Origin of the sequence: Fibrella aestuarina BUZ 2 (genome assembly GCF_000331105.1) — a bacterium.
Classification (GTDB): Bacteria; Bacteroidota; Bacteroidia; order Cytophagales; family Spirosomataceae; genus Fibrella; species Fibrella aestuarina.
On sequence record NC_020054.1, the window covers coordinates 4,174,163 to 4,231,833 of the forward strand.

Sequence of the window (57,671 nt, forward strand, 5' to 3'; positions counted from 1 at the left end):
GCTTTATCTATCGATGAGTATATTTTTTTAACAATTTTTCTAAAATATTCTTTTTAAAAATATTTTCACTTTTTCCCGGCTGTATTTTAATGGCCCCATACTTAGCAAACATGATTAAGGCTTTATAAGAATCTGCTTTTTCAAGTTGCTTATTTAATTTGTCATATGGAAAGTCGCCTTCTTCCAGAAACGAATTACTTTTTTCTAACTGCTTATAAATTACACTAAGTATGCATTTAATTACGTTTCGCTTTAATAGATATTGATTTATTTGAACTTGGCTAGCTCTTTTGTTTCTATATAAATACCATGCAGAACTTTCCTTTTCTGCTTTATCAGCGATAGATGTTAAAATACTCCTTAACTGGTATGGAGTGTTGTGTTCTTTAACTTCACCTTTATAGCCTCTAAAATATAAAATCGGCTCGTAGTGATTTTGTAAGTGAAACAAATCTTTAAATATATTTTGTTTTTTGACTAAATCCGAACTAAGAAAATATATTTGTCGAAGCGAATTTTTGAAGACTAATTCTTGAGACGCTGAATAAGCTAAGCCATTCTGATTTGTATCTTTTTCCCCTAGTTCTTTTAAATCATCCTCTACAATCTTGTCAAATGAAATATCGTGATTATCTATATTATCAAAATTTAAATTGTACTTGTAATCATAATGAGGTGAATAATAAATAGATTTAATTTTTTGATTAGAACTTTCATTTAACTCTATTTCTTTATTATTACGTTCTTTAATAACTACTTTACCAAAGTCATTTTTCAGAATAAAAGGCTTTCCAGAATCGTTTGATTCGTAAAGAAATAGAGATTTAGCATGTGGTAATGCGTTTGTATTATCAATAAATACGCTTCTAATTATATCTAATAATGTTGATTTTCCCGCACCGTTTTGACCTACTATTGCATTAATATTTGTGAGTTTTGAGCCAAGATTTGTTGAGTCAAAAAAATTAGGTATAAAGTTTTTATTAATAGTCCTTGAAATATTAACATTATCATTTTCTTTTTCGAAACTATAAAAATATTTAGTCCCAAAATTTATTGTTTGTGGCGCGTCAAATAAGTAATCATGGTGTTCGATGTAAATTGCTGCAATTCTCATTGGCTTACTTGTGTTTTAATTTAATGATTTTAAATTTGGCCTCTATGCGATTCCATAGATTACTTTACAGTAAAATCCATACCCCTATTTATTCAATTTGCATTGTTGACATCATCAGACTTAAATGCCAACATAAAATTGGAATCAATTCTGATGATTAAATTAAGTAATTTTTTCTCTTTTACTCCGCTTCTGGTATGTCAGTAAAGAACGTTTCTACGAAGTCGAGAATCTTGTCTTTAATTCGCTGTACTATGGCTTTGCGCTGAAGTAGTTTCGGCTTCTCTGTTAAGATGGCTACTACATCATCGTTCAGGGGTTCGCGCTCTGTGAAGAGGAAATTATTTACAAGCTGCTGTAAACCGCCTTTATCTAGTTTTTCTTCTTCTGTGAGCTTATCTAGGGCCTTGCTGCGCTCGAGCTGTATAAACTCATCAAATGACTGTGGTACGGCTGCTGCTGAATCTACATGAGGCAAGTTTTCCGCTATAAACTTCTCTATCAGTTCGCGCTTGCTTCGTAGCTTAACCTCACTATCCAGCAACTTCTTAATTTCCTGTTTCTTGCGTTCCTTATCTGCTGGTTTGGCTGCTACCAACGCGGCCAATAGCCGGAGAATGTAGGAGACGTTTATTTCATCGCGTTGAATCAGTTCTAACTCAAAGTCAACGTCTTCTAAGATGGACTCTTTCTCCTTGTGAACGTTCGACTTTACTTTGTCGTACAAGTCTAGGTACTTGCTTTTGTAGTCTTCAAAGGTCTGTTCATCCATTTGGAGACTATCAAAGCTAAAATCGCTGAAGCAGGATAGAATGTTCTTCAGCCGGATCAATGCCCGAAACGCTTTTACAAATTCTAGCTCCTCATCTTCGCTCGGTAAGTCGTCTACACTATCAACGGTAGGTGTGAGGCTGATTAGATGCTCATAGGCTTTATCGAACTTGTCTACATAGTCTTCAAACGGCTGCATGATGATTTCTTCAATAGCCTCTTTGTTTGAAAAGAGGGTTATTGCCTCATCAGTGGCCGCTTTCAGGTTCCGAAAGCAAACGATGTTGCCTTGTGACTTCTGTTCGTTTAATATCCGGTTGGTGCGTGAAAATGCCTGTAAAAGACCGTGATACCGTAAGTTCTTATCAACGTAAAGGGTATTGAGCTTTTTGGCATCGAATCCGGTCAGGAACATATTCACGACCAACAAAATGTCTAGCCGGTCACTGTCTAAAAATCCGTCTCGTTCGCGCTCTTTCAGCCGTTTGGCAATGTCTTTATAGTAGTTCTGAAACGATAGGCTATCTTTAGTACTATACTTGGTGCCATACATCGCGTTGTAATCGCTGATGTAAGATTCTAGCTTATCCCGGCTGTGCTGGTTGACGCTTGCCCCTTCAGGTACGTCTACCTCTTCATCAGGAATGTTGCCGTTTGCGTCTTTGTCGTCTTCGTTGGCGGCATACGTGAAAATAGTAGCAAGCCGTAGGTTATGCTTTCCGGCTTCTTTCTTCTGCTGAAACGCCTCGTAATAGCGCGTGAGCATATCAACGTTACTCACGCACAACATGGCCGAAAACTCTTTACTGTGCGTTTTACGGTTGTGATTGGCTATAATGTAATCAACGATCTTGTTGAGCCGGTCTTCTGACTCCATCAACTCTTTGGTGTCGATGGCTTCAACGTCTATGTCTAGTTCGGCGCGGCTGTCGTCTTTGTATTTATAGCGGCCAACGTACTCAACAGAGAACCGTAATACGTTTTCGTCCCGAATGGCATCCGTGATAACGTACTTGTGTAAGCACTCCTCGAATAGCTCTTTGGTGGTGCGTTTGCCTAATTCGTTCTTTACGGCGTTGTCGGCAAAGATGGGCGTACCGGTGAAGCCGAAAAGCTGACTATTGCTGAAGAAGTCTTTAATTCGTTTGTGGGTGGCTCCAAACTGGCTCCGGTGGCACTCATCGAAAATGAAGACGATCCGCTTATCTTTCAACTTATCCATTTTAAGCTGATGGCGGCCTTTGCTGATGGCCGTGTTCAGCTTCTGAATGGTGGTAACTATGATACGGCTGTCGTCGGCAAATTGGGCAACTAGCTTACTGGTGTTATCGGTAGTATCGACGCTGCCTTTGGCGAATGTATCAAACTCACGTTGGGTCTGATAGTCCAGGTCTTTACGGTCAACCACAAACACAACCTTATGCACTTGCGGCATGGCACTTAATAGCTGGCTGGCTTTGAATGAGGTAAGCGTTTTACCGCTTCCGGTGGTATGCCAGATGTAGCCGTTTTTGTTGCCCGTTCTAACCCGCTCTATTATGGCTTCTACAGCGTAATACTGATATGGCCTGAACACCATCAGCACGTTGGTAGTGGGTAAGACGATATAGCGCGTTATCATCTTGGAGAGGTGGCAAGGCTCCAGAAAGACTTGTGCAAACGCGTCTAGCTGCTTGATTGGCTTATTCTCTATGTCTGACCAATAAAATGTCTGCTTAAACGATTGCTTGCGGTTGTTGGCGTAGTACTTGGTATTCACACCGTTGGAAATCACAAACAACTGCACGTAGTTGAACAGCGCGTACCCGGCCGAATAGGAATGTTTTTGATAGCGGTTTGTCTGGTTGAACGCTTCTTTGAGTTCCAGCCCCCGGCGTTTCAATTCGATTTGCGCCAATGGCAAGCCGTTAATCAGAATCGTAACATCGTAGCGGTTTTTGTAACTGCCTTCAATCGTTATCTGATTGGTTACCTGATATTGATTTTGGCACCAAAATTCTTGATTAATAAATTCAAGATACAGGATATTCCCATCGGTGCGGGTAAGCTGCATCTTATCACGCAAAATCTTAGCTCGATCAAAGACGTTGCCTTTATTAAGGTAGTTCAAGACCTGAGCGAACTCTTTGTCGTCTAACTGAACATTGTTGTGCTTCTCTAACTGCGTTTTTAGGTTCGCCAGTAACTCTTTTTCATCCTTTATGACAACCTGCTTATAGCTCAACCCGACAAGTTGCCGGATTAGATTCTCTTCTAAAGCCTGTTCGGATTGAGTAGCCATGAATCGTTAAACAAAGAGTTTCTGTAAAAGACCTTTTTTAAAAGCTTTGGTATGTTCCAGTTGGCCGGCTACTCCACTTATTATCTGGTCTATTGTTGATAAGAAATCAGCTATTCTATCTTGTTCTTCTTTAGAAGGGCATATTATCGTTATATCTCTAAAAAACTCCACAACACTTACGTTCAACAAACCATGATTTCTTGCGCCTTCTTGAGCAATTTTACGTATTTCTGAGTTCAAATACCCACTGTCAAAATATTGATCGTAGAAGCCTGCTGAATAATTTGCTTTAAGCCGGAAGCAAATATATAGGGTTGATACTACTCCCCTTTCATAACGTTTAAGGCGTTTAATAGCACCCATAGGGTAGCCATTCGAGTAACTTTTATTATATGCAAAGTCACCCTTTTGTAAAAGATAATAACCTGTTAGATTCTGTGATGAAACGGACTTGTTGAAGTAGTCTGTTTGGCTAATCAATCCGTACTGAGCCGATATAGTTAATACATTGGAATTATTTTCTTCATTCTTACGAGTAACACGCTCGAACACTTCGTTAAACTGTTTTTCCTCCCAATCTGGATAGGGTCTCCCATAGTTATCTTTAAATCTAATCTTCTGACTAAAAAGTTGTTTTATAACAGATTGTTTGTATTGTTCTAATATGGATTGTTTTTTTAATAACAGCTCAATTTTGGCGTCGATTATATTTAGAAATTTGGCTATCTTCTGTTGTTCAAAGATATGTGGTCGAGCAACTTTTATATCTCTAAAAAAAGCATCCACACTTATATTTAGTAATCCGTGATTTCTAGCTCCTTCTTGTGCTATTTTTTGTATATCTGCATTGATTAATCCAGACTCAAAATAATGACTGTAAAAGTCTTCACTATTGTTAACCTTTATTTTAAAACATATATACAATGGAGACACTATACCTTTTGAGTAAAATGTTAGTTTCTTTATAGCTCCTACTGGATATTCTTTGGAATAACTCTTATTATATGCAAAGTCACCTCTTTCCAATAAGTAATAACCACTAAGATCTTTTGATGCAACAGATTTATTAAAAAACTCTGTTTGGCTTATTAGACCGTACTGTGCCGAAATTGTAAGAACATTAGTGTTTTTTTCTTTGTTCTTACGCATAATCCTATCAAAAATAGCCCTTAATTCACTTTTCACCCATTCTCCCGAAAACTCATTGAATCGTAAAATAGGCACATTGCGCTGACTTGTATTCATTATTAAAATGGTGTAGCTATGTTAAGTTGTTTGCAAAAATCTGCCATGGCATCATTGGTAGCAGCAATTTCAGTCTCTAATTCCTTTAGTTGGTCGGCTATATGTTGCAGGTCAAGCGTCTCTACTTCAGTAAACGTAGCTACATAGCGTGGAATATTAAGGTTATATTCATTGGCTTTTACTTCATCTAGGGTAGCGCGGTAACTGTATTTCTCTTCTGATAACCGTTTGCGATAGGTACGAACAATCTTGTCTATGTCACTTTCGCGCAAGTAGTTCTGGTTTTTACCCTTCGTATAATCTGCGCTGGCATCGACAAACAAAATGTCTGTCGGGTTCTCCCTGCACTTCTTAAATACAAGTATGGCAGTCGGTAAGCTTGTACCATAAAAGATGCTTGCTGGTAAGCCAATTACGGCATCTAAATAGTTCTTTTCAGCTATAAGGTACTCGCGTATGTGTCCTTCGGCACCACCCCGAAACAGTACGCCGTGGGCCACTACAACGGCCATTGTTCCGTTTTCGGCCAGGTGGTGTACCATGTGTTGCACAAAGGCAAAGTCGGCTTTACTGGCTGGTGCTATTCGTCCATACTGGCTAAAACGATCATCGGAAATAAAAAGCGGGTTGGCACTCCACTGAGCCGAAAACGGCGGATTGGCTACTATAGCCTCAAACCGCTTATCAAGGTGTTGAGGGTGTTCTAAGGTGTCGTCCTGCCTGATGTCGAAGTTCCGATAATGCACGTCGTGCAAGATCATGTTCATACGGGCAAGGTTGTAGGTAGTGCGGTTCAGTTCCTGCCCGTAGAAGCTCGATACCTCCTTTACCTCTTTAGCTACCCGTAGTAGCAACGAACCTGAACCACACGTAGGATCATAAACCGACTTTAGCTTTGTTTTGCCGGTTGTCACTAGTTTAGCCAGAATCTTAGATACCTGTTGCGGGGTATAGAACTCCCCGGCTTTCTTCCCGGCTCCACTGGCAAATTTTCCAATCAAGTATTCGTAAGCGTCACCCAATACATCGGCTTCAACGTTCTCTAACTGAAAGTCAATTACGTTAAGATGTTCCAGCACTTTAACAATTAGCGCGTTTTTAGCGGCTTCTGTCCGGCCTAGCTTGCTCGATGTGAGGTCAAGGTCTTCAAAGAGCCGGTTAAAGTCTTCTTCGCTATCCGTTCCCATTGTGCTCTGCTCAATGTTGTTCAGGATAGCGGCCAGGTCTCCTAATATGAAGTTAGATTCCCCCTCTTCGCCGTTTTGGACTTGCCCCTTACGAACAATCTCTTTAAACAGTTCTGAAGGCTTTAGAAAGAAGCCAAGCTTCTGAATGGCTTCTTCTTTCACGGCTTCCAGAAACTCTTGCCCTTCTTCGCTTTGCTCGTTAATCTTTACGTAAGTAATCCCGTCTTCTTTAAGTAGCTGGTTGGCGTACAACTCCATTTTCTCGGAGAGGTACTTATAAAAGATGAATCCTAGAATGTAATCCCGAAAATCGTCGGCATCCATCTTGCCCCGTAAGGTATTGGCAATGCTCCAGAGTTGTTGTTCTAGCTGTCGTTTCTGTTCGGCTGACATTGGGTACTCTCGTGAAATGGTCTATTAATGAACCGGCAATAGTGCTGATTGAAGCGCAATATAGCGGCTTATCTGAAAGCTGCTGATATAGAAAAAGGGGTTACTTGCCCCTTTTCTAATGTTGCTCGTTAGGTATGCTTAGGGCCTGTTTGTAGGGCTTAGGGGTAATGGTCTGATAGCAACAGCCTTACTGATGCACTTTGCTCATAAACGCTCTATCTGGTCCTCGTAGGGCCTTAGAATGGAACCGGGATTAGCTGCCCACTCTGCCAGTGTACGAACAATGAGCGGTGTGGGCTTTACCGCCGGGGGCTGATCGGTACGTTGGTAGCCCTCATCAGCATAGAGTGGCATTGTCTGACCGTGTATTATACCGTCTTTAATTGCCCGCTGATTTTGGCTGAGGTCTCGCCATTCGCTTGCTACGGTCTCTAAGGCAAGAACAGCCGTTTGCTCATCTAAGCGGCCTGCTGCAATATAACCGCCTGCCAGTGTTGCCGCTTTTAAAAGTGCCTGATGGTGGGTTCCGGGGCCTGAGTTTTCGGCACATCGAACAATTTTGGTTAGTAGTTGCCCCTTGCTCTGATCGCTGAACCGGCTATAACTGACCGTGCGGGGCGTTGGTGGCTGTGGGGTATAGGCTCCATTCATTACCGTTGCGGCCTCATTTACAAAGGGGGCGGCATCATGGGAGACAAACCGCAAATCAGTAGGGTTTCCGCCTTTACTGGTGTCTAGCGCAATACCGAACCGCTCATTGAATAACCGCTTCAGATACCGAAAATGAGCCGCCAACGTTTCCGGCGTCTGATGATCGGGTAAGCGAACCACAAACCAAAGCCCTCCCCTTACAGAGTAAGCACAAAGCACCACATAAGGCAAGCGGGCAAGGTGCGTTTTGAGTTCGGCCATATTAATGCCTGGGTTGTCCTTCTGGTCAATGTCTCCCGTTAGTAGCGGCCACTGCTGTTTGATCTTTTCGCTGAACGTTGTTTTTGCACGTCGGTGGTAAAGCAACGATACGGGCGTAATGGCTGGCAATTGCTTTTTTAACTCTCCCTGTTTGTTCGGGTCAGCTTCAGCGCGTATCTGTTCGATTAACGGCCTGTAATACCCCGTACTATTCATACGCCGTAACGTTGTCTGTTGGCTAGGTACGTTGGCGAAACTGTTACGTTGGTTGTCGTACTCGAAAAAGCTAACTGGTACGTCTAACAGTGTCGGTCTGAACTGTTGATTGTCCATACTGTTTTGCTGTAAAAGCATAGTGAGAATACCTGACAAAACCGACAGAAGTACTTTAGTCAGTTTTGTCGGTAGATTACTTTACGCGTTTGGCTAAATTTTGGGGTTAATCAGGTAGTGGGGGGCGGGGGGACGTCCGTTTGTGAACTCTGGCTGTTGCTCCTCTGCTAGGTAGTACCGGTCTACCAGTTGCTCTATTGCTGCTTCAGCCTGTTCAACCGTTTTTAGATGTGTCCAACCCTTCCGGTAAACGTCTCGTGCGTTAAAGCCGTCTTTAAGATCGCCACGCTTTAAGTGTCGCAATAGCTCTTTTGCCGCTTCTATACTGGCTGTGTCGAGAAGTCCATAAATACGGCGGGCGTGGCTCATTAAGTAATTGCACCACTCTACGGCCATTTGTGCGGCCTCAACCGTTACAAATTGCTTATCTCTGCCAGTATTGCTTGCTACGGGATTTTCAACGCAATTGACCACGTGGAAGACAAGCGCCAGCGAAGGCATCAGAGAACGGTATTTTGTAAAATGCTCTTCAAGTAATCCGCTTTCAACTGGTAATACGTTTGTTTCCCAATTGGTAAGCCACTGCTTAAATAGTTCCTGTGCAGCGTTATCAAAGTGCGTGTAAGGGAATTTATCAAACTCATTGGCGTCGTATGCGATAGATTTAAAATCGGCATTGGCAATCTGCTGGATAACGGCAATCGCTCTGTCACGTGCTTGCTTATCGGGGTATTCATCTGCATATTCCCAATGTGCCGGATCAGGAAAAACGGCGACCTGTAAACGTTGTACGAATCCATCGTTTTCGTAGCCCGTAGCGGCTTGCAGGTAAGGTAAAAGCTTGGCTGGTTGAATACCGCCAAAAAGTGATTCACAAATCACATTTACGTGCATTGTACCACGTCCTATCCTATCGATAGTTATCGACCCGCTACCATTCCATGCTTCTAGGTGAAAGGCTCTATCCTGTTCATGGCCGGAACGGTCCCAACTGGCTAACAGGCCGGTTAATTCATCCCTCATTTGTAAAAGCCCAGCCGGGTTTTCGTTTAACAGTTCGGCCAGTTTTTCAACCGTCGTATCGTTGACCATATACCGGCGCTCTTTGGGTTTCTTTGGGGCTTCAGGATAGGGCGTCGGGTTATCTATTTTTTTGCCCTTGTGCATATCCTGTTTTTGTGCAGCATACGCTTTCTTCTGTGCCTCGTAGTCCACTAGCGCCCGTTCGTAGTGTGCTATTTCCTCTTCAAATTCCGCACGAGCGAAAGCGATCAACCGATTAAGCGGTTTAAGTACTTCGCTCACCGAAGGCGTTTTCATGGCAGATGGGCCACCGATAACAGCCCCCCAAAGATTAGGAACTACGGTCCAATTGTCCTTTGATTTTGATTTGATTGTTAGCCTTGTGCCGATCAGAGAGGATAACATAACCACTGCTGAAGCTCCTACAAAGTCTAACGGGCATTTCATGCGGTGGGCAATATCACATAGCCAGGGGCGTAACGGTTCGGGTATCATTTCCGGTTTCAGTGGTAACACCGGCATCAAATGGTTTTCGATAGGCTGAGGTTTAAACCACTTTATATTGTCTGGGTTTGATTCATTAGGCTCAAATAAATAGTCAGCAGTTCCGGTTAATTCCTCTTCTGTCATGTCAAAAAGGGGCGGGCGGTAAGCTTGATTTTTATCCTGTTCGGGTGTATATTGATGGTGGTTAGTCTCCATGTTAGGAATAATTTTTACGGGTCGGTGCTGTGCGGCATCGGCCCGTTTTCGTTGAGGTGGTGGGATTAATCTTGATCGTGAATAGCAGGGCCAAACGGCAAAGCATCGGCCTCCTCATCGGGCGTCATGTTTGCCGATGGTGGTTCATTCCTTATAATAACGAGCCTAGGGATTAGCAGAACTGCAACACCCAAATAGTAGGCTAAGAAGGGCAAGAGCCATTCTGAATAGCTCAGCGCTTCAACAGTGTTAGATGGGTTCATAACCGGGGGCCTTCAATCGTTTTACGGTTGCCCTGATCTAACCAATCAAGTAATTCTGAACGTCGGAACGTTAGCCGGTTACCGCGTTTCTTGTGAGGTATAGCCCGTTCTGAAACGAGCGTATAGATACGGGGCTTACTAAGCCTTGTTATCTGTGTGGCTAACTCGATACCGCCTATCTCCTCTGTAGAAGTGGCGTTAGCTGATGATAGTCTAGCAAGTATTTCTTGCTGATTGGCTTCGATAGCGGTTAACCGCTTATCCCAAATTTCAAAATAGTTGGTCATGGTTTGTTGTCGTTTTGTTTTCGACTGAGGCAAACCAACACAAACAAAAAAACCGGACTATAAATCCGGTTTTCGGCACTCAACTAACTATTTATAATTTCTTGAAAGTCAGCACATTAACATGGCTATTAAAGAAAGCCGGACGAACTGGATATAAGACCGGTTTACTTTCGATACATGATTCTGGTGATTTTATCATGAGCTAGTTTTGGGTTATTGTCAGTCATGTGAAGGTAGGTAAGGAACGTTGAGGGCTTTAACGACTTCCCATTTGTCTTAACAAACCAGAAAGTTAACCACTCCCCAACTTGATCTTTAGTGTAGTCTTTCGGGTTAATATGCCCAGCCTCAAAAACCTGCCGAAAGTAATCGCCTAAAACCTTCGCGGCTGTCTTTGTGTGAATTTTTTCGGTCAAGTCTTCCAAATTAAGAAGACTTTCAAGTCGTTTTTTATTTTCATCGTCTAAATCAAAGCCAAGCTGCTGTTGTATTTGCTTGATCCTATCTTGCTTAATACGTATATATGGTTTTAAGGTATTTTCTACACTAACCTGTTCTGACTTTTGCGCTGTTTTAGCCGTAGTACTATTGACAGGTGAGGGAAAGTAGACCGCTATTTCGTCTATGGTACTTTCAACCACGTTCCACATTAATGCATATGGGTTGTATTGTTCAAATATTTGGGTTTCCTCTTTATTGACAGTATACCAAGTATCATATTGCTTGCACATCGGCAAAAAGCGGGCCTGAATAGTTCGCCCGTACATATCAGTGTTCACGCCGCTTGTTGTCAGGACTTTCCTAAGTCCAGTCTTAAAATTCTCGTAAAGTCCTCTGGCTTGAATGATGTCATCCTGAAAATAAGCGGAAAAAACAAAGTTAGGTCGTACCTCTGAAAAGACAGCGGAGATATTGTATCGAGTAGCTTTATGAATGAAATTTCGTAAATGATACTCCCATATCTCTATGTCGCGTTCTGATTGATCAAGGCTTGTGTTCACTGTCTGCGTTTTAGATGTTCTTATCCTTTCAATTTCCTGACGAACTTTTAAACAGCGTTGTGTTTGATACTCTATCCCTAACCAGTATTCAACTTCACGTCCATTTTTGTACGATTCTGGATAGGCGTAATTGGGACTACCTTCCATAAGATTAACTGCCATCTGAACATGTTGCATCCATTGCTCTTCAGCATATTCAGATACACGGTTAAGATCATATTCATCTAGCCGTTTTAAGTAAGCTACGTCTTGGTGAGCTTTATTATAATTGTCTCGAATTTCTACAGAAAAATTGTGCATGTTGGATCATAACTTACAATCTGCAAACATGGGTTAGCACGGTACTAGTACAGTTAAAGCAGCGCATCGTAAGCTGAATCTACTGTTTCACTGGCAAAACTGGTTAGATAGGTTTGCGTAACAGCTTCAGTCGTATGTCCCATTGCTTCGCTGATAATTGACGTAGCAATACCGGCTTGTTTCATTGCTGATGCAAAAGAGTGGCGCGCTACGTAAGTTGTTAGCGTAACCGTAATTCCAACAGCTTCAGCAATCGTCTTTAGGTTTGTATTTACCTCTCCTAGAACCTTATGGCATCGGTTCTTGATTTGGCTTGGCGTGGTGTGTCGGGTGTTGTTAAGAATAGGAAAGGCATAGCTTTCAGAGCCATTCTCTGTAATAGGACGGTAAGCGTCAAGAATTGCTTGCGTAGGGGCGTTCAGACGCACACTGAAACGCCCACCTGTTTTTTGTCGCACGTAATCAACCCGGTAATTGCCCGAAATGTCCTTGTTGATGTTTCGCCACTTTAGCGCGGCAAGATCAACAAAGTTGATACCACCAAGATAGAACGAAAAAAGAAAAACGTCTTTGGCAAGTTGTAAATGCTCTGATGTTTTTCGTAAACTAGCGTACAAGCCCGGTTCGATGGCAGGTACTTGGTAAGATTCAACCTTACGAACGTCGTCACGGCTAATTGCCCGCTTACTTGTCTTGGTATTGAACTTGCCTAGTTGAAACTTATGCTTTTCAGCGGCATTACGCGCAAAGGGGTAATGCTCAGGCTTAGTTACCTCTTCAGCGATTGCCTTGTTTACAATAGCACGTAAAACCCTAAACCGCTGATGAATTGTATTATCAGAGTTGCCCCGTTCGCGTAGATGCGTTTCAAGGCTATTGCAAAACTTCACGCTGACCTTATCAAATGCAATATCTGCGGTGCTGTACTCCTCCTTAAGAAAGCGGGCTACAATGGCTTTTAACTCTTTGTAAATATCTGCGTTCCCATGTTGACCGGCTCTCTTCATAGCTAAGCAAACCTCATCTATGTAAGCAAGTAAAGACACTTTACGAACCGTTGCCCTTTTCTGTGCTACCTGTTCAGCTACATCTTTTGCCGTATATCCAACCTCATCAGCGTTGACAAGCTCTGTAGCAGAGGCTTTATACTTATCCTCCCAATCGGTCAACTGCCTAATCAAATCTTCTCTATATGGCTCAGGATAGCTTTTACGAATGGCCTCTCTGAAATTCGTATGCTTATCGTTCCAATACTTTGAATTGAGAGAGATTCCCGTAGCTATGTACTTCGTTTTACGGTCTTTGATAATACGAACCCAAAAAGGGTGTGATCCGTCAGAAAGCAGTTTAACAGTGCGATAAATGACCTTTACGCTTGCTTTCCCTTCCTTATGCTCAGTTGTTCTAGCCATTATTTTACCTGTGCATTCGGGTACAACACTAGGTACAACAAATGTAATAATTTATGGCATAACGACGATAATTAACAACAAATCATTTTCTATATCTTACTGAAAATCAAATTAATAATAGATTACAGCAACACGTAGTTTAGTTATACCCTATTCCTTCTAAGAAGGCGGTCCTTGGTTCGAATCCAAGCGGGGTCACAAAAAGAAACGCATCAAGAGCGAGGCAACAGCTGCTCTTGATGCGTTTCTTTTTGTGACCCCGCTTGGATTCGAACCAAGGGCCACCTCATCACTGGGCCGACAATCGGTATTCCACTGGGGTCATACCGGCTTTCTGTTTAAACAACCGGCTGAAATAGTGTGGGTATTCAAAGCCCAGCTGAAAGGCTACCTCGTTGATCGTCAGGGACGTACCCAGGATCAGTTGTTTGGCTTTATCCATCAGCGCCTGATGGATGTGCTGCTGCGTGTTCTGCCCCGTCTGCGACCGGAGCATGTCGCTCAGGTAGGCCGGCGATACGTTCAACTGGTCGGCGAAATACTGCACCGTCGGCAGCGGGTGGTCGCCATCCAACGCAAAATAGCTAGTCAGCAGGGTTTCGAAGCGAGTGATCAGATCATGCTCGGCGACGCGGCGGGTCAGGAATTGCCGGTGGTAAAAGCGGTTGGCGTAGGTCAGCAGCACGTCGAGCTGCGACACCAGCATATCCTGGCTGAAGGCATCGATGGGCTGGCTGTATTCGGCCCGGATGCCCGCCAACAGGTTGTTGAGCAGCAATTCTTCCTGCGTCGATAAGTGCAACGCCTCGTTGACCTGGTACGAGAAAAAGCCGTAGCTGGCTATTTTTTTGGCTAACGGGTATTTACGAATCAGGTCGGGGTGAAAAATCAGCATCCAGCCGCTGACCTCCGACAGATCGAGCGTGCTGGCAGCCCAGCAACCCTGACCAGGTGCCAGAAACGACATAACGCCCTCGTTGAAATCGTAGGAGCGATGGCCATATTGCAGCGACCCGCCCTTGAGGTTCCGCTTCAACGACACCGTGTAGATCTGTTGCACCACCGGCGTGGGCGGGCAGGGTTTGTTGCGCACTACGTCCATGTCAATCAGCGCCAACAGCGGGTGCGCGGGCGCGGGCAGGTCGTAGAAGCGAGTGTATTCCGTAACCGTGTTCAGGAGTTGGAATTCGTTGGCGGTGCGTTTCATCTCGTTGTTGTTAACTGTTCCCGCACCGGGCTCATTCGTCAATGAGCCCGGTGCGGGCTGTCTATTGTTAAAAGAGCACCGGATACGCTGCCCCAACGGCGCTGCCAACGGGCATACTGGCGTCCAGTTGGGCCAGTTCGTCGGGACTCAGCACCAGGCTGGCGGCGGCGACATTGGCTTCCAGGTACGTTCGGCGTTTAGTGCCGGGAATGGCGACCACGCCCTGCGCCAGCACCCAGGCCAGCGCCAGTTGCGCCGCCGTTACGCCTTTGGCGATGGCCAGTTCGTTGAGCGTATCCACCAGCGCCAGGTTCTTGTAGAAATTTTCCCCCTGATACCGCGGAAAGAACCGGCGTGAATCATTCGGCTCGAAATCATCGGGCGTTTTGATCTCGCCCGACAAAAAGCCGCGTCCCAACGGAGAATAACCCACGAAGCCGATGCCCAGTTCACGCGTAGCGGCCAGTACGCCATCCTCCTCAACGCCCCGGTCGAACAGCGAGTATTCGGTTTGCAGGGCCGTAATGGGGTGGACGGCATGCCCCCGGCGCAGGATCTCGGGCGATACTTCCGACAGGCCCAAAAACCGTACTTTCCCTTCCTCGACCAACCGGCTCATGGCCCCCACGCTGTCTTCGATGGGTACGTTCGGGTCGAGCCGGTGCAGGTAATACAGGTCGACGTAGTCGGTGTTGAGGTTCGTCAGCGACCGCTCGATCGACTTGCGGATGTAGTCCGGGTGGCCGTTCAGCCGGCCGGTGTAGGTTTCGTTGTCATCGACCTCGAAGCCGAATTTGGTGGCCAGAATGACACCGTCGCGTTTGCCGGCGATGGCCTTCCCGACCAAGCGTTCATTGATCATCGGGCCATACAGGTCGGCCGTGTCCAGCAGGTTGATGCCCAGTTCCAGCGCCCGGTGAATCGTGGCGACGCTCTCTGTTTCGTCGGCAGTACCATATACCGACATGCCGTTGATCCCGGCAGTCATGCCCATGCAGCCCAGTCCTTCGATGGGTACGGTCAGTCCCTGGCTTCCCAGGGCTACTCGATTGATTGTGTTCATCTGTGTTGCTTCAACCGATTGGTTGTTTGTCGCAACAAAGGTCTGCCCGCACGGGGCCCGGCGGATTATACAAACCGGAGGTTCTCCAACACAAAACGAGGCAGCCTAGGGTAGACCGCCTCGTTCTGCTATATGATGGGTTGGGCAACCGGGCGGGTAACCAACCCCCGTTTAAACGCCCATCGTGGCGCCCGGGCTTACCACGACGCCCACTGCGTGTAGTAGCCGTTGCGGGCTGCCGAATCGGACATGGCGACGCCGGTACGTACCTGATCGATGGTACCGCTAAACCGGGCAAGCCCGTTCAGGGGCAGATCATTCGGTACGTTGCCTTTTTGGCGTGGATACTGGGCAATTGAGTCAAACAGATCCTGAAGGTATGCTTCGTCGTCAATGCCATCTAAGTGGAGGAGTTCGTCGTTCATCGAAGCCATAATCGAGCCTATTTAGTGGTTGAGAGTACGCTGCTAGGCTAATAAGCATCAACTTCACAAAGCTTACTGCCTTCTTATCGAATTGGATTATTTCCACCAAATTTTGTACCAAAGAAATCGCCTTTATTCCAGACGGGCCGCTCATTGGCCTGAGCCGTCAGGTAGCCAATCAGGAACTGAAGCTGCACATGCCGGGCGGCGGCGCTCCAGTCAAACGGCTGATTCATGTCGTCCTGGGGCGTGTGGTAGGTGCTCGCCCGCCAGTCGAGGTTCAGTTTGGTCCCGTCGCGCGAGTCGCCGGTGGTAGAGCCGCTCTTGACATAAATGGCCGGAATGCCCTGCCGCACGAAGCTGAAATGATCGGACCGCATGAACACCGATTGCTCGGGAATGGGGTCTTTGGCGATCTGCACGCCCACAAAGCTGGCAGCGGCTTCTACGGCTCCTTTCATACTCGAGTGCTCAGAGCCGTAGGGTACGATGTCGAGCAACGGGTGGAAGAAGAACGGCATGTCGAGGCAAAGGTTTGCCACGATCTGCTGTTTCGGCACGGTGGGGTTGCTGGCGAAGTAATCGGAGCCCAGCAGGCCCATTTCTTCGCCCGTCAGCGCCACAAACAGGATCGATCGGCGGGGTTTCTGGGGCAGCGTTGAGAAGAGGCGGGCGGCTTCGAGGTTGATAGCCACGCCCGACGCGTTGTCATGCGCGCCGTTGTTGATCGAATCTCCCTTGATAGGACGGGTAATGCCGAGGTGGTCGAGGTGCGACACGTAGACGACGTATTCGTCTTTCAGCTTGGGGTCGGTGCCGGGCAGCAGCCCCACGATGTTTTCGCCCACCAGCCCATCGGCCAGGTCGGTCTGGGTACGTGCCTGCACGGATACGTTGAGCGGAAAGGCCTGCGGCTTGCTTTGGTTGGCAGCGACGCGGGCGTCGGCAAACGAGCGGGGCGCGTTGGCAAACAGCGCCCGGCAGGTAGAGTCGCCGAGCGAGGCCACCACCCGAAGCTGCGGGTAAGTACGTTGCGCGCGGCCCTGCGCGTCGGTCCAGCGGTAGGTGGCCTGCCGGTTGCGGGGCGCATTCGACTCGATCCGGGCGCGCATGTCGGTGGGCAGGCTGAAGGTGATGATGCCCACGGCCCCGCGCGCGGCGGCGACTTCCTGCTTGGCCGACCCGGAATAGGCCCGCTGGTTGGACGGGAACGAAGCCGGCGCGCCGTTGAAACAGGCTACGATCTTCCCTTTCACGTCGATGTTGGCGTAATCATCGTAGCCCAGTTCGGGCGCCGACACGCCAAAACCGACAAACACGACCTCGGCAGACACCTCGCTGGTGGCCTCGCCGAAGTTAGGGCTTAGCACGAAGTTGCGGCCGTAGGTCAGTGGGTACGTCAGGCCGTTCTGAGTCAGCACCATCGAGCTTCCCTCCTCCCGCACCTGCGCTTTCCGCAAGGGCACCGCCTGCCGGTACGTACCGCGCTGCCCGGCCGGCTTGAATCCCAGCGTTTGGAACTGCTTTTCAACGTATTGCGCCGCCAGTTCAAAGCCGGGCGTACCGGGTTTGCGGCCTGCCAGTTTGTCGTCGGCCAGGTAGCGCATGTGGGCTTCAACGGCTTCAGGCCGGACTCCTTTGGCTGCCTGTTGGGCTTCGGCGGGAATGGCGATGGGGGTAACCTGAGCGGAAACGGACCGGATCAGTCCGGCGCAGAGCACGAGAAAAAGACGCGATTTCGGTGTCATTCGGGGCGTATTACTTGACGGGATGTGCCGAGTCCAGGGATCGGCTTAGCTATCGACAAGATACGGCATCTGACCGAGGAAAACGCCCCTGCCGCGTCAGTTGTCGGGCGCTGGCGGCCCCGTTGGCTCAGGCTCAGGCCCATAGGCGGCTAATCCGGCTTGCAGCCGTTTCTGAATGCTATGGCGCAGCCGGGCGGGTTCCAGCACTTGCATGCCGTCGCCGAAGCCCAGAATTTCTTTTTCCAACTCGAAATTGTGCTGTACCAGCAGTTCGATCACCATACCGGCCTCGGTTCGCGCCAGCACGCGTTGCGAGTGGTGCAGGGGTTTGGTCTCGACGTAGGGCGCGTGGCGGGCGGTCACGAAGAGCTTCACGCGAACGGGCCGCAGGTTTTCGCTCACCGTGACGCCAATGACGTGCCGGTAATAGTGGTCGGGGTCGATGTGCTCGTTGGGTACGTAGTCGGCGGAGGTATCTACGCTGAGGGACAGCATCCGGTCGAGGGCCAGGTTGATGAGCAGCCCCTTTCCGTTGCGCAGGCCCACGGCAAACCAGCGGTTTTTAAACTCCTTGAGCCACCAGACGTGAAAGGTGAACGTTTGCGGAGCGCGGGCCGAAAACGACTGGTATTCGATTCGGAGCGCCCGTTGCTGCACCACTGCCTGATAGAGTTCGTCGAGCAGGTGGAGGCCCCGCAGGTTGTCGTTCTTCTCGAAATCGATTACCCGCGCCGACTTCCGGGCGGTGGCGTAGACGTGGTCTTCCAGTTTCTGCACCACATCGTTGAGCGCCGAGAAATGCGAGAAGCCCCGAAACTGCTTCAGCACTTCCACGGCCTCGTTCATCCGCGACAGGTCGCCGTCTGACAGGGGGATGTTGGTGATGCTGTAGGTGGGATCGTCGTAGGTGTAATACTTTTTGTCGACCACCACGATGGGGGCAAAATAACCCAGTTTGTCACTGCGCATCAGTTGCAGATCGGCCTGCACGGTGCGGCGGCTGATGCCCTTGTCGATGCCTTCATACTCGTATAGCGCTTCCGAGACGCGCTCAATCAGGTCGTCAAGTGTCCAGGTACGTTGCCGGTTGCGCAGGCAGGCGTCGAGCGTTTTGTAGCGAATGAGGGCGTTTCGGTTAGCAGGCATAATGGCACGCGGAAGACACGGATTTTTAGGATGATCGCGGATTTTATAGTCATACGGATTCATGCTTCTTACTCGGCCTCACGCTTTCAAATCCGCGATCATCCTAAAAATCCGCGATCATCCATTTGATCCCCGTCATCCGCGTTCTGTCGTTCAAGTTTCATAAAAATTTTTTACTGCGCAAAAAGACTGCGCAGGTGACCTAAACCTTTGTCGCAGTGAAAGCGCCGATGGCCAACCCGGACGAGGGTTTCTGCAGGGCCCCGTAGTATCGCAGCCGCTGGCTGATCCCGATATGCTGTTGGTCGTAGGTGGCTGCACTATAGGGATCTGTGGGTTGGGGGTTCAAGTCCTCCCTCTGTTTCGGCAGGGTAGCTCAATGGTAGAGCAACAGGGAAAATGCAGGTTCGAATCCTGCTACCAACGCTAACCCCGTTGGTCCATTGGTTGGGAAGTCGACCGCTTCTAAAAATGGTCACTCGCTAGTTGGATCGATCAGCCGCGATCCGGTGGCGGTTGGGTTCGCCCGACCACCACAGCTTAGTCAGCGCCTGCAGGCCGGTAACGCGGCTGTGGCGGGTCGGGTAGCGGTAAATGGGCTGTTGTTGGCCGGTACGTTGGTTCATCAGATAGCGTTGCGTCTGACGGGATTGACAGCCTCGCCAGCACCGGTTACCAACGCCCGGCACCAAAGCAGTCGCCGCACCGGCTTCCGCGTGGGCCAGGCGGGTCGCGGGCTGATCGGTTTTTTATTGAAGTACTTAAAACACCATTTGCAATGAAAACAGTACGTATCCTGGCCCATCAGATTGGGCTGGTCTTCAAACATGGCGGCTACAAAAAAAGGCTGTCGGCGGGCAACCACTGGGTTTGGTCCAACGAAACCGTCTATGTCTACAACCAGGGTGAGCCATTCCTGAACCCGCCCTGCGACCTGTCTCTGTTGCTGGCGCAGCCGGAGGTAGCCGCAGCCCTCGACGTCGTGGAGGTCAGCGACAACGAAATTGCGCTGCAATACGAGCGGATCGCCGGGTCGTCGACGGGTCTGTTTCAGACCATCCTGCGCAAAGGCCGCTGGGCATTCTGGAAAGCAGATCAGTTGGCCGGGGGCAAACAGTACACCTACATCCGGGCCGATCTGAGCCAACTGACCATCCCGGCCGAGATCGATCTAGTGTCGCTGCTGCCGCAGCCCCTGTCACCCTACGTGCGTACCTACACCGTGGAAGCCCACGAGCAGGGCGTGCTGTTTGTCGACTGGCAGTTTGAGCGGCTGTTGACGCCGGGTACGTATCATTGGTGGAAAAACAACACCCCCGTCCACGTGCTGAAAGTCGACATGCGGCAGCAGCAGTTGGAAGTGTCGGGTCAGGAAATGCTGACCAAAGACAAAGCCTCGCTGCGATTGAGCTTCTTCGTACCGTATCAGGTACGTGACGTGCTGAAGGCATTGGTCGACAACAAAGACTACGACAAGCAGTTATATGTTGCCGTACAGTTGGCCCTGCGCGAGTACATCGGCGGCCTGACGCTCGACGAGTTGCTGGACCGTAAGAACGACCTGGCCCCGTTTGTGATAACGGCGACCGCCGCCAAAGCCGCCGCGTTGGGGATCGAGTTGCGGGGTGGTGGCGTTCGCGACATCATTTTGCCGGGCGACATGCGCGACATCATGAATCAGGTGCTTATGGCCGAGAAAAAAGCGCAGGCCAACAGCATCATGCGCCGCGAAGAAACCGCCTCGACCCGTAGCTTGCTGAACACGGCCAAGCTGATGGAAGACAACGAGATGCTGTGGAAGTTGAAAGAGATGGAGTATGTCGAGAAAATCGCCGACAAAATCAATTCGATTTCCGTTTCCAACGGCGGCCCGATCGTCGATCAGTTAAAGCAATTGTTTGTGAAGTAAGGGTCTTTGGGCTGCGCTGTCATTGGTAGTCATTGATGGTCATTCGTTGCGAAAAACAATGCATGACTATCAATGACAACCAATGACCACTAATGACACCGAAGGCAAATGACGGCGCAGCCCAATGACCACAAATGACTACCAACACCCATGAACACCTCCTTTTCACTTGACGAATTACTGGCGCTGGGACCTATTCCCGAGTCGCTACAACCGGTGTTTCTGCGCGTGGCCAATGGGCTGACGCAGCGGGCCGACTACCCCAAAGCGTATGTACTGGGCTTACTGGCGCAGATGCTGCAAAGCCCGAAGAAGTTCGCCTATTCGAAAAACAAGGTCACCAACCTGGCGCGGTCGGTGTATGAGCTGAGCCAGCAGGGCGTCGCTATTCCGCTGAGTGAAACGGGGGCAACGTACCTGCCCGCCGAGCCAGCGCCCTACGTGCTGAACACCGATCAGAAGCAGACCGAAACCGCCTTCGGCCTGCGCGAGGGACCACTGCCCTACGCGGTCTTCGGGCGTGATTTTATCGAAGAGGGGGCGCTTAAACAGATGCATACCGCCGCCAGTCTGCCGGTGTCGGTGGCCGGCGCGCTCATGCCCGACGCCCATCAGGGGTACGGACTGCCCATTGGTGGCGTGCTGGCCACGGAGGCCAATACCGTGATTCCGTTTGCGGTGGGCGTCGACATCGCCTGCCGGATGTGCCTGTCGATCTTCGATTTATCGCCCGATTTTCTAAAGCGCGAACCGCATTTGCTGAAGAAGTCGCTGGTGGAACAAACCAAGTTTGGCATCGGTGGCGAAACCCGCGAGAAGCTCGACGAAAGCGTGATGGACCTGCCCGAATGGCGCGCCACGAAGGTGATCCGCGACCTGAAAGACAAGGCGTACCGACAGTTGGGCAGCTCGGGAACGGGCAATCACTTTGTTGAGTGGGGCATCGTGGACGTGTATGCCGACGAAACCGGAGCAGCGGCGGGCCTGAACCTGCCACCGGGCAGTTACCTGGCCCTGCTCTCGCACTCGGGCTCGCGGGGGTTTGGCGGCAACGTGGCCAATTACTACTCGAAACTGGCCATGCAGAAGACGAAGCTGCCCAAAGAAGCGGCGCACCTGGCCTGGCTCGACCTGAACACCGAAGAAGGGCAGGAATACTGGATTGCGATGAACCTGGCGGGTGAATACGCCTCGGCCAATCACCACGAAATCCACCGGAAGCTGGCCAAAGCACTGCGCCAAAAACCGCTGGTGATGGTGGAGAACCACCACAATTTTGCCTGGAAAGAACAACTGGCCGACGGCCGTGAGGTGATCGTGCACCGCAAGGGCGCGACCCCCGCCGGTCCCGACGTGCTGGGCATCATTCCCGGCTCGATGACGCAGCCCGGCTACGTGGTGCGCGGGTTGGGCAACGACGCATCGATCAACTCGGCGTCGCACGGAGCCGGGCGGCTGATGTCACGTACCCAGGCGTTCAACACCATCACGCGGTCGCAGTGGACCAAAGCCCTCACCGACGCCGACGTGCAGCTGGTGGGCGGGGATCTCGACGAAGCACCGATGGTGTACAAAGACATCGACACCGTCATCGACGCCCAGCGCGAGCTGGTATCGGTGTTGGCGAAGTTTACGCCCAAAATTGTGCGCATGGCCGACGCCAACCGCAAGGAAGGCCGGGAAGACTGAGTTGGCGGGCTAACGGGTCGTGCATGGAGTAACTCCTTGTGAACGACCCGTTAGCCTTAGAACGCCAGTCCGAATTGAAAACCGATCGTAACGCTCGTGGGGCGGTCGTTGCCGAAGCGGACGGGTAGCGGTATAGCCAGGAAGTAGCTTACCGGACCGGGGCGGCGGAAGGTTTTGTTCAACACCGGCGTAACCCCATAGCGTCCGCCCGTTTCAAACGCCAGCCGATTGGCGAGCGTGAATCCCTTGCCCAGTCCCACCAGCACACCCGGATGAAACAGCACATTGTTGACCCGGCTGACGCCTGCCTCGGACCGGATAAACGGCACGATTTCCAGCGAATAGCCAATTTTGGCCGTCTTCCAGATGTTGACCCCAACGGGAAAACCGACCTGGTAAAAATTCTTAAAATTAACCACCGGCGCATCCTGACTGAACGTCACGATCGGGTGAAGAATCCCCTGATATAGCACCGTGCGGGGGTAATCATGAGCCGGAGGTGCCTGCTGGGCGTGTGTCGCCAACGGGGTCAGGGTTAACAACAGGCTGACGGTTAGCAGCCCGATGGGCCGGAAAAACAGCGTTTGACAAAAGGTTGAGTAGCCGTAAAGCATGCGCGTAAACATAGCGTTGACCGGGCTCGGCATACCAGAACCAAACCCGGTTACAAGGCTATGAACGCTTCGTTGGCTGGCATAGCACAAAATTTCCTTTTGGCCTATTCTTTACCTTTTTGGGCCTGTTTTCGGTAGGCCGACGGGCTGGTGCCGACGACTTTCTTGAACACCCGGGTGAAGTGGCTCTGGTCGGAGAAACCCGTCAGGTAGGCAATGTCGAGCAGCGAATACGCGGGCTGATCGAGGAGTTGGATGGCTTTGTCGATGCGCAGTTTGCGGATGTATTCGCCAAAGGTGAGGTTGTCGAAGTGGGTGGCAAACTCCCGCGACAGGTACGTTGGATTTAGCTGCACCGCTTCGGAAACGGCTTTAAGGCTGATGCCCGCCGGACCGCCGATCCGGTTAGTATCGACGTGTTCCTGAATCAGGGTTTCCAGTTCGCGAATCCAGCCGGGGGTACGTTTTCGGGCTTTCTTCTGCAACGCCAGGTACGTTGCCATTACCTGCGCAAGCCGGTTTTCGGTGGGGCTTTGTGTGTGTTTTTCGTGTTGCAGGTACGTTGCCCAGCTGTACAGCGCGTCGTAAATGACCATGCCCTGCGCCAGTAGTGCCTCGTCGTCCCGTAGGTTATGGGCCAGCCCGGCCGAGATCGCCCACAACCCGGCGGCCTGTTCGGCCAGCGCATGGTTGTCGGTGTCGGCCCCGCGCACGATGGGCGCCATCGTGTGCAGGGCCGGGTCGCGGAGGTCGTATTTTTTCAGGAAGTAGTCGAAGGTGCAGTCGGTGCCGTAGTGCGAAAACTCAACGCCGGGTACGTCGAAGGGCGTAGCGCCCAGGGCGGCGGCCTGCGCCAATACCTCGTCGGCAGGCACGAATACGATTTGGGCCTCGGGGTCGATAAACCGGCGAATAAGCCAGGGGCAGGCAATGCGGTCAATCTTGGGCCGCTCGCGGGTGATCCAGATCATCACGTACGGTAGAAAGATACAGTTTACTGCGTTTTTTGCCGTAGGCAAAATAGATCGCCAGGCCAATGGCCAGCCAGATCACCAGCCGCAGCCAGGTGTCGCCGGGCAGCGAGACCATCATCACGAGGCAGGTCAGAATGCCCAGTATCGGCACCACGGGCACCCAGGGCGTGCGGAACGCGCGCGGGGCATCGGGTTGTTTTTTGCGCAGGATCAGCACGCCGAGGCAGACCATCACGAAGGCCAGCAACGTGCCGATGCTCGTCATTTCGCCCACGACCCGGATGGGTACAAACCCGGCGAACAGGCCGATGAACACGCACAGCAACACGTTGGCTTTCCAGGGCGTACGGAACCGGGGATGCACTTCGGAAAACGTTTTCGGCAGCAGCCCGTCGCGGCTCATCGAGAAAAAGACGCGCGACTGCCCCAGCAGATCAACCAGAATCACGGAGGTGTAGCCGATCAGGATGGCGCCGATGATGAGTTGACCCAGCCAGCGGTAGGGCGTTTTTTCGATGGCGATAGCGACCGGAGCCGCGCTGTTTTTAAACTCGGTGTAGTTGGCCATGCCGGTCATGACGTAGCCGAAGAGCACAAACAGGATGGTGCAGACCACCAACGAGCCAATGATCCCGATGGGCATGTCGCGCTGGGGTTTCTTGGCTTCCTGCGCCATCGTCGCCACAATGTCAAAGCCGATAAAGACGAAAAAGACCACGCCCGCACCCCGCAACACGCCACTCCAGCCGTATTCGCCGAACGTCCCGGTGTTGGCCGGAATGTAGGGCTGGTAGTTGGCCGGATCGATATATTGCCAGCCCAGCGCGATGAACACGAGCACGACCAGCACTTTGAGGGTCACCACGATCGCGTTGAAAATGGCCGACCCCGACGTGCCGCGAATGATGATGCTGGTAATCAGCACCACGATCAGCACCGCCGGTACGTTCAGGATACCCGACACGGTTGACCCATCGGCGCCGGTGGCGGTTTCGAAGGGCGACAGCATGAGTTGTGGGGGCAGGTGCAGGCCGTAATTGCTCAGGAACCGATTCAGGTATTGCGACCAGCTGATGGCTACCGTAGCCGCCCCAACAGAATATTCGAGCACCAGATCCCAGCCGATAATCCAGGCGAACAACTCGCCCAGCGTGGCGTAGGCGTAGGTATAGGCACTGCCCGAAATCGGCACCATCGCGGCAAATTCGGCGTAGCACAAGGCACTGAACGCACAACCCACGGCGGCCACCACAAAGGATAACGTCACGGCCGGGCCGGCATGGTTGGCGGCGGCAATGCCCGTGAGCGAGAACAGGCCCGCACCGATGATGACACCAATACCAATGGCAACTAGATTAAAGGCCCCCAGCGAGCGCTTCAGGGTATTTTCGTTACTCTCGGCGGCTTCTTGCCGCAGTCTCTCCAGAGATTTAATTCGCATAGGTATGTTCGTTTGTTGCCATTAGGCTACGCCGTCATTGGTAGTCATTGATGGTCGTTCATAGCGAAAAACAATGAATGACCATCAATGACTACCAATGACGGCGTAGCCTAATGACCCATAGCATTCAGCGCGTCAACAGGCCCGCATCGAGCACGAATTGGGAGCCGGTGATGTAGCGCGCGCCGTCGGAGACCAGATACAGCACCATGGCCGACACGTCTTCTGGTTCAACCCAGGGCACCGGCAATAAATTTCCGGCCGACCGTTCGGCAATTTCCTGCGTGGTGGTGCCTTCCAGCGCCGCCAGCCCGTCATTCATCGGCGTGTTGACGCCTGTGGGATGAATGGAATTGACGCGTATGTTGTAGGGAGCCAGTTCGATAGCCCACGATTTGGTCAGGCCGACGAGTCCCCATTTTGAGGCGGCGTAATGGCTCAGGCGGTTCATTCCCCGCAGCCCGGCAATGCTCGAATTATTGATAATTACGCCCGATTGCTGCGCCATCATGATCGGAATCACTCGCCGCGCTACCAGCCACGCGCCCTTGAGGTTGATGTCGAGCATGGCATCCCAGGCGTCTTCGGTCAGTTCGTGGGCCAGCCCGTAGGCGCAGATACCCGCGTTGTTGAAGAGTATGTCGATGCGTCCGAACGTGGCCATTGCCTGCTCCACGGCGCGGGTTATGTCGGCATCGTCACGCACGTCGCCCGTAACGGTCAGGCAGCCAACCGATGCGTCGGGCCGTCCGAGGGCTTCAACGTCCTGTTTTAGCTGGGTCAGTTCGTCGGCCGAGCCAAAGGTATACGCTGGGTACGTCAGGTTCTTGGCGACGTCGAACGCCACGATGTGGATGCCTTCTTTGGCTAAAGCGAGCGCTACGGCCCGGCCCTGTCCGTGGGCGGCACCGGTGATAAACGCCACCTTCTGGGCGGTCTGATTCGTGGCTAGGTCAGGCATGGGTAGTGCGGTCCGGCGATCCGGTTGTTCGGTCGGCCGATTGGGTTAAAGGTAGGTACGGATACAGGTAGTCGTCGATGGTCACGTGCAGGACGTTATTGATCAGGTTCGTGGCAATCATCTGCCCGGCAAAGGCAACGAGCGTGACCACGTCCCCGGCCGAAAAGCGGTGCCCGATGGGTGCGTACACCTCGTCAGGTACGTCGCCCCGGTTTTGGGCGATGGCCGCGCCGAAATTCAGCAGGTGCTGCTCGGCATCGGTCAGGCGCAGGTCTTCGGGCCGTTCGCCATTCTGGATGATGATCTTCCGGAAAAAGGTGGTGCAGAGCGGACAGTTCGAGGCTTCCGAAATAGCATGCGCAAACAGATACGCCGACCGTTCGCCCACGATGCCGATCACGGCGTGGTAGAGCGGGTACCATTGCATGTACACGTCGAACGCCAGCGGCGAATGGCTCAGCGTGGCTTTCATATTCGTGATTCGGGAGCCGGGGTAGTCGTCGATATGTTTCGCCCAGGCAGCTTTGAGCGCGTCGGAGGCGGCGGTTTCGGGCAAGGGGTCAATGCGGGGGGGCATAACGTCTGGTCTATGAGTCATACGAAGTAAGGCAAGTTACGACCGCAACCGCTGCCTCGCTACGTACCGGCCATCACCCACTCGGCTACGAACCAAGCAGGGAGATGGGTACGTCCTTGCCAAAACTGTCACGCAGGGCGACCCGGGCCGCGTGGTACCCGCACATCCCGTGCACGCCGCCTCCCGGCGGGGTAGCCGACGAGCAGATGTACACGCCCGATTTGCCCGTCTGGTAGGGCGAGAGGCTCAGCGTAGGCCGCGTGAACAGTTGCCGCCAGTCGATGATGCCGCCGTTGATATCGCCACCCACGTAGTTGGGATTCCAGTCCTCGACCTGCGCTGTATTCATCGTATGTCGGGCCAGAATGCGGTCGCGGAAGCCGGGCGCAAACCGCTCGACCTGCCGCTCGATCGCCCCGGTCATGTCGACGATCGAGCCGTTGGGTACGTGGCAGTACGCCCAGGCGGTATGCTGGCCGGCGGGCGCCCGCGTCGGGTCGAATCGGCTCTGCTGCGCCAGCAACACGTAAGGCCGGTCGGGGTGGCCGCCGTCGTAGGTTTGCTGCTCGGCGGCTACGATGGCTTCCAGCGTGCCGCCGAGGTGGATGGTGCTCGCCCGCTCGCAGTCGGCGTTGGTAAACGGAATGGGGCCATCGAGCGCCCAGTCGATTTTGAAGATGCCGGGGCCGTAGCGGTAGTGCTCCAGTTGCTTTCGGTAAATGTACGGAAACCCATCGCCCACGATGCGCAGCAGTTGTTTGGGCGTCAGGTCGAAGAGCACCACGCGCGATTTGGGCAGGTCGGCCAACGAGCGCACCGGCCGACCGACTTCGATCTGCCCACCCAGCGATTGCAGGTAAGCCGCCAGCGCGTTGGCGATCTGCTGCGAACCACCCTTGGGCATGGGCCAGCCGGACCCGGATTCGGCCCGTTGGTGTCCCGCGGCCATCAGCACCAGCGCAATCGCCGAGGTGGTGAGGTTGGTGAGGGGCTGAATGGCGTGGGCCGCCATCCCCGCCAGCAGCCCCCGTGCCTCGGTGGTTTTGAACCGACGGGCCAGGTACGTGGCCGGCAGCAGCGCATCGAGGCCAAACGAAGCCAGATCGATCGGGTGGTTCGGAAAACGCAGTGGCCCCAGCAGGTCGGGGGCCAGCGTGGTCCAGTGCTGCACAATTGGCTCAAAGAGGCTTTGGTACGCGGCCGCATCGACGCCAAAGCGTTGAGCCGTTTCGGCCACGGAACCCGCCAGCACGGCCGCCCCGCCCCCATCAAACGGGTGCGCGGCGGCCACGGGTGGGTAAATCCAGTCCAGCCCGTACTCGGCCAGGGGTAGCTGCTGAAAGAAGGGCGAGCCCGCCGCCAGTGGATGAATCGCCGACCCCATGTCGTGCACGAAGCCGGGCAGCGTGAGTTGAGTCGATCGGGTGCCGCCCCCGATGGTGTCCTGGGCCTCGAGCACAACGACCGACAGCCCCGCTTTCGCCAGCACGATGGCCGCACTCAGGCCGTTCGGGCCAGCGCCCACAATCACCGCATCGTAGTTTGTTTCCGCCATTCGTTCGCGTGATAAACTGGTAGTCATCCCCAATACCCGCCTGCAAGGTACGCCAGGGCGAGGTATTCGACCGTTCGCCGGGGTCGATTCAGGGGCTCCGGGATCAAAACTGGCGGGCGCTATTTGGCGGGTTCGTTGGGCCGTTGCGCTGGCTGGTTGATCACGGTTCGGTTCAGGATATCAAACTGCTGGCCTTTGCCCAGGAAATAAAACGGCCCGCCCGTGCTGTTCTGCCCCGACGGGTACTTTGCCGAACTGCTGATCTGCTGGCTGTCGTAGATACCGACGAACGAGTTACCCAGCACCTCGAAGGTATTTTGCCGCACCACCACCGCCGTGCTCTCATCAATCCCGATGCCCAACAGTGCCGGCCGCGCCTTAATCACCTCGATCAGGTCGAACTGACGGTTCCGGCGCAACACGTGCTGATCGACGGTCAGGTTCTTTACAAAACCCAGCCCTTCGGTATGGTCGCCGACCAGGATGCTGTTGCCCTTGGTATCGCCCCGGACCATAAACGAGCCCAGGATGGTGGCCCCGGCCGACGTTCCGCCAATCACGCCACCCCGGCTAAGCAGGGCATTGAACTCCTTATGCGCCAACGTATTCAGGTACGAATCGGCCAGCCGCCAGTGCCTCCCCCCATCGAACCAGACGGCGGTGGCTTCGCGCAGGGGCTTTACAAACGCCTCCTGATTGGCTTGTTTGGGGTCGCGGGTGTGGAGCAGCGTGACATGGGCCACGCCCAGTTCCTGCAACCGTTTCTGGGTACGTTGCCCGGTGGCCGTCAGGGTCGAGTCGTCGCCCGCCGTGGGGATTACCACAATCCGGGCGTTGGCCGCCCCACCCGCCAGTTCGATAAAGCGGTTCCAGATGTCGGGCGGGATAGCGCCTCCTCCGACGATGACCAGTGCGCCTTTTTCGGGACCGGTCGTTTGGGCAAAGCTGAGGGTCGTCAGTGTGGTCAGCAGCAGGACCAGTACGATGTTGATGCGTTTCATACAGTTGATGGATTAGTAGCCGGGGTTTTGGGTCAGCACCTTATCGGCCAGGATTTCGCTCGTTGGGATGGGCAATATATACTTGTTGGCATCCGTGATACCCAACACCGTCGCTACCCGGCCCGTGCGGATCAGGTCGAACCAACGGTCGGTTTCGAAGGCAAATTCGAGTCGCCGCTCGGTCTCGATGGCCAGCAGCAGCGATTCCGCCGTTGGGTTCGTCGTGGCAGTCAATGCCGTCAGGTCGGCGCGGCTCCGCACAGCGTTCAGGTCGGCCAGGGCGTCGGAGAGTTTACCCAGGCGGGCACGAGCTTCGGCCCGGATCAGGTACAGCTCGGCAATGCGGATCAGGTAAGCCGGGTCGGTGCCGGTTGGCGTGCGGTAATACAGGCGGCCATACCAGAGGTTACCCGGCGGGGCCGTCTGCGCAATCACCGCCGACCGGTTGCCACCCACCTGCGGGTTGTTGAGCAGGGCCACGAGTTGAGCGTTGGGCGCCCACTCCCGCCGACCGCTCAGGGCGGGGGGCAACCACCAGTTGCTGTGGCCGTTTTTGAACGAATTGGAATACGCCAGTTCAAAAATTGACTCCGTCGTGTTCACGGCATTGTTGGCAAAAAATGCGCTGTAAGGCTTCACCAGTTTGTAATTCGTGGCGTCGTCGATGAGCTTGCTGGCGTAGCTGTCGGCCTGCTCCCACTCGCTCCGGTAGAGGTGATACCGCGCCCGCAACGCCCAGACCGTCTTGCGCGTCACGCGGTTGCGGTTGGTGGTGTTGGCCAGCAGCGGCTCGGCGGCGGTCAAGTCGGCCAGCACCTGCGCGTAGGTATCGGTCAGGCTACTCCGTACAATCCCGACGTTATCGGCGGCAGTGCGGGTGGGTTTCAGCACCAGTTGCACGCCGCCCCAGCCCCGCGCCAGATCAAAGTAAGAAAGAGCCCGAATCGCGAGGGCCTCTCCCTGCAACTGCCGCTTACGATCGGCGGTCAGCAGCGGGTCAGTCAGCGTCGGCACGGTTTCCAACAGGTAGTTGGCGGCAAGGATCGTGCGGTAAATAGCGCTCCAAGCCGAGCTAACGTACCCATTGTCGGCGGTTAGTTTGCGGGCGGTGATCTCCTGCGGGGCACCCTGCGAACCCGTCCACTGGATGTCACCCCCCGACAGGTAGGCCAGCGCCGGGAAGTTGGAGCCGTAGTAGCCATCGTTGCCCAGCCGGTTGTAGAGGCCATTCAGCGCGACCTCGGCGGTGGCAGCGTTGGTAATCGCTTTTTGTTCGTCGACCTGCAAATCAGGCTGTACGGTCAGAAAATTGCTACAGCCCGATAGCAGCAGCAGGGGCAGGAGCCATTTACGAGTATTCATGCTGGTTGAGTTTAGCCGTATGCGGTGGCGGTGCTTCGTCACGCCGTCAGCGGATGCCGTTCAGGGCCTGAAGGGTTGTTTGTTGATGAAGTAGCTGAACGACAACCCGCGACAACGCGACGAAACACCCGGTTTTATAAGGTCAGATTCAGGCCGAACTGGGCTGTGCGCGGGATGGGCGGCGTACCCAGGTCGTAGCCCTGCGTCGTTGCGTTGGCGGTTACGTTCACTTCGGGATCGGGGCCCTGATAGCGACTCAGCAGCCACAGGTTCGAGCCGTTGTAATACACCCGCGCCGACGAAATCCCCACTTTACGCAACAGAGCCTTGGGAAGCGTGTAGCCCAGCACCACGCTGCTCAGGCGCACAAACGAGCCATCTTCCACAAAGCGACTCGTGGGGCTCAGGTTGTAGTTGTTGCCCAGCGTCGTAACGCGGGGTACGTCGGTGATGTCGCCGGGTTTCTGCCAGCGGGTCAGCTGGTTTTTGTTGATAGCCCGCCGGTCGTCGCGCGTGCCACCCGATTCGTGGAAGAAGCGGTTGCTGTTGTAAACCAGTCCCCCCGAACTGAAATTGACAAACACCGACAGGTCAAATCCTTTGTAAGTCAGGGTGTTGTTCAGACCACCAACGAAGGTGGGCAGTGCCGTACCGACATACTGCCGGTCGGCGGCCGTAATGACCCCGTCTTTGTTGTAATCGTCGTAGACGGCATCGCCCGTTTCGGGGTCAACCCGGAGTTGCTTGTAAACGAAGTAGGCGTGGTACGGATAACCCTGCACCAGCCGCTCCACGTTGTAGCTGGCATCCACGGGAATCGACAGTTTTTCGATCCGGTTACGGTTGGCCGAGATATTGAAACTGGTATTCCAGGTGAGGTCTTTGCCCTGAATGTTCACCGTGTTCAGCCCCAGTTCCAACCCCCGGTTGCTGATTTCCCCGTCGTTGCGGAATATGCTCGAAAAGCCGGTGCTCTGCGCCAGTGGCACCTGAATCAGCAGGTCGTAGGTGTATTTCTCGTACGCGTTGATTTCCAGCCCGATGCGGTTGTTGAACAACCCGACGTTCAGCCCGGCGTTGATCTGCCGGGTGGTCTCCCATTTCAGGTCGGGGTTGGCCAGTTGCGTGGGGAACGTACCTGGGTTGTCCTGGTAGTTGAAGCCCCCACCCCACAGGCCGCGTGAGGCAAAATCGTTGATGCCGTTCTGGTTGCCCGTCCAGCCGATGCTGGCGCGGAGTTTCAGGTCGCTGATGGCGCGTAGGTCGCGCAAAAAGCCTTCCTGCTTGATCTGCCACGCCACCCCCGCCGACGGGAAATAGCCCCAGCGGTGATTCGCGCCGAACCGGCTCGATGCATCGCCCCGCAGGCTGGCTTCGAGGAAGTACTTGCGGGCGAAATTGTAATCGACCCGCCCGAAGAACGACACCAGCCGGTTCTGGCTCCGGGCCGACGACGAGGTGGTGACCGATGCCGACGACAGCTGCCGGAAATCGTCGGACGGGAAGTTGGTGCCCTGCGCCTGCGTCTGTTTGTTTACGTTCCCCTGAATGGTATTGCCCACCAGCACCCCAAACGCATGGCTGTCCAGCGTCCGCCGGAATTGCAGCGTCTGTTCGTTGATCCAGATCGTGTTCTGGCTTAGGCTCGACGTACCCAGCCCTTTGTTGGCGCTTCCCCGGTTGGTCAGCGTATTCCAGTATTCGTATTCGTCATAGAGGTTATAGTCGAGGCTCCAGCTGCTGCGAAATTTCAGGCTGGACGCCGAACGGCCCTGCAGGATATCCCACTCGCCGTAGAGGTTGCCGATGTAGCGCGTGCTCGTCGACTGCATGTCGGTGTTGTTGATGAGCACGTCGAGGTTATCGAAGCCCGCCCATTTGGCATACGACCCGTCGGCGTTGACCTTCGGCAGGTACGTTGGCGTGTGGAGTGCCGCCTGCAAAATACCCCCCTGCGGGCCATCGCCCACCCGGGCGTTGCTCCGCGTCGACTGGGCGAAACTATTGCTGGTTCCCACCCGAATGTGGTCGGTCAGCTCATGGTCGAGGTTGAGTTTAAAACTGGCGCGGGCGAAATCGTTGGTGCGCAGCGTGGCCTGTTGGCTGGTATAACCCCCGCCGAGGTAAAAGCGGGTTTGCTGGTTACCGCCCGACACCGACAGGTCATAGTTTTGCAGGATGCCCGCGCGGAAGATATAGCCCAGCCGGTCGTAGGTTGGCTGCTCTTCGGGCAGGCCGCGCCCACCCTCCGTGACCGGGCGGAACGGCCGGGTAGCGACCGGTTTGCCATCGTTGATCCAGGCTTCGTTGATGATGGTAGCGTGTTCGGGGCCGGTCACCAGGTCCCAGAGTTTGGGGGCCCACGCCTGCCCGGCCGACGTGTTCAGCGCCACTTTTGTTTTGGCGTTGTACGCCCCGCGCTTGGTCGTGATCACCACCACGCCGTTGGCCGCCCGTGCCCCGTAGATAGCGGTCGCCTCCGCGTCTTTCAGAATCGAAATCGACTCAATATCGGCCGGATTCAGATCAGCCAGGGGGTTGTTGGCCTGCCCCTGCGTCGTAATTTTCTGGAGGCTGTTGTTGTTGATAAACACCCCGTCGACCACGTAGAGCGGATCGTTACTGGCGTTGATGGAGGTGTTGCCCCGGATGCGAAAATAGAGCCCGTCGCCCGGCACGCCCGTGTTGGCCGATACCTGTACCCCGGCCACCCGGCCCTGCAACTGCTGCTCGAAGCTGGCAACCGGGCGGGTCTTGATTTCTTCGGCGTTGACCTGCGTCACCGAGCCAATGAGGTTCTTGCGCTCCTGCGTGCCGTAGCCCACCACCACCAGTTCATTGAGCTGGGAGGGGGCTTCGGTGAGTGTCGCGTCGAGGGTGGTTGAGCTGCCTACATTCCCTACCGTCAGTTCGGCGTTCTGATAACCGATCGCCGAGATAACCAGCACCTGCCCCGGCCCGGCGGTAATCGAATACCGGCCGTTGCCATCGGTGCTGGTGCCCTTGCCTTGCCCTTTCAGCACCACGTTGGCGCCGGGTAAGGGTTGGTTGTCATCCGTCCGGATGGTGCCGCTGATTTGAGCCGTTTGTGCCAGCAACCGGTTGGGCAACAGCAGGCCCATTAGTAGCAGACAAGCCGCTACTGATCCAATAAACGTTTGCATTATCGCCTTGGTTTCGTGAAAAATGAGCACGGTCCGACGGGTCGGTTGCCAGCACTCTGTTACAGGCCAACCGACCCGGTTGCCGCCGATTCGGTTGGCCTGATGGGACCCTAGGTGAGTTGCCGCTCCTCTATGGCCTCCTGTTGTAACCAGCCCAATCGAGTCCGTCAGGCTATTCATCAGGCCGTACGACCTGGTATTTCTTGCGTTACCTAATCCTGAATCCGCTTCGCAAACCGGTGGTAAAAGGGGGTCCGGCTGCTGGCGTCCTTGGGCTGGTAGTCGCCCGTGATGATGGGGATATACATCACCCGGCGGCGGCTGGCGGCGCCAATGTGCGGCGACTGCTCAACGCGGTGCCAGAGGTTGCCATCGTGGATGGTGAGGTCGCCCGCCTCGATGTCGAAGCCCACCTCCCGGCGATCAGGTCGATGATCGATAAACTGGCGTTTGCGGAAGAGCGTCAGCAGCGTGCTTTGCCGGTGCGTGCCGGGCAGCACCCGCAGCCCCCCGTTCGATTGCGGGCAGTCGTCGAGGTGGAGCCCCACGTTGAGCATCGGCCGGATGCGCCCGCCCAAAAACAGGTCGCGGGGGCTATCAGTATGCCAGCCCATGCGCGAGAAGCTCGACTCCGATGCCCGCACGTAATGGTTGACCACCAGCCCGTCTTTCTCTTCGGGGCTGATCCGGCCCTCGTAAGGCGTAAGAAGCTGGGTAAGGGCCTGCAGGCGTTCGTCGGCCAGGAACTCCGTCAGCAGCGGGCTGTAGTGCGACGTAAACGCGAACCGCTGCACAATCCGGCGCCCGGTTTCGTCATGGCCAAATTTGATGGGTGTCCCGTTGATCTTGTCGATGCCCTCGGCAAGCCATTCGGCTTCAACCCGGTCAATGTCAGCCAGAAACGACTGTACCGTGGAGCGGTCGACAAACTGTTTGATGTGGAGATAGCCGTTACGGCGGAAAAACTCGAGTTGCTGGGTGGACAGTAGTTCGTGAAGTTGAACCGGGGTTTCGGTGATGGTCAGCATGCGGATGAATTTAGTTAAGCGCCTTCGGAAACAGACGCACGTAAAGAGTATAAACGTAGCAACCGGCGCAGAAGCCAAGCCCTGACTCCAGCGCGGCAAACAGGGCCAGCACGGCGGTTGGAATAAGGGTGGGGCTACCCGCCAGTTGCAGGCCGGCAATCAGCAGACTGAACCCCAGCCCGATGCGGGCCGCGAAGCGCTTGGGGGCCTGGTCGGTCCCTTTATAGGAGAGATTAAGGGCGCTTACCAGCCAGTCGGCCACGTACCCGAGCGGGCTGTAGCGCGCCCATTCGGAGCCACGAAGGCCAAAATCAATCAGTAACAGCAGGGGCAGCAGCAGGCTACCGGCCCATAGGGAGGCCGTCAGGAGGTAGACGATGGCGATGGTCAGGACCAGCCCGGCCACCAGCCGGACTTTGGTTTCATTGACCTGGACGCCATCCGTTGGACAAATGAGTTGTTTGCTCATGGCAATATCGATGAATCAGTGGTTACCGTACCGTTTTTCGCCCGCCCGAACGGCCGTCGCCAGTCGGTTCTGCTGCGGGGGCAGCGGGCAGGTAGCAAAGGGCGTAAAGGCACACGGTGGGTTGATACTCTGGTTGAAGTCAAGCGTGACGTTGCCCTGCTCATCGGGCAGATCGGCGTACAGAAACCGGCCCGATCCGTAGGTGTCGTGGGTATTGGTCTGGTCGCCAAACAGGATAAACAATTTCCGGTCGCCTTCCCGAACGGCATCGAGCCGGTAGGTTTTCCCCTGATGCTCAAAAACCAACGTACCCGCCAGCGGCTGTTGCGAGGTCTGGCCCGTAACGTCCAGAATCGGGATGGTGCGGGGCGCGGTGGGGCGTTCGAGGTGGGCCGTTACGCGCCAGCTTTCGTCGGCCGGAAACCGCTCGATACCCGTAAACGCCTTCAGCAGCGGGCTGGCCAGATCGCGCAGCCGAACCGCGTACCGATCGCCGCGCTTGATCACAAACCAGCGCAACGACCCGTGGCTGAGCGTAACGGGTTTCGTCAGATCGGGCGAAAAAATGGTTTTCGTAGCCAGCACGGGCTCGCCGTCGGCCAGGACGGTGGCACCGGGGGCCGCCTCAAACTGCACCGTCCCCTTCACCAGCCGGAACGTACCCAGCTGGGCGGACGCGCGGTCGGCGGGAAACGTCAGGTCATTGCCCAGGTCGGCACCGGCTTCGTTGGCCCCTTCTTTGAGCCAGAACAGCCCCGCCAGGTTCAGCCAACCGGTTTCGCTCCGCAGCGATTCGAGCCGCTGCTGATGCCAGACGTCGAGTCGCTGCCGGTAGGTTGGCTCGTCGGACCGGAAGCCGATGAGGGCCAGACAAGCTAATCCCCAGAACCAGAAGAACGTGCGGGCGTAGGGGTTTACCGGGCCCGTTTCGATGATCATTTCGTCCATGGCTTAGTCGTTGGTTAGTTCGTTGATGCTCACCACGCCCCGGATCGCCCGCAGCTGCCGCTGCAACACGGTCCGATGGGTTTCGTCGGGTACGTCGACCGTCAGGTAGCCCGTTACCCGCACCCCCGCCTGCACGTCGAAAGTCATGCCCAGAATGCGGCAGCGGTCATCTTGCGGCACCGCCTGCGTGATGTCGTTGACGAAACTGGGGCGATCGAAACCGGTGATGTAATAACTGGTTCGTGCGCCCGCTACAGCCACTGGGGTGGAGCGTGTTGCCGGCCCGCCCGACAAAATTGCCTGTGTTGCTGGTTGTGCTGGGTTCATGGGACTCAAAAACAAGTTATAGCCTATGTAATCTATCTATTTGATAGATTTATTCCTTAAATAAATAAGCCAGCGTGGTACTGACTTAGGCCTGACGACTACAGCGATCTGTAGCGTATTCGGTGCGGGACAAAGTTGGCACGCGATTTTATACAATGCAAGTAATAGCTAAAAAAATGATTGTCAGCCTTTTACGTATTAGTCTATCTAGTTTGCGGACTAAATGCGTATTTTACTGATTGTTAGCCTTTTTCGGCCCATGCGCAGCACAAGCCTCTCCCTGCACGGCCAGTCTGTCTAGATGCAGAAATGGACTGGTTCCCGCAAGAATCCGGTGATTTAACCCTACTCGCGAATAAAATGCTGTACGTTCAGATGGCTTGGTAGCTGGCCAGAGGTGGCGAATTGGCCGTTAGTTACGGCCGCTGTTGGCGTGTTTGGGGCGCGAAAATGGCGGCTGACGCAGCAATTGGAAGGCGTTTTCATCGCCCAGCAGCACGGCCCGGCGCAGGTCGTTTTCGGCCTGGCTCAATTGCCGGAGCTCGATCCGGGCCAGGGCGCGCCAGCGGTAGGCGTCGGGGCGTTCGTCGCGGATGTGCCACACGGCCTTATCAAATTCCCGGAAGGCTTCGGTGTATTGCTCGACCCGGTAGAGCGCAATGCCCCGGTCCAGGTAGCAGTCGGCCAGGGTATTGTCGCGGTTGACGGCCTGGGTGAGGTCGTAGATAGCCGAGAAGTGGTTTTCCAGCAACAGCTGACATTTGCCCCGATAGGCATACGCCACCGCCGACTGTGGGTATTTCTGGACGGCCTCGTTGAAGTAATCGAACGCCGCCTCGATTTCCCGGTTCTTCACCAGCTGAATTCCCGCCTGAAACCGCTTGATGTCTTTTTCGGAGGCTGTTTCATGGTCGATCAGATAGTACCGGAGCACCAGGTAGACGACGAATAAAAAGCCCAGCAGTATAACCTCCATACCACGCTGTTCCTACGATTTACGGATAGCTAAATTACGCAGATCCCCACACATAATGGGTGTTAAAACTAGTTTACTGGTCAATAATTGCCGATTGGTGGCGAGGCCGCTCAACCCAGCGTTTGCCGAACGGCTTTGGGCAGCCCCGCCACGACCAGCTCATAGGAATGGTCGATCAGCTCGCGAATCAGGCTATCGCGCAGCGATCCATCCGAGGTGACGGTGTTCCAGTGCCGTTTGTTCATGTGGTAGGCCCCTTCGATGGCCGCGTGTTCCTCGCGCAGCAGTACGGCGCGCTCGGGATCGCACTTGAGACTCACCCGCATGGGGCGGCTCTCCATGTCGCTAAGGGCAAACATCTTCCCGGCCACCTTAAACACGAGCGTGGTTTCATCGAACGGAAGCGACTCGGTAGTAGCGGGCTTGCTCAGGCAGTACGCGCGCAGGTCATCAAAGCTCATCGGAAAAAGGCGCGGTAAAGCATCACCAGCAAACAGAACAGGAACATGATGATGGAGATCCGGTTGATCCCGTGCATCATGCGCAGGTTTACGCTCGTTGGCTGGTTGGGGTCGGGTTTACGAAATACCCGCAGGAAGTAATTAAACACCGGCCCAATCTTGAGATAATCAGTTAAACGGCTCACAGAAAGTGTGTTTTAGAGTTTGACTGCCGGATGAACAACCGCCCCGTTGGGCGCGGCTCCACCTACAACTATAGCGTTTTGGCTGGCAAAAAGGTTTACCATCCAGACAAAAATAGGGCTGGCAGCCGTCCACAAACTCTTACCTGCCAACCGATCGTTTTGGCTAGCCCGGTTTGCGCTGACCTAAGTGGGCCAAATAATCAATCGGCGCGGCCAAAGTGCCCGCCATCTGGTTATCTCAGAGGACAAATGAGTAACTCGTTGCCGCCGCCTCAGCCCTGTCTGGGTACGTTGTAGCGGCATCGCGTTGGCCTGAGCTCTGGCTTCGCCGCCTCGTCGGTCGACTTTGCGGCTTCGGTCAGCGAGTCATTGGCGATACCCGCCAGCGGCGAGACTTTTACGACCGGTAAACAACAACGTTATGAGCAATCACTACCTGCGGGTGGGCTTTATCCTTCTAATCCTCCCCATTTCCATTGCCCTGCGCACGGGCGATGTACTCACCGATGTTGGCGTGACGATGGCCGACGTGCGGACAGGTACGTTGCATTGCCTGCGCCACGAAGGCCTGTTGTCGTTCACGCCCAGTTCGGCGATCCGGGCCGCCGCCGCGCGGATTCCGCCCGGTTCACGCGCCGCCACCGTGCAGCTATTGGGTAAGGTGGTGCGTAGCTACGTCGAATCAGACGCATTCCGGCACGACTACCAACAGTCGTTACAGGGGCCGTCGCCCGACGGCGACAGCCGGGAGGCGCAACAGGCCGATGCCGACGAGACGCTCAACGCCGAATTGCTCGCCATTCAGCAGGCCTATACGCACCTGGACCCCGCCGTGCTTTACAGCGGCATCACCACGCAGTTGCCCCAGATGGAGGCCGAACTGGCCACACTTCAGGGCGACGACCGGCGGCTGATGCAACAGCACATCACCGAAACGAGCCGAATGTTGTCGGACTACGCGGGTAAACCCGCCGAGTTTAAAAAGCAGTATCTCGCGTATCAGCTCCAGCAACTGCGGCAAAGCGCCCGGCCATCGGCCAACGACGCCGCTACCGGGCGGGCGAAGGCAGCCTCGTCCGCTGCTCGGCGCCGCATTCCGAAAGCGCAGCCCGATGTACGGCCTGTATTGCGGAAGCAATTGACGGCCTTCGTTGCGCTCTGTAACGATGTCGATTTTAGGGCTAAACTCGTCGCAGACGGGGCGCGTCAGGAGTTTGCCAATCCAGCTTATCGGGCCAAGTCGGCTACCTGGAAGCTCCTGTTCCGGATGGGCAAAGAGCCCGTTATGGCCGCCCGTGCTTTCGCGCAGGCGTGGCTGGCCGACTTGCACTGATTAGCGGATAAAAGTCAGCAGTTACCTTCATGTAGTGACCGGTCAGACCACGCGTTACGCTACATCGATGCTATCTATCTGGTAAGTACATTTTTTGTACCTTGCCTGTAGAACCGTACCAGCTTACCCGATCAAGATCGCCCGTCAGGGCAGGCCGGTGCGGCTGGTTACTGCCTACCGTAACCATGAACGTAATGAATAACCAGGTCGCTGACCTGTTGCCCGGTGCGCTGCCCGCTCCGCAAAGCGGCGTATTGTTGTTACATCCCGTTTACCAGCCCGATGGTATGCTGACCGACTTACGGCTGGGTATGCTTAACCCGCAGGCAGAACGCGACACGGCGCAGCCGATCAGCGCGATCGAGGGGCAGTCACTGCGCCTCAGCTTTCCTCAGTTTATCAACGCGCCGTTATTGCCTCTGTATCAGGATGTACTCGACACGGGGCTATCCGCTCGGTTCGAGTGCCCGGCCGACTCGACGCAGACGACTCCCTTGCCAGGCTACGAGGTGTCGGCTACGCGGCTGGCCGATAACCTGCTGCTTACCTACGCCGACCTGTCGCAGGCCCGGCAGCACGCCCAGCTCATGGAGGTAATCCAGGGCGTCAATCCGGCGGGGGTTGTGTTGTTCGACCCGGTCTGGGACGATTCCTGCGAAGAGACCCCGCGCCGGATCGTCGACTTCATTTACACGGCCGTCAATAAGACCGAGCTGGAAATTACCCGCAAACCCGCGGATCAGTTGATAGGCCATCGGCTGAAGACCGTATGTCCCAGCGCCGAAGCGTTCGGGCTGGTGGGGGCGCTGATCGAGGCGGTGCATACCAACCAGCCCACCGAGTGGCTCATGCCTTATTTCGGGGATGGCATCAGCGGCTGGTTTCAGTCGGCAGCCGTGCGGCATGGTGAGCAAGTACTGTTCACCTTTCTGGAAGTTACCGAACTGAAGCAGCATCAGGAAGCCCTCGAAATGGCCATTCAGGAGCTACGCCGCGCCAACGATAACCTCCAGCAGTTTGCCTACGTGGCCTCGCACGATCTCCAGGAGCCCCTGCGGAAGATTCAGTCGTTTGGGAACATGCTGGCGGTTGGCCAGGCCGCTACCCTCGACGCCAGCACCCAGGATCTGATCCAGCGCATGCAGGCAGCCGCCAAACGCATGTCGGTGCTGATCAGCGACCTGCTTACCTATTCGCGCCTCACCACCCAACAGGAGCCGTTCAGGCCGGTATCGCTGACCAATCTGCTCCCAATGGTGCTGACGAACCTTACCGAGGCCATTACCGAATCGGGAGCGCAAGTAAACTGGTCCGAGCTTCCCACCATTAACGGTGACCCCGCCCAGTTAGAGCAACTGTTTGATAACCTTCTGGCTAATGCCATCAAGTTTCGGCACACCGACACGGTCCCCATCGTTACGGTTTCCGCTGACTGGCTTCTCTTCAACGACATTCCCCAGGCGGTCAGGGCGCGTCTGCCAAACCGGCTGCTCCAACAGCCCGGCCAGCAAACATCCTTCTGGGCGATCAGCATTACCGACAACGGCATTGGCTTCGACGAAAAATACCTCAACCGCATCTTCGTTGTTTTTCAACGACTACACGGCAAGAACAGGTACCCCGGCACCGGCATTGGGCTGGCCATTTGCCAAAAGATCGTCGACAACCATGGCGGGGCCATCACGGCCACCAGCGCACCCGGCCAGGGCAGTACCTTCACGGTCTACCTGCCCGCCCGGGGCCAGGAGTAGCTTCGGCGGCAGCCACTCAGTTGTTCCGGCGGGCGCGGTTGGGGTGCAGGCAGTCCTGCCAGTAGTCGATGATAACCTTCAGTTGGTGGCGAATCTGGAGAATATCGCTCTGCTTTTCAAAAAAGCCCTGAATCGTCAGCTCGTAGGCTTCATCGACCAGTTGTTCGTAGGCGGGGTGGGTGAAGAAAATAAAGGGAATGGCTTTTTTCCGAAGCTTGGGATCCTGTTCGATTTGCCGACGAAGTTCCAGCCCGGTCATGCGGGGCATGGTGATTTCCGAGATAATCAGGAACGGCTTCTGCTCGGTGGTCTGTAAGAAGTCAAAGGCGGTTTCGCCATCGTTGAACAGCAAAACGGGATGGTCGGGGGCTAACTCTTGAAGGATGGGTTTCAGCAGCTCCTGATCATCCTGATCGCTGTCGATAAAAAGAATTGGTTGGTTGGCGTTCATTAAGTAAAGCGAGATCCAGGTGTATTTTCTACAAACCCAGTTTCGCCCTAAAACGCCCAACTCAACGGCCAAGAACTGAGCCTGTGGCTAACCGCCGCCTACACCGTAGCCGGTTCAAGCCAGCGGCCATCCTCCCGGATCAGCTCGATCAGTTCGTCGACGGCCCGGGCGGCGGGCACCGATTTCTTCACCACCTGCTGACCCCGATACAGCGCAATCTTGTCGCGGCCAATACCGACGTACCCGTAGTCGGCGTCGGCCATTTCGCCGGGACCATTGACGATGCAGCCCATGATACCGATCTTGACGCCTTTCAGGTGGTCGGTTCGCTGCCGGATCATCGCCGTCGTTTCCTGCAAATCGAACAGGGTACGCCCACATGACGGGCACGAGATGTATTCGGTCTTGGTGATGCGGGTACGGGCGGCCTGCAAAATACCAAACGCCAGTCCGTTCAGCTGCTTCAGTTCGTCGGGGTCGTCGGTGCGGGTGCTGCACAGGAGCGCGCCATCCCCGAAGCCATCGATCAACAGCCCCCCCACGTCTGTGGCGGCGTAGAGCGGCAGGTGCTCAGCTGGTGCGTGGGTGTAGCCGCGCTGAATCACCACGGGGAGGGTCAGCTGGCGGTCGGCCAGGTCGATAAACAGCCGCCGCAGTTCGGGCAGGGCGTGGGTGTTATCCGTATGCACGATGCCCACCACGTTCCGGTCCTGCCGCAGCGCGGCGGCCAGTTCGTCGTTCAGGTCGAGCAGCGAAAAGCGCACGAAGTTGAGCCGGAAGTGCAGCCCCTGCGGCTGATGCCGGGCATGCAGGTACTCGGCGGCCGTCAGCATCGGTAGCGTGTTTGCCGCATCGGCATGGCCGCGCCAGACGGCGTAATCGACGATCTCCTTGAGGCCGTTGGGCAGCATAAACTGCGCCGGTTTACTACCGGTGTACAGGTAGTCGGCACCGAGGTCATTCATGGCCCACTTATCGGGCACGGGCAGGTAAAAGTGCCCTACCGCTTTCAGCACGTCGGTTTCATTCACGAGCGTGTGACTGTAGTCGGCGATGACTCTGGGTACGTTGCTGCCGCCGAAATTGGCCACCTCGCTCGTTTGCCGCCGCGCATACTGGAACGGGTCGTAGGGCAACGGGCCGGTGAGGGCGGGGATGGGGTCGGCGGTCTGGGCGCGATTGGTATAGCGGTCAATGAGCGCTTTAGCCACGGGGGCTTCAAATTCGGGTTCTTCCGTCAGCGATACGCGCACGGTGTCGCCCAGCCCATCTTCGAGCAGCGTACCGATGCCCAGCGCCGATTTGATACGGCCGTCTTCGGCTTCGCCCGCCTCGGTCACGCCCAAATGGAGCGGATAAGGTTTCAGACCCTCTTCGGCTAGCCGTTGCACCAGCAGCCGGTAGGCCTGCACCATCACCTGCGGGTTGCTCGACTTCATCGACAACACGATGTTGTAGTAGTTTTCGGCTTCGCAGATGCGCAGAAATTCGAGCGCCGACTCCACCATCCCGACGGGCGTATCGCCGTAGCGGCTCAGAATCCGGTCAGACAGGGAGCCGTGGTTAGTGCCGATGCGCATGGCGGTGCCGTACTCTTTACAGATGCGCACCAGCGGCAGGAATTTCTCCCGGATGCGCTCCAGTTCAGCCGCGTAGGCCGCGTCGGTGTAGTCGATGTGCTCGAACCGCTTCCGGTCGGCGTAGTTGCCGGGGTTGATGCGGACCTTTTCCACCAGCCGCGCGGCCAGTTCGGCTGCGTTGGGCGTAAAGTGAATGTCGGCAATGAGCGGCGTGTTGTAGCCCCGCGCCCGCAGCTCTTTGCGAATGTTATCGAGGTTCTGCGCTTCCTTCACGCTCGGCGCCGTAATGCGGATGTACTCGCAGCCCGCCTCGATCATCCGGATGCTCTGCGCCACCGACCCCATCGTGTCCATGGTGTCGATGGTGGTCATCGACTGCACCCGGATGGGGTAGTCGGAGCCCATCGGGACGTCACCAATGTTGACCGTGATGGTCTCGCGGCGGATATACTGGGTCAGAGACGGGGCGTAGAGGGCAGGTGAGGCGGGGGGTACGTCGTCGGTGAAAGCGTTAGTCAGAAAATCGAGCATAGAGGTGGCAGTTGGGGCACCACAAAGGTAACACAAACGCGGGCAAGCCTGTTCGCCCGTCGGGACCTTCCAGATGCAAGTACTGCATCAACGCAACCGATTGGCGACCGGCTCGTTGTTTCTACCTGACAAACCCTCCTCAACCTACATCATCTAGTCGTCAGCGTTGGTTTTGATGACGAAGGCCTTTAGCTCGGCCAGCTTACCATCGCGCAAACGCCACACATCGCAGTACGCATACCGGACCGGCTGCCCATCCTTGTCTTTCATGATGATGTCGCCGAGAGCCGTCAGGAAGTCCCCTTCAGCGATCAGGTTGGTGACAGTGAAGTTGGGTGGCTCGCTATTGGTCGTTTCCAGATAGCGGCGCACGGCCTCTTTGCCTGTAAGGGTTATGTCGCCGACATATGTCCACTCGGTGTCGTCGGAGCAGAACGCCAGAAACCCGTCCAGGTCGCCTTTGGCAATGGCCGCGTTCGCCTTTTCCAAGATCGCTTTATTGTTGTCTGTCATAAGATTGAGCGGATACGCCAACAATCAGTTGGGCCGTTTCGAGGTAATAGCCGATGTTTCTTCTTGTTTGCCTGACCAACCGAAGCTGAGCCGATCGAACGAATACCACACCCGAACCCACCTTTCTTTCGAGAAAATAAATACCAACGCCTTTTGGCCCCACAAATCTGATTTTACGGGCTCACAGCGTTGCCTTTTTTGTCAGTCAAAAAGTCGATGGCCAGTTGGCAAAGCCGCTCACTTTTCTGTTCCGGCATATCATGCCCCGTGTTTGGGTAAATACACAATTGGCCTTGCTTGAGCGAGCGAAAGAGCGCCAGGCTATGCTCTAACCGAATCATATCCCGATCACCCCGAACAAGCAAGACCGGCACCCTAATACTGGCCAACTGCCGGTCTGATAGTTTGATTTCTCTCGCCCACATTTTCTGGTTATCCTCCCAGAATTTGACCCACTTGTCGGGTTGTGGATTCAGCCGCTGATAGTGGTCGAGCCAGTCCTTGTCTTCCTTCACCGCATCTACGGTATAGGCGTCTAACAGATCCCGCCCCTCCTGCGTTAGCCCGCTGGCTTTCGAGTTGGACGCTCCGCTGACCACTTTTTTCACTTTGTCGGGCCGGTTGGCGGCGAGCAACAGGGCCGTGTTGCCGCCCATGCTCCACCCCATCACGTAGACACTGTCCAGCTGAAGCTTGTCAAGTAAAGCGGAGCTGTAGTCGGCCAACAGGTCGCCACTCAGACTATCGGCCTGCTCGGAGCGGCCATGTCCGGGCGCATCGGGGGCGATGACTCTGAAGTGTTTGGCCAGTTGGGGAATGAGGTCACCCACGTTTTCAATTGAGCCGAGGCCCTGGTGCAGCAGCAGTAACGGCGTTCCGCTGCCGTATTCCTCATAGTACAGCTTCGTACCGTGGATGGTCAGGTACGTTCCGTTATTGGAGCCGTATTGGATCGCTTTTGGCGCCTCGTTCGTATGCGTACACGCCGCCAACGACAGACTGAGTAACAGGCAGCCGATTCGCAGTTTCTTCCCCATTTGTTCGCCCAATGTTCATGGCTACCCCCAAACGGAGCGGCCTGTTTGGGGTAACGATTACCGCCTGCAGCGAATGGTTGCAACGATCAGCGTTTTAGTCGTTCAGCGCCAAAGGGTGTAGCTGTAGTCCGTTCAACTCACTGAAACGAACGTACTGGCCCTTCATACGCTCATCCTGTTAGGCTGTTGCTTGCCAGCGGGACGTGCGTTCGGCTACTGAGAGGCCGACTATGCGAAGCATTTTGGTTAGTCTTATGGCGTTACGCCTCAAATCACGTTTTGCCTGGAGTTGAGTTCTTTCTTCAATGTTTTTAAACTGTTCCAGTTCAGCAATAGTATGGGCATCAATGCAAAAGGAATCACACCCAGACCTATGCTGGTTGCATCAAGCCCTTTTTTGATTGCCAAAAGCACGACCATAACCAGCAACATCAAAAGCGCCCCAGCCAACATACCCGTTGCGAGTTCCGTTGTTTTTTTTTGTTTGAGCAATGCCTCATTGCTCATCTCTTCAATTTTTTGGCTTTTCATGTGATCAGGTTAGCGTTAGGAAACAGTTAGGCTATATCGCCGAGAAACCGGACCGGGGGCCTACCCTATCCCAAGCAAGGTGTTTGTGTTGTCGGGTTTTGGCCGACAACGGAGGGCTAAACGCTGCATTCCAGCCCGTGCGACCTGTGGCCGAGACAACGGCAGGCACACGCTTTACTTGTTTGGTAGGGCCCCCAAGTGTTGCTGATAGGCAAGTCACTACAGACTTAGTTGGCCGCCCGAGATTCCCTATTTAAGTGAATACCCAATGATCTTATTTATACTTGATGGCCTTTATAGTTGCTTTCGCTTCGCCATATGAAGCAAGATTTACCCCTCGCCGGTCAGAGGACATTACGATAATGGCATCGGCTCCTGCCTGACAGGCTTTTGGCTTCGCTAAATCAATGGCTGCCGAAATAGTTTTTTTGTCGAACAATGTCGAACCCGTTTTACTATCGATAAGAGCAACGGTTTCATACTCGCGCTTCACATCTTTTTCGTCAGCGTACACATCAATAGCGCAATTACTGGCCTTGGCGGGTTGCTGTTTCAGCACCTGAACACCTACAGAAGCACAGGCTGCCAAGTTTAAAATCAACGCTGAGAAGACAATCTTTTTCATCGAATCAATGACGTTTTGAATAGAAAAGTTAATATAGGACAAACCTGTGCAGAGAACCACGTCAACTATTGCGAACTGACGTTTATTGTAAGCGCAGTCCAGCTATTGTTTACTGAGTCATTTGTGTGGCTACCCAACGCCACAAAGGCTGATGGTGAACGAAAGATAAGCCAAAACGAAGGTACGTGACAACCTCTACGCCCTTTTCCACGTTGAGTTCCGGTTTGGCTAGCCGGATAGTGTCCTGTCCGAGGTAAGTGGACCCCGCAGCACTAACCAACAACGCACAATTTAAAGTAAACCGCGATAGGTCGAACTATGTCCGCTGAAGCCGCCGAGCGGTATATCATAGGCATAGGTACGTTCCTCTGTCGACCATAAATTGACGAACTTAGTGTTAACCCATTCTAGGGCTAAGCAATCAAAAGAATTTTACAAAATCTTGATTGCTTTCGACAAGGTTTTGTAAAGCTGGTGCAAACTTCCGATCATAGCCTACATACAGCGAGTCACCATCATAGACTGAGATTCCAGCCCATTTCATTGAGAGGCTGATAAAATACCAATCGATATACCGATACAGACCATGATCAACATCATCAATAAATTCTCTTATTTTATTAATATCAATGTCAACTGGAATCTTGTAATAAGGTGTCATTTTAGAAGGGCAAGCATAGGTAGCTAAGAAATAATCCTCCTTATTTAATTCCATTAAATTCTGAAAAATAGCAAAACTATGTCTTTCAATAAAAAAATCATTTGCTATTTCAACAGACATCCAGTCCTTATTAACAAAATAATTGGGTTCTGATTTATAAAAAGGGTCATTGATTAAATTAAGAACCATAGCATTAGAATCTATGAATCTTTGTAAATCAATCTTTTCAAGATCTTCTCCTTGACAAAGCATTTCCTTGCAGTAAAAGTATAAATATCTAAAACGTATTCTGTAGAGACGAGCGATCTGTCAGACGAGGCCGCCCACGCCACTCACCTGAATGGGACACCCAATGTAGTCTCGGACGCAACACAACGAAGCTATTTCTTATTGATAATCAACCAATTATAGCTCTATAATCACGTTCTCTTGTGTTGATTCGGTGCAATGCGTTTCCAAATACGGAAACAGGTAACTTTTGTCCAATAGCCGTTGCGGATTTTCTTGATGATAACCCTGATCGGTGTCCCGGTCGCGCGCCGGACGTTACGGATGTAGCGTCGATCCTACCTCAGGTACGTTCAACGCCAAGGTATTCGCCATTGCGAGACATGTCCGTAAAGCGATAGTCGTTTAGTTGAACGAAGCCCGGAACGCCAGGGGGCTTTGATTGGTCTTGGCTTTGAACAGCTTATTGAATGACTGTGGGTGCTCGAAGCCTAATTCATAGGCAATTTCGCCCACCGACAACTCCGTCGTTGACAGTCGTTCTTTCGCTTTGTCGATCAGCTTCTGATGAATAAGCTGCTGCGTGGTTTGCCCCGTGAGCTGCTTCAACAAACTGCTCAGGTACTTGGTCGACACCGTCAGCGCCTCAGCAAGCTGTTGAACCGTAGGCAGGCCTTTGGTACTCAATTCATCCCCGTTGATGTACTCAGTCAGCAGGTCGTCCAGCCGTTCGAGCAACTTACTGCTGCTCACTTTCCGGGTAATGAACTGCCGTTCATAGAATCGTTGGGCATAGGTGAACAGCACCTCCAGATGGGCAATGAGGACGTCCTGACTGAACTTGTCCATATTGGCCTGATACTCGTGCCGGATGGTGTCGATGATGCCGTTGATAATCGCCTCTTCTTTGTCGGACAGAAACAGGGCTTCGTGGGTGGAATAGCCAAAATAGTCGTACTGCTTTATCTTCCTGGACAGCGACGTATTCCATAAGAAGTCGGGGTGAATGAACAGCATCCAGCCTTCGAGCTGAGGCGGCACCCCGTTCTCGTCACCCCGAAGCAGTTGTCCGGGCGCCATAAACGCCATCAACCCTTCATCGAAATCATAATGCTGCTGCCCATACAGTAGTTTATCGCATCCTCGTTTCAACGAAACCACATACAGGTCTAACAGAACGGTATTAAGAGCCGGATCTGTTGCTAGCCCTCTGAGATCTTTCAGGTTGATGATGCCGATGAGGGGATGGTGGGGACTGGGCAGTCCCATCAGCCGATGAATCTGCGTAATGGAGTCGATTCGGTATGGTTTCGGCGCGGCCATGATCCAAAAGCGGGTTTAGCATGTAAACGGATAGGTCAACCTAATCAGGATCAGCGGCATGGCCAGAAACGGAATTTCGAGTAACGCCAGGCTCACGTTGCCCGCCCGTAACGCTAAGGCCATGATCAGCACAATGGTGATCGCGTTCAGCACATTACTGATGAAGAAGGTTTGCGGGAAAAGCAGCATCAGCCCGATCACGATGGAAAATACCCCAAAATACGGCATGATGGCTTTGCTGATACCCAGATCTGCCAGCAAGCTGGTTTGTTCGGCGCTGGCAGGCTGGAAGGCGTCCCAGCCGTGTTTGAGGCTCAGGAACGCCGAAATGGCTAACAACCCTACGGAGAATAGCGTCTTGATCATGGCTTGGTGATCTGTTTGAATTTTTTAAACTCGCGGTGTCCCAGGTTCCGCTCAATGAAAGCGGGCGCAATCCGGCTGGCGAACTTAATCACGTTTACCAAGCCTGGCTTAATCTCCCACGTATCGTTGAGCAGTCCTTTAATGGCAGCGCTGACCAGTTTATCGACGTCCATCATCTGGCCAGGATCGGGCTGTACCGCCCAGGTAGTCTGAAGGTTGGTATTCACCCCCGGCGGAATCAGTTCAAAGACGTTGACGTTCGTATCCTCAAGTTGCAACCGCAACGCTTTTGTGTAGGCGTGCACCCCTGCTTTTGCCGCACTGTAAATAGGCGCAGACGAATACGCCATGAAGGCAATGGCCGATGACACATTGACGATGGCCGCGGCTTTTTGCGTTAGCAGGTGCGGCAAAAATTGATGCACCATCTGGATGGTTCCAGACAGGTTGGTGTTGATCTCCCGAATGATATCAGCCAAATCGTGGCGCGTATCCTGCAAATCGATCAGCCGCATCAGCCCGGCGTTGTTGATGATCATGTTCAGGGCGGGAAACTGTTGGGTGACCGCTTGGTAAAGCCGTTCGATGTCGTTCGGGTTGCTCACGTCGCTTTGCACGATGTGGACCTGGGGAAACCGGCTTTTTGTTGCGTGTAAGGCCTCCAGGTTACGGCCTGTGACAATAAGGGTTGCCCCCTGCTGCGTAAGCTGGCTGACCAGCTCTAACCCGATGCCGCTGGTTCCGCCTGTAATCAGAATGGTGCTGTTGGCTATGTTCATTGCTTCCGTTTTTTGTTGGGACAAAAGTCAGAAGCCGTCAGCAACCGGATGTAGCCAAAAGTCGCGGTGTTGTAGTAGAAAGGGAATAGGACGACCCAACAGCCTGAGCCAGCCGATGAAAGGGCCGCTTTTTTGCGTGTATACCTAAGCGAGCAGGCGCCTGGATACCCGGTTTCGGCCCGACCGATGGGCGTCAATCAGGTAAGGTAACCTTTTCCAGATCGGTCAGTTGTAGGGGAACGAACCCACTGTCTGTGTCCATGCGTCGTGTGTTACTGACCCTGCTGCTTCCTCTTCTTCTACCAACCTACAAAGCGACGGGGCAACCGCGGCCGACCGACTTTATCCAGGAATTATGGTATAAAAAAGGCGTCGTTTATAACCTCGATGTCAAGGTATTCCAGGATTCGGACGGTGATGGCGTGGGCGATTTCAACGGCCTGACCCGACGGCTGGATTACCTCAGCGACCTGGGCGTAACCGTTCTCTGGCTCGCGCCTTTCCAGCCCAGCCCCAACCAGGACGACGGCTATGACATCAGTGATTTCTACGGCATCGATGCCCGCCTGGGCACGCAGGCGGACCTCAGGAATTTCATTCAACAAGCCAAAAAGCGGGGCATTCGCGTCGTGATGGACCTAGTGGTCAATCACACCTCCAGCCAGCACCCCTGGTTTCAGCAGGCCCGGCGCAACAAAGAGTCGCCTTACCGTTCCTGGTATGTCTGGTCGCAACAACGGCCCCGCGACTGGAACAAGGGCATGATTTTCCCCGGCGTTCAGCACGAAACGTGGAGCTACGACTCGCTGGCGGGGGCCTACTTTTATCACCGTTTCTACCGCTTTCAGCCCGACCTCAACGCCCAGAATCCGGCCGTGCAAGCCGAGTTGCGCAACGTCGTTCGGCATTGGCTCGCGCTGGGTATCGACGGGTTCCGGCTCGATGCGGTGCCTTTTTTCATTGAAGTACCCGGCACGTCCGTCAATAACCCGGACCTTCAGTTCGATTTGCTGATGTGGCTGCGGCAGTTCATCCAGTGGCAGAAAGGCGATGCGCTGCTGCTGGGCGAGACCAATGTGGCCCCGAAGGAAAACAAGCAGTATTTCGGGCAGTACGGCGAAGGCATGCAGATGATGTTCAACTTCTACGTCAACCAGTTTCTGTTCTACGCCCTGGCAACGGGCGACGTCGGAACACTGGAAAAAGCACTGGAAGCTACCAGGGACGTACCCACGACGGCCCAATGGGCCTTCTTTCTGCGTAACCACGACGAGATCGACCTCGGCCGACTCAGCAAACGCCAACGCGAGGCGGTGTATGCCCGTATGGGGCCGGACAAAAACATGCAGCTTTATGAGCGGGGTATCCGCCGACGGCTGGCCCCGATGCTGGCCAACCCCGCTCAACTGCGGATGGCGTATAGCCTGCTGTTCGCCCTGCCGGGCACGCCGGTGTTGCGCTACGGCGAAGAAATCGGCATGGGTGATGACCTCCGGTTGAAAGAACGGCTCGCCATCCGCACGCCTATGCAGTGGCTGGCCGGACCGAACGGCGGGTTTACGACCGCCCGCCAACCGATACGTCCGCCGATTCAGCAAGGCCCCTATAGGTACGCCAATGTGAATGTAACCGCCCAGCGGCAGGATTCGGCGTCGTTACTGACGCACATCCGACGGCTGATTCGACTGCGGAAGCAGTACCCCGAAATCGGTCAGGGCGTTTGGCAGCTGCGAAAAAGCCATTCGCCACACGTGCTGATCCTGGCCAGCGAAGGTCCCAACCGGACGGTGGTGACGGTTCATAATTTCAGCCCGCATCCACAAACCATCCGGGGGCTTTTTGAAGGGGCAAGGGGAGCCCGGGGCATCGGGATAAACGGAAAAACAGGGCCATCGCCGATCGACAAAACGGGGGATATCCAGCTACCGGGCTACGGCTACGGCTGGTTTACCATCGAACCAAAAACCAACCCAGTGCCGCCAGACGGGAAGTCTACCTCGGGCAGAGCAACCCCTACCGGACGAGGACGATGAGGGCGGCGCCGATGGCCATGATCGTGGCGCCGAGTAGTTTGGGGAGCAACTGGCGCTCGCCGAAAAACTGGTAGCCAAACAGCACGCTCACCACCGCCGAGGTCTGGAAAAGAGCCAGCGCGTAGCCTACCTGCATGCCGCTGAAGACCACGGTGGTCGATAGCTGCATCAGGCCCACCAGCGCAATCAGGGCCAGGTAACTCAGGCGGTGTTTGGCTACCAGCTGCCATTGGCCCACCAGCGTCGAGCGGTGCAGGCTGCCGTACCAACCCCACGACAACACGCAGCCGAGCGCGCACCAGACCACAAACACGGTGGTGGCATCGGCCAGCAGCACGGCCCTTTTGATGTACACCGCCTCGACGGCCGAGCAGATCAGCGCCAGCACGCGCCACCGGATTTCGGGTTGCCCCATCAGCCGCCAGCCGCCACCGCCCGCCCCGCGTTTGGGTTGCAGCACAACGTAGCTCCCCGCCACGATCAGCCCAACGCCCAACAGGCCAGCTACGCTCGGCACTTCGCCCAGCAGCACGACGCCCACCACCAGGCTGACCACGGCCTTGTAGGCGTTGATCGGCCCCAGCACCGACAAATCGCCCGTCTGCAAGGCTTTGACCAGCAGGGTGTTGCCCAGCACGGCCAGCACCCCCATGAGCAGCGCGTTGGCCCAGAAGTCGAGGCGCAGGTGCCGGGCGGTCTCCCAGCGATAAACGAACAGGCAGGCGATGAACAAGCCGGTGTAGGTCACCGCCGTCACGAACAACGGGTCGGCCGACTGGTGGGTGAGTTTCTTCTGAAACACGTTAGCCAGCGGATTGGCCAGAATCCGAACCAGCAGGGCCAGCGAGGTGATCGTACCAACGAAGAGCAGCATGAGCCAGGCAGATGGGATAAGGCAAACAGCAGCGTATAAATGAGTTTGCCCCGCAAGGCGGGGGCGGTGGGCGGGTCAGTCGGTGGTCAGGGTCGTGCCTTCGGCTACGCGCACCACGTAAGCCTTCCCCCCCACCCGGTCAATGGCGTCGGCAACGGCGTCGGCCCCGGTGGGTGCGTACACGAACATGGAGCCGCCCCCACCCGAGCCGTTGATTTTACCGCCCAGCGCCCCCGCCGACAGCGCTGCCTCGAGCATCCGATCAATTTTGGGCGTCGAAATGCGCTGGGCATCGCGCAGGTTGGCCTGGTGCTCGGTCAGCAACGTACCCAGCCGCCCATCAAACGCCCGTACGTTGGCGGAAGGCGTCTGGAGCAGCGTGCGGGCCTCCCGCAGCAGATCGCGGTTGGCAAGGGTGCCTTTCAGGAGGATGTATTCGTCTTTCGAAAGCTGGTCTTTGAACTCAGGTACGTCGGTCAGCGCGGCCGTGTGCAACGAGAAGTCGGGGCGGCTCTGCCGGATGCGTTGCACCACGTCGAGCATCCCGAGTTTGACCCGCCGCAGAATGCCGATGGTGTCTTTTGGCTCCCTCGAATCGCCCAGCACGAAGGTGCCAAGTTGGGGCGTCAGGGTTTCCAGGGTGATGGCGGACGTGCCGTCGGGTCGTTGCGATTCGAGGTAGATCACGTTGCCCACGGCGGTGGCGAAGTGGTCCATCATGCCGCCCGGTTCGCCAAATTCGAGTACTTCGGCGCGGTACGCCAGTTCGGCCAGGGTCATAGGCGGCAGGTGGCGGGGTACATCGGCAAGTTGACTCAGCACATTCAGCCAGCTAACAATCAGCGCCGACGAGCTCGACGCCCCGGCGTTGATCGGGATGGTACCGCGTACGGTAGCCTCGACCCCCCGGCTGAAGGTGAAGCCCTCCTGCAACAACACGTTCACGGACGACCGCAGGTAATCCCGGTCGTGGGGATACGGCAGGCGCCCCCCATCGAAGGAAATATTGACCTGTTGATCGATATCGGGCAGGCGGATACGAAAGCGGCGATCAATGGGGTCGGGGCGGGCCGTGAGGGCAACGCGGCGATCGATGGCGGCGGCAATGACCGGCAAACCCAGGTAGTCGAGATGTTCGCCAAACAGACAGATACGGCCGGGTGTTGAGGCAGTGAGGTTAGTTGTTAACACGCAGAAACAAGCGGGAAGGGTTAGGTAAGTGTTGGCGATTAGGCCAAAAGGGTCACTATTACAGAATTGAGCCGTTCGTCGGGCGGCGTCACAGCTTCAGCCGGATACCCAGCCGGTTCAGGCCACCGGTCACGCCCACGCAGAGCAACGCAAACAGCAGCGATTTGATCAGCCCAACACCGCCCGTCAGCAGCACGGCAGGCAGATGAAGATCAAAGAAATCAACGAGGGCGTAGGCGAAATAAGGGATCAGGTAGCACAGCAGCGTGTCGGTCCCGGCGGGTTTGATCGCCCGGAACCAATGGCCTTTGCCAGCAACGTCGACCAGCCAGTGCAGGGCCGTAAAGGCGAGCAACGTAAAGGCACTGCACAAAAACAGCCAGGCGGGGGTAGCGCCCAGTTTGGCCAGCCCCCAGATGGGTCGGGTGTAGATCGACAGCCCGATCAGCCCGGCCGCCGCCAGCAGAAACCCGAGGGTCATGGCCCGCCCGTAGCCCCGTTCGACGCACCACCGGAATACGGTAGCCGTGAGCGCACCGCCCAACGTCAGCCCGGCGAGGGTGCCTCCCCGGATGGCGTCGGGTATCCACTGCACCAGCGGCGGGAACGTGTAGGTTTTAGCCGCCATGCTCAGCACACAGAAGCCCACCCAGATCAGGGCCAGCACGGCGATGCGCTCACGAGCCAGCAGCGTGGCCAATGCCCCCACCAGATACGACCAGCCGATCAGGCCCAGAATACCCCACCAGTGGGTCTCGAATCGTTCGGCCGACTCGCCTCGGTATGCAAATGCGAGCGCCAGCAACACTACCCAGCCAAGGAGCTGACCAACGCGGCGGCGCGTTGGCGATAGCGCCTTGGGGTACGTGTTCCAGATGAGGATGAAGGCGGTACAAGCCAGCACATTCCAGCCGAGGCGGGCAATACCCGTGGCCGCTTCGTTCAGGTATTCGCCGTTGACCAGCCACAGCCCCATCACCAGCAGGGCCGCCGCGCGGGTCAGGACATGCCCGGCGATCTGCGCGTCGGTTTCGTGTCGGGTGCGTCGGTGCTGAATGGCAAAGGGGATCGACAGCCCCACGATAAACAGAAAGGCCGGGAACACCACATCGGCGAGGCCAATGCCATCGGCCCCTTCAGGTACGTGCTCCAGCCAGCCGGGAATGGCCGTCAGCGACCACAGGTCATTGACAAAGATCATCAGCACCATGGTCAGCGCCCGCAGCACGTCGATGGAGTCGACGCGGGTGAGCACCCGGAATGGGCTGGATGTAGCGGAAGCGGTCGATACCATAGCGGGCCTGTTTTCGCCCCAAGATAAGGCTGATCGACCCGCTTTTGACGACCCGAGCGCGCCAAACCAGCCTAGAAATACAAATTGGCGGCGGTGCGAAAGGTGTTGCAGTGCGCATCGACAATGTCGGCCACGCGGGGCGAGTAGCCGCCGCCCATCGACACCACAATGGGCAGGCCCGCCCGCCGGGCTTCTTCGAACACAAACTGATCGCGCTGCTGCACGCCGGTCATCGACACGCCCAGTCTACCCAGCCGGTCGGTTTCCAGAATATCGACGCCCGCCACGTAGAACAGAAAGTCGGGCTGTTGGTCGGTCAGGAGGCGGGGCAACGTGTCGTAGAGCAAGTTCAGGTACGTATCGTCGCGGGTGCCGGTGGCCAGTTCCACGTCGAGGTCCGACTGCTCTTTCTTGAGCGGGTAATTGTCTTTGCCATGCATGCTGAAGGTGAACACGCGCGGCTCGCCTTGAAACATGACCGCCGTACCATTGCCCTGATGCACGTCGAGGTCGATGACCAGAATCTGGCGGGCCTGCCCCGTTTCGAGCAGGTAATGGGCCGCCACGCCCACGTCGTTGAGCAGACAGAAGCCTTCGCCATGATCGGGGTAAGCGTGGTGCGTACCACCCGCCACGTTCATGGCGACGCCATCGCGGCGGGCATGGTGCGTGGCATCAAGGGTGCCCTGCGTGATCACCCATTCGCGCTCGATCAGCCGGGGCGACATCGGGAAGCCAATCCGCCGCACCATGCGGGCGTCGACGGTCTGCGTTTTGAGGGCGTCGACGTACCCAGCCGTATGCACGCCCAGCACCCACCGATCATCGACGGGACTGGGCGCGAAAAAGTTGGCCTCGGTGCAGGTGCCGTCGTACAGCAGCTGTTCATGAATGAGTTCGTATTTGATCATCGGGAACCGGTGAGGTTCGCCGTTGGGGCCGGTGGGCAATTCGTGCTTGTAGAGCGGAGCGTAGGCAATTCTGAGCATGTCAACAAATGATGGGCCGTTGGATAAAAATTGACGTCCGCTAAGGAAATGAGTCTCAACGTATAGCGACCTGCGTTCGTAATTTGGGCCTCTTCGCGGTCCCGAAATACAAAACCCAAAAGCAGGAAGGGCAGTTTACTCCGTACCAATTTCATCAACCCTATGAACATCGAACTATCTACCTCCGCCGAGCCGGTGCCCTTCGAACTTCTCGACGTACTGGTTCAGAATCGCCGCGATCAAGACGCGAACCGCTCGCTGTTGTCGCTGCATTTTGTGGGCAAACGGGGCCTTCAGACCGATCGCCTCAAGATGCCCCTGCTGACCTGGTACGATGCCAATCGGTTGCACCAATTTACCCATCAGTTAGCCAACGCCGACCCCACGGCCCGCCCGAACGATGCCCATATCGACCTGCCCGATGCGGGGTTGCGACTGGTGGCCAGCACTAAAGGTCGCCCGTCGATCCGGATGGAAGCCATGCCCACCGCCAAACGTCGGTTTGCGCCGGTTGTCATCAACGGCAGCGCCGCCGGGCTGCGCGACTACGCCAAAGTACTCTACACCCGCCTGTGGGAAGCCTTTTGCCGGGGGTGATTTGAATGTATAATGGATAGTGTACAATGTATAATGGGTTGCTGACGCGAAATCACCCGTGCGTCAGCAACCCATTATACATTGTACACTATCCATTATACATTCAGTATCCGAAACACGGTCTCGCCGGTGGGTTCGGTCAGTAGCGAGAAGGCGAAGCCGTGGTTGAGCAGGATTTCGCGGGTGAGCGTAAGGCCGATACCCTGCCCGTCGCGTTTGGTGCTGTAAAAGGGGTTGAACAACTGCCCGGCCACCTCGTCGGGGATGGGGTCGCCGTTGTTGCGAATCAGCAACTGCTGCGCCGACAGCTCCAGCGATACGGTGTTGCCCGCCCGGCAACTTTCCAGCGCGTTTTTTACCACGTTGATGAGCACCTGCTCCAGTTGCGATTCGTCCATCAGCCACCATACCGGTTCGTCGGGCGTCGTCACCTGCAACGTCACGGCCCGGCCCTCGGCCTGCGGTGCCATCAGCCGGGCGATGTTCTGCACCAGCGCGGCCATGTCGGCCCGAACGCGGTGAGGCAC

At 54.8% G+C, this 57,671-nt stretch carries 52 protein-coding genes and 1 tRNA gene (1 of these 53 cut by a window edge); 7 read left to right on the forward strand and 46 right to left on the reverse strand.

Annotated features, from left to right (window positions below):
- Positions 1–7: 7 nt before the first annotated feature.
- The 14 genes from FAES_RS17060 to FAES_RS17130 form a co-directional block, all read right to left on the reverse strand.
- Positions 8–1,117, reverse strand: a complete 1,110-nt coding sequence (locus FAES_RS17060) for an ATP-binding cassette domain-containing protein (RefSeq protein WP_015332477.1) — start codon at positions 1,115–1,117, stop codon at positions 8–10.
- Between the two features lie 181 nt (positions 1,118–1,298).
- Positions 1,299–4,169, reverse strand: a complete 2,871-nt coding sequence (locus FAES_RS17065) for a type I restriction endonuclease subunit R (protein WP_015332478.1) — start codon at positions 4,167–4,169, stop codon at positions 1,299–1,301.
- A gap of 6 nt (positions 4,170–4,175) precedes the next feature.
- Positions 4,176–5,414 carry a restriction endonuclease subunit S gene (locus tag FAES_RS17070; RefSeq protein ID WP_015332479.1) on the reverse strand — a complete coding sequence of 413 codons (1,239 nt, stop codon included), beginning with the start codon at positions 5,412–5,414 and terminating at the stop codon, positions 4,176–4,178.
- Between the two features lie 2 nt (positions 5,415–5,416).
- Positions 5,417–6,994, reverse strand: a complete 1,578-nt coding sequence (locus FAES_RS17075) for a type I restriction-modification system subunit M (protein WP_015332480.1) — start codon at positions 6,992–6,994, stop codon at positions 5,417–5,419.
- A gap of 204 nt (positions 6,995–7,198) precedes the next feature.
- The gene (locus tag FAES_RS17080) at positions 7,199–8,239 is read right to left on the reverse strand and encodes a BT4734/BF3469 family protein (protein ID WP_015332481.1); all 1,041 of its coding nucleotides are present in this window, start codon (positions 8,237–8,239) and stop codon (positions 7,199–7,201) included.
- 93 nt (positions 8,240–8,332) lie between these two features.
- Entirely contained in the window at positions 8,333–9,964 is a 1,632-nt protein-coding gene (locus FAES_RS17085) for a YfjI family protein (RefSeq protein WP_015332482.1), read from the reverse strand.
- A gap of 259 nt (positions 9,965–10,223) precedes the next feature.
- Entirely contained in the window at positions 10,224–10,514 is a 291-nt protein-coding gene (locus tag FAES_RS29100; protein WP_051054183.1) for a helix-turn-helix domain-containing protein, read from the reverse strand.
- 164 nt (positions 10,515–10,678) lie between these two features.
- On the reverse strand, positions 10,679–11,815 hold the full coding sequence (locus tag FAES_RS17100; RefSeq protein WP_015332483.1) for a hypothetical protein: 1,137 nt from the start codon (positions 11,813–11,815) through the stop codon (positions 10,679–10,681).
- A gap of 53 nt (positions 11,816–11,868) precedes the next feature.
- Positions 11,869–13,227: a site-specific integrase gene (locus FAES_RS17105; protein WP_015332484.1), complete on the reverse strand. Its 1,359-nt coding sequence runs from the start codon at positions 13,225–13,227 to the stop codon at positions 11,869–11,871.
- Between the two features lie 289 nt (positions 13,228–13,516).
- Positions 13,517–14,434 (reverse strand): helix-turn-helix domain-containing protein, encoded by a 918-nt coding sequence (locus FAES_RS17110; protein WP_041258025.1) that lies wholly within the window; start codon positions 14,432–14,434, stop codon positions 13,517–13,519.
- A gap of 67 nt (positions 14,435–14,501) precedes the next feature.
- A complete protein-coding gene (locus FAES_RS17115; protein ID WP_015332486.1) occupies positions 14,502–15,497 on the reverse strand; it encodes an aldo/keto reductase in 996 nt (331 codons plus the stop codon).
- A gap of 197 nt (positions 15,498–15,694) precedes the next feature.
- Entirely contained in the window at positions 15,695–15,931 is a 237-nt protein-coding gene (locus tag FAES_RS17120; RefSeq protein WP_015332487.1) for a hypothetical protein, read from the reverse strand.
- A gap of 74 nt (positions 15,932–16,005) precedes the next feature.
- On the reverse strand, positions 16,006–17,670 hold the full coding sequence (locus tag FAES_RS17125) for a M28 family metallopeptidase (RefSeq protein ID WP_015332488.1): 1,665 nt from the start codon (positions 17,668–17,670) through the stop codon (positions 16,006–16,008).
- Between the two features lie 96 nt (positions 17,671–17,766).
- A complete protein-coding gene (locus FAES_RS17130; RefSeq protein ID WP_041258027.1) occupies positions 17,767–18,816 on the reverse strand; it encodes a helix-turn-helix transcriptional regulator in 1,050 nt (349 codons plus the stop codon).
- 370 nt (positions 18,817–19,186) lie between these two features.
- On the opposite strand from FAES_RS17130, the gene FAES_RS30115 reads away from it, so the two are divergent.
- Positions 19,187–19,239: transfer RNA gene (locus tag FAES_RS30115), tRNA-Ser, on the forward strand.
- A 59-nt stretch (positions 19,240–19,298) separates the two neighbouring features.
- On the opposite strand, the gene FAES_RS30415 is transcribed toward FAES_RS30115, so the two are convergent.
- The gene (locus tag FAES_RS30415) at positions 19,299–19,442 is read right to left on the reverse strand and encodes a hypothetical protein (RefSeq protein WP_158408790.1); all 144 of its coding nucleotides are present in this window, start codon (positions 19,440–19,442) and stop codon (positions 19,299–19,301) included.
- 152 nt (positions 19,443–19,594) lie between these two features.
- On the opposite strand from FAES_RS30415, the gene FAES_RS17135 reads away from it, so the two are divergent.
- A complete protein-coding gene (locus FAES_RS17135) occupies positions 19,595–20,725 on the forward strand; it encodes a slipin family protein (protein WP_015332491.1) in 1,131 nt (376 codons plus the stop codon).
- Between the two features lie 150 nt (positions 20,726–20,875).
- Positions 20,876–22,414, forward strand: a complete 1,539-nt coding sequence (locus tag FAES_RS17140) for an RtcB family protein (protein ID WP_015332492.1) — start codon at positions 20,876–20,878, stop codon at positions 22,412–22,414.
- A gap of 56 nt (positions 22,415–22,470) precedes the next feature.
- Here FAES_RS17140 and FAES_RS17145 read toward each other — a convergent pair whose 3' ends face one another.
- The 16 genes from FAES_RS17145 to FAES_RS17220 form a co-directional block, all read right to left on the reverse strand.
- A complete protein-coding gene (locus FAES_RS17145) occupies positions 22,471–23,040 on the reverse strand; it encodes a hypothetical protein (protein ID WP_229364497.1) in 570 nt (189 codons plus the stop codon).
- Between the two features lie 92 nt (positions 23,041–23,132).
- Positions 23,133–23,999, reverse strand: coding sequence for a chromate resistance protein ChrB domain-containing protein (locus FAES_RS17150; protein ID WP_015332494.1), 867 nt, complete (start codon positions 23,997–23,999; stop codon positions 23,133–23,135).
- Entirely contained in the window at positions 23,965–25,443 is a 1,479-nt protein-coding gene (locus FAES_RS17155; RefSeq protein WP_015332495.1) for an amino acid permease, read from the reverse strand. Before FAES_RS17155 ends, FAES_RS17150 begins: the two co-directional genes overlap by 35 nt.
- A 127-nt stretch (positions 25,444–25,570) precedes the next feature.
- Positions 25,571–26,404, reverse strand: coding sequence for a mycofactocin-coupled SDR family oxidoreductase (locus FAES_RS17160; RefSeq protein ID WP_015332496.1), 834 nt, complete (start codon positions 26,402–26,404; stop codon positions 25,571–25,573).
- Positions 26,397–26,981: a carboxymuconolactone decarboxylase family protein gene (locus FAES_RS17165; RefSeq protein WP_051054186.1), complete on the reverse strand. Its 585-nt coding sequence runs from the start codon at positions 26,979–26,981 to the stop codon at positions 26,397–26,399. The genes FAES_RS17160 and FAES_RS17165 overlap by 8 nt, the downstream gene beginning before the upstream one ends.
- Positions 26,982–27,066: 85 nt before the next feature.
- The gene (locus tag FAES_RS17170) at positions 27,067–28,536 is read right to left on the reverse strand and encodes a phytoene desaturase family protein (protein ID WP_041258029.1); all 1,470 of its coding nucleotides are present in this window, start codon (positions 28,534–28,536) and stop codon (positions 27,067–27,069) included.
- Between the two features lie 119 nt (positions 28,537–28,655).
- Complete coding sequence (locus FAES_RS17175) at positions 28,656–29,537, reverse strand: cyanophycinase (RefSeq protein ID WP_015332499.1); 882 nt, start codon at positions 29,535–29,537, stop codon at positions 28,656–28,658.
- 12 nt (positions 29,538–29,549) lie between these two features.
- Complete coding sequence (locus FAES_RS17180; RefSeq protein ID WP_015332500.1) at positions 29,550–30,899, reverse strand: RagB/SusD family nutrient uptake outer membrane protein; 1,350 nt, start codon at positions 30,897–30,899, stop codon at positions 29,550–29,552.
- Between the two features lie 134 nt (positions 30,900–31,033).
- On the reverse strand, positions 31,034–34,063 hold the full coding sequence (locus FAES_RS17185) for a SusC/RagA family TonB-linked outer membrane protein (RefSeq protein ID WP_041258030.1): 3,030 nt from the start codon (positions 34,061–34,063) through the stop codon (positions 31,034–31,036).
- A 212-nt stretch (positions 34,064–34,275) separates the two neighbouring features.
- Positions 34,276–35,091 (reverse strand): phytanoyl-CoA dioxygenase family protein, encoded by an 816-nt coding sequence (locus tag FAES_RS17190; protein WP_041258032.1) that lies wholly within the window; start codon positions 35,089–35,091, stop codon positions 34,276–34,278.
- 10 nt (positions 35,092–35,101) lie between these two features.
- Complete coding sequence (locus FAES_RS17195; RefSeq protein WP_015332503.1) at positions 35,102–35,560, reverse strand: DUF4395 domain-containing protein; 459 nt, start codon at positions 35,558–35,560, stop codon at positions 35,102–35,104.
- 15 nt (positions 35,561–35,575) lie between these two features.
- Positions 35,576–36,508 carry a DUF1684 domain-containing protein gene (locus tag FAES_RS17200; RefSeq protein ID WP_015332504.1) on the reverse strand — a complete coding sequence of 311 codons (933 nt, stop codon included), beginning with the start codon at positions 36,506–36,508 and terminating at the stop codon, positions 35,576–35,578.
- Positions 36,509–36,511: 3 nt separating this feature from the next.
- The gene (locus FAES_RS17205) at positions 36,512–36,835 is read right to left on the reverse strand and encodes an ACT domain-containing protein (RefSeq protein WP_015332505.1); all 324 of its coding nucleotides are present in this window, start codon (positions 36,833–36,835) and stop codon (positions 36,512–36,514) included.
- Between the two features lie 412 nt (positions 36,836–37,247).
- Positions 37,248–37,811: a tetratricopeptide repeat protein gene (locus FAES_RS17210; protein ID WP_015332506.1), complete on the reverse strand. Its 564-nt coding sequence runs from the start codon at positions 37,809–37,811 to the stop codon at positions 37,248–37,250.
- 110 nt (positions 37,812–37,921) lie between these two features.
- Positions 37,922–38,272: an MmcQ/YjbR family DNA-binding protein gene (locus tag FAES_RS17215; RefSeq protein WP_015332507.1), complete on the reverse strand. Its 351-nt coding sequence runs from the start codon at positions 38,270–38,272 to the stop codon at positions 37,922–37,924.
- On the reverse strand, positions 38,269–38,457 hold the full coding sequence (locus tag FAES_RS17220) for a DUF6728 family protein (protein ID WP_015332508.1): 189 nt from the start codon (positions 38,455–38,457) through the stop codon (positions 38,269–38,271). Before FAES_RS17220 ends, FAES_RS17215 begins: the two co-directional genes overlap by 4 nt.
- Before the next feature lie 421 nt (positions 38,458–38,878).
- Here FAES_RS17220 and FAES_RS17225 point away from each other — a divergent pair, with 421 nt between their 5' ends.
- On the forward strand, positions 38,879–39,790 hold the full coding sequence (locus tag FAES_RS17225; protein WP_015332509.1) for a hypothetical protein: 912 nt from the start codon (positions 38,879–38,881) through the stop codon (positions 39,788–39,790).
- Between the two features lie 194 nt (positions 39,791–39,984).
- A complete protein-coding gene (locus FAES_RS29105; RefSeq protein WP_051054188.1) occupies positions 39,985–41,541 on the forward strand; it encodes a sensor histidine kinase in 1,557 nt (518 codons plus the stop codon).
- A 16-nt stretch (positions 41,542–41,557) separates the two neighbouring features.
- On the opposite strand, the gene FAES_RS17235 is transcribed toward FAES_RS29105, so the two are convergent.
- The 10 genes from FAES_RS17235 to FAES_RS17280 all read right to left on the reverse strand — a co-directional run bounded on the left by FAES_RS17235 (position 41,558) and on the right by FAES_RS17280 (position 50,166).
- Positions 41,558–41,992 (reverse strand): response regulator, encoded by a 435-nt coding sequence (locus FAES_RS17235; protein ID WP_015332511.1) that lies wholly within the window; start codon positions 41,990–41,992, stop codon positions 41,558–41,560.
- Between the two features lie 98 nt (positions 41,993–42,090).
- Complete coding sequence (ispG, locus tag FAES_RS17240) at positions 42,091–44,103, reverse strand: (E)-4-hydroxy-3-methylbut-2-enyl-diphosphate synthase (protein WP_015332512.1); 2,013 nt, start codon at positions 44,101–44,103, stop codon at positions 42,091–42,093.
- Between the two features lie 153 nt (positions 44,104–44,256).
- The gene (locus FAES_RS17245; protein WP_015332513.1) at positions 44,257–44,616 is read right to left on the reverse strand and encodes a nuclear transport factor 2 family protein; all 360 of its coding nucleotides are present in this window, start codon (positions 44,614–44,616) and stop codon (positions 44,257–44,259) included.
- Positions 44,617–44,789: 173 nt separating this feature from the next.
- Positions 44,790–45,653 (reverse strand): alpha/beta fold hydrolase, encoded by an 864-nt coding sequence (locus FAES_RS17250; RefSeq protein WP_015332515.1) that lies wholly within the window; start codon positions 45,651–45,653, stop codon positions 44,790–44,792.
- Between the two features lie 267 nt (positions 45,654–45,920).
- The gene (locus FAES_RS17255) at positions 45,921–46,184 is read right to left on the reverse strand and encodes a hypothetical protein (RefSeq protein ID WP_015332516.1); all 264 of its coding nucleotides are present in this window, start codon (positions 46,182–46,184) and stop codon (positions 45,921–45,923) included.
- Positions 46,185–46,458: 274 nt separating this feature from the next.
- Entirely contained in the window at positions 46,459–46,809 is a 351-nt protein-coding gene (locus tag FAES_RS17260) for a hypothetical protein (protein WP_041258036.1), read from the reverse strand.
- 421 nt (positions 46,810–47,230) lie between these two features.
- Complete coding sequence (locus tag FAES_RS17265) at positions 47,231–47,722, reverse strand: hypothetical protein (RefSeq protein ID WP_041258038.1); 492 nt, start codon at positions 47,720–47,722, stop codon at positions 47,231–47,233.
- Between the two features lie 381 nt (positions 47,723–48,103).
- The gene (locus FAES_RS17270) at positions 48,104–49,021 is read right to left on the reverse strand and encodes a helix-turn-helix domain-containing protein (protein ID WP_015332517.1); all 918 of its coding nucleotides are present in this window, start codon (positions 49,019–49,021) and stop codon (positions 48,104–48,106) included.
- A 15-nt stretch (positions 49,022–49,036) separates the two neighbouring features.
- Positions 49,037–49,387 carry a hypothetical protein gene (locus tag FAES_RS17275; RefSeq protein ID WP_015332518.1) on the reverse strand — a complete coding sequence of 117 codons (351 nt, stop codon included), beginning with the start codon at positions 49,385–49,387 and terminating at the stop codon, positions 49,037–49,039.
- Positions 49,384–50,166 carry an SDR family oxidoreductase gene (locus tag FAES_RS17280; protein WP_015332519.1) on the reverse strand — a complete coding sequence of 261 codons (783 nt, stop codon included), beginning with the start codon at positions 50,164–50,166 and terminating at the stop codon, positions 49,384–49,386. Before FAES_RS17280 ends, FAES_RS17275 begins: the two co-directional genes overlap by 4 nt.
- 260 nt (positions 50,167–50,426) lie before the next feature.
- On the opposite strand from FAES_RS17280, the gene FAES_RS17285 reads away from it, so the two are divergent.
- Entirely contained in the window at positions 50,427–52,199 is a 1,773-nt protein-coding gene (locus tag FAES_RS17285; protein WP_015332521.1) for an alpha-amylase family protein, read from the forward strand.
- Here FAES_RS17285 and FAES_RS17290 read toward each other — a convergent pair.
- The 4 genes from FAES_RS17290 to FAES_RS17305 form a co-directional block, all read right to left on the reverse strand.
- Entirely contained in the window at positions 52,180–53,073 is an 894-nt protein-coding gene (locus FAES_RS17290; protein WP_015332522.1) for an EamA family transporter, read from the reverse strand. The two genes, FAES_RS17285 and FAES_RS17290, sit on opposite strands and share 20 nt — an antisense overlap.
- Positions 53,074–53,148: 75 nt before the next feature.
- Positions 53,149–54,264 carry a mevalonate kinase family protein gene (locus FAES_RS17295; RefSeq protein ID WP_015332523.1) on the reverse strand — a complete coding sequence of 372 codons (1,116 nt, stop codon included), beginning with the start codon at positions 54,262–54,264 and terminating at the stop codon, positions 53,149–53,151.
- Between the two features lie 88 nt (positions 54,265–54,352).
- A complete protein-coding gene (locus FAES_RS17300) occupies positions 54,353–55,558 on the reverse strand; it encodes a DUF5009 domain-containing protein (RefSeq protein ID WP_015332524.1) in 1,206 nt (401 codons plus the stop codon).
- A gap of 71 nt (positions 55,559–55,629) precedes the next feature.
- Positions 55,630–56,547 (reverse strand): histone deacetylase family protein, encoded by a 918-nt coding sequence (locus tag FAES_RS17305; protein ID WP_015332525.1) that lies wholly within the window; start codon positions 56,545–56,547, stop codon positions 55,630–55,632.
- A 162-nt stretch (positions 56,548–56,709) separates the two neighbouring features.
- Here FAES_RS17305 and FAES_RS17310 point away from each other — a divergent pair, with 162 nt between their 5' ends.
- Positions 56,710–57,144 (forward strand): hypothetical protein, encoded by a 435-nt coding sequence (locus tag FAES_RS17310; protein ID WP_015332526.1) that lies wholly within the window; start codon positions 56,710–56,712, stop codon positions 57,142–57,144.
- Positions 57,145–57,239: 95 nt separating this feature from the next.
- Here FAES_RS17310 and FAES_RS17315 read toward each other — a convergent pair whose 3' ends face one another.
- Positions 57,240–57,671, reverse strand: partial view of a sensor histidine kinase gene (locus FAES_RS17315; protein WP_015332527.1) — the 3' portion only. The gene runs 867 nt beyond the window's last position; only the last 432 of its 1,299 coding nucleotides appear in the window; the start codon falls outside the window, past its right edge — the gene reads right to left on this strand; the stop codon is at positions 57,240–57,242.

What these genes read in the sequence shown, in the direction of transcription:
- FAES_RS17060 (WP_015332477.1), bottom strand. Translation starts at nt 1,117, where the DNA reads ATGAGAATTGCAGCAATTTACATCGAACACCATGATTACTTATTTGAC.
- FAES_RS17065 (WP_015332478.1), bottom strand. Translation starts at nt 4,169, where the DNA reads ATGGCTACTCAATCCGAACAGGCTTTAGAAGAGAATCTAATCCGGCAA.
- FAES_RS17070 (WP_015332479.1), bottom strand. Translation starts at nt 5,414, where the DNA reads ATGAATACAAGTCAGCGCAATGTGCCTATTTTACGATTCAATGAGTTT.
- FAES_RS17075 (WP_015332480.1), bottom strand. Translation starts at nt 6,994, where the DNA reads ATGTCAGCCGAACAGAAACGACAGCTAGAACAACAACTCTGGAGCATT.
- FAES_RS17080 (WP_015332481.1), bottom strand. Translation starts at nt 8,239, where the DNA reads ATGGACAATCAACAGTTCAGACCGACACTGTTAGACGTACCAGTTAGC.
- FAES_RS17085 (WP_015332482.1), bottom strand. Translation starts at nt 9,964, where the DNA reads ATGGAGACTAACCACCATCAATATACACCCGAACAGGATAAAAATCAA.
- FAES_RS29100 (WP_051054183.1), bottom strand. Translation starts at nt 10,514, where the DNA reads ATGACCAACTATTTTGAAATTTGGGATAAGCGGTTAACCGCTATCGAA.
- FAES_RS17100 (WP_015332483.1), bottom strand. Translation starts at nt 11,815, where the DNA reads ATGCACAATTTTTCTGTAGAAATTCGAGACAATTATAATAAAGCTCAC.
- FAES_RS17105 (WP_015332484.1), bottom strand. Translation starts at nt 13,227, where the DNA reads ATGGCTAGAACAACTGAGCATAAGGAAGGGAAAGCAAGCGTAAAGGTC.
- FAES_RS17110 (WP_041258025.1), bottom strand. Translation starts at nt 14,434, where the DNA reads ATGAAACGCACCGCCAACGAATTCCAACTCCTGAACACGGTTACGGAA.
- FAES_RS17115 (WP_015332486.1), bottom strand. Translation starts at nt 15,497, where the DNA reads ATGAACACAATCAATCGAGTAGCCCTGGGAAGCCAGGGACTGACCGTA.
- FAES_RS17120 (WP_015332487.1), bottom strand. Translation starts at nt 15,931, where the DNA reads ATGGCTTCGATGAACGACGAACTCCTCCACTTAGATGGCATTGACGAC.
- FAES_RS17125 (WP_015332488.1), bottom strand. Translation starts at nt 17,670, where the DNA reads ATGACACCGAAATCGCGTCTTTTTCTCGTGCTCTGCGCCGGACTGATC.
- FAES_RS17130 (WP_041258027.1), bottom strand. Translation starts at nt 18,816, where the DNA reads ATGCCTGCTAACCGAAACGCCCTCATTCGCTACAAAACGCTCGACGCC.
- FAES_RS30415 (WP_158408790.1), bottom strand. Translation starts at nt 19,442, where the DNA reads ATGAACCAACGTACCGGCCAACAACAGCCCATTTACCGCTACCCGACC.
- FAES_RS17135 (WP_015332491.1), top strand. Translation starts at nt 19,595, where the DNA reads ATGAAAACAGTACGTATCCTGGCCCATCAGATTGGGCTGGTCTTCAAA.
- FAES_RS17140 (WP_015332492.1), top strand. Translation starts at nt 20,876, where the DNA reads ATGAACACCTCCTTTTCACTTGACGAATTACTGGCGCTGGGACCTATT.
- FAES_RS17145 (WP_229364497.1), bottom strand. Translation starts at nt 23,040, where the DNA reads ATGTTTACGCGCATGCTTTACGGCTACTCAACCTTTTGTCAAACGCTG.
- FAES_RS17150 (WP_015332494.1), bottom strand. Translation starts at nt 23,999, where the DNA reads ATGATCTGGATCACCCGCGAGCGGCCCAAGATTGACCGCATTGCCTGC.
- FAES_RS17155 (WP_015332495.1), bottom strand. Translation starts at nt 25,443, where the DNA reads ATGCGAATTAAATCTCTGGAGAGACTGCGGCAAGAAGCCGCCGAGAGT.
- FAES_RS17160 (WP_015332496.1), bottom strand. Translation starts at nt 26,404, where the DNA reads ATGCCTGACCTAGCCACGAATCAGACCGCCCAGAAGGTGGCGTTTATC.
- FAES_RS17165 (WP_051054186.1), bottom strand. Translation starts at nt 26,981, where the DNA reads ATGCCCCCCCGCATTGACCCCTTGCCCGAAACCGCCGCCTCCGACGCG.
- FAES_RS17170 (WP_041258029.1), bottom strand. Translation starts at nt 28,536, where the DNA reads ATGGCGGAAACAAACTACGATGCGGTGATTGTGGGCGCTGGCCCGAAC.
- FAES_RS17175 (WP_015332499.1), bottom strand. Translation starts at nt 29,537, where the DNA reads ATGAAACGCATCAACATCGTACTGGTCCTGCTGCTGACCACACTGACG.
- FAES_RS17180 (WP_015332500.1), bottom strand. Translation starts at nt 30,899, where the DNA reads ATGAATACTCGTAAATGGCTCCTGCCCCTGCTGCTGCTATCGGGCTGT.
- FAES_RS17185 (WP_041258030.1), bottom strand. Translation starts at nt 34,063, where the DNA reads ATGCAAACGTTTATTGGATCAGTAGCGGCTTGTCTGCTACTAATGGGC.
- FAES_RS17190 (WP_041258032.1), bottom strand. Translation starts at nt 35,091, where the DNA reads ATGCTGACCATCACCGAAACCCCGGTTCAACTTCACGAACTACTGTCC.
- FAES_RS17195 (WP_015332503.1), bottom strand. Translation starts at nt 35,560, where the DNA reads ATGAGCAAACAACTCATTTGTCCAACGGATGGCGTCCAGGTCAATGAA.
- FAES_RS17200 (WP_015332504.1), bottom strand. Translation starts at nt 36,508, where the DNA reads ATGGACGAAATGATCATCGAAACGGGCCCGGTAAACCCCTACGCCCGC.
- FAES_RS17205 (WP_015332505.1), bottom strand. Translation starts at nt 36,835, where the DNA reads ATGAACCCAGCACAACCAGCAACACAGGCAATTTTGTCGGGCGGGCCG.
- FAES_RS17210 (WP_015332506.1), bottom strand. Translation starts at nt 37,811, where the DNA reads ATGGAGGTTATACTGCTGGGCTTTTTATTCGTCGTCTACCTGGTGCTC.
- FAES_RS17215 (WP_015332507.1), bottom strand. Translation starts at nt 38,272, where the DNA reads ATGAGCTTTGATGACCTGCGCGCGTACTGCCTGAGCAAGCCCGCTACT.
- FAES_RS17225 (WP_015332509.1), top strand. Translation starts at nt 38,879, where the DNA reads ATGAGCAATCACTACCTGCGGGTGGGCTTTATCCTTCTAATCCTCCCC.
- FAES_RS29105 (WP_051054188.1), top strand. Translation starts at nt 39,985, where the DNA reads ATGAATAACCAGGTCGCTGACCTGTTGCCCGGTGCGCTGCCCGCTCCG.
- FAES_RS17235 (WP_015332511.1), bottom strand. Translation starts at nt 41,992, where the DNA reads ATGAACGCCAACCAACCAATTCTTTTTATCGACAGCGATCAGGATGAT.
- ispG (WP_015332512.1), bottom strand. Translation starts at nt 44,103, where the DNA reads ATGCTCGATTTTCTGACTAACGCTTTCACCGACGACGTACCCCCCGCC.
- FAES_RS17245 (WP_015332513.1), bottom strand. Translation starts at nt 44,616, where the DNA reads ATGACAGACAACAATAAAGCGATCTTGGAAAAGGCGAACGCGGCCATT.
- FAES_RS17250 (WP_015332515.1), bottom strand. Translation starts at nt 45,653, where the DNA reads ATGGGGAAGAAACTGCGAATCGGCTGCCTGTTACTCAGTCTGTCGTTG.
- FAES_RS17255 (WP_015332516.1), bottom strand. Translation starts at nt 46,184, where the DNA reads ATGAAAAGCCAAAAAATTGAAGAGATGAGCAATGAGGCATTGCTCAAA.
- FAES_RS17260 (WP_041258036.1), bottom strand. Translation starts at nt 46,809, where the DNA reads ATGAAAAAGATTGTCTTCTCAGCGTTGATTTTAAACTTGGCAGCCTGT.
- FAES_RS17265 (WP_041258038.1), bottom strand. Translation starts at nt 47,722, where the DNA reads ATGCTTTGTCAAGGAGAAGATCTTGAAAAGATTGATTTACAAAGATTC.
- FAES_RS17270 (WP_015332517.1), bottom strand. Translation starts at nt 49,021, where the DNA reads ATGGCCGCGCCGAAACCATACCGAATCGACTCCATTACGCAGATTCAT.
- FAES_RS17275 (WP_015332518.1), bottom strand. Translation starts at nt 49,387, where the DNA reads ATGATCAAGACGCTATTCTCCGTAGGGTTGTTAGCCATTTCGGCGTTC.
- FAES_RS17280 (WP_015332519.1), bottom strand. Translation starts at nt 50,166, where the DNA reads ATGAACATAGCCAACAGCACCATTCTGATTACAGGCGGAACCAGCGGC.
- FAES_RS17285 (WP_015332521.1), top strand. Translation starts at nt 50,427, where the DNA reads ATGCGTCGTGTGTTACTGACCCTGCTGCTTCCTCTTCTTCTACCAACC.
- FAES_RS17290 (WP_015332522.1), bottom strand. Translation starts at nt 53,073, where the DNA reads ATGCTGCTCTTCGTTGGTACGATCACCTCGCTGGCCCTGCTGGTTCGG.
- FAES_RS17300 (WP_015332524.1), bottom strand. Translation starts at nt 55,558, where the DNA reads ATGGTATCGACCGCTTCCGCTACATCCAGCCCATTCCGGGTGCTCACC.
- FAES_RS17305 (WP_015332525.1), bottom strand. Translation starts at nt 56,547, where the DNA reads ATGCTCAGAATTGCCTACGCTCCGCTCTACAAGCACGAATTGCCCACC.
- FAES_RS17310 (WP_015332526.1), top strand. Translation starts at nt 56,710, where the DNA reads ATGAACATCGAACTATCTACCTCCGCCGAGCCGGTGCCCTTCGAACTT.